Source organism: Microbacterium flavum, assembly GCF_018717645.1.
Taxonomy (GTDB): domain Bacteria; phylum Actinomycetota; class Actinomycetes; order Actinomycetales; family Microbacteriaceae; genus Microbacterium; species Microbacterium flavum.
In genome coordinates this window covers 1-57671 of record NZ_JAFLHG010000008.1, presented here as the reverse complement: position 1 = coordinate 57671, position 57671 = coordinate 1, and the positions used below count along the sequence as shown (strand labels likewise).

The 57671-nt window shown below is 70.4% G+C and carries 48 protein-coding genes and 3 tRNA genes (1 of these 51 running past the window's edge); 25 read left to right on the top strand and 26 right to left on the bottom strand.

The window, feature by feature from the left end; all coding sequences use genetic code 11:
• The 9 genes from J0P97_RS09790 to hpt form a co-directional block, all read right to left on the bottom strand.
• Nucleotides 1-1553 carry the 5' portion of a PH domain-containing protein gene (locus J0P97_RS09790; RefSeq protein ID WP_308163536.1) on the bottom strand. 106 nt of this gene lie to the left of the window's left edge, so 1553 of the gene's 1659 nt are visible here — the first part of the coding sequence; its start codon is at nucleotides 1551-1553; its stop codon lies off the left edge, out of view.
• A complete protein-coding gene (locus J0P97_RS09785) occupies nucleotides 1550-2194 on the bottom strand; it encodes a PH domain-containing protein (RefSeq protein WP_215487602.1) in 645 nt (214 codons plus the stop codon). Before J0P97_RS09785 ends, J0P97_RS09790 begins: the two co-directional genes overlap by 4 nt.
• Nucleotides 2139-2630 (bottom strand): DUF3180 family protein, encoded by a 492-nt coding sequence (locus J0P97_RS09780; protein WP_215487601.1) that lies wholly within the window; start codon nucleotides 2628-2630, stop codon nucleotides 2139-2141. The genes J0P97_RS09785 and J0P97_RS09780 overlap by 56 nt, the downstream gene beginning before the upstream one ends.
• The gene (gene folK, locus J0P97_RS09775) at nucleotides 2627-3163 is read right to left on the bottom strand and encodes a 2-amino-4-hydroxy-6-hydroxymethyldihydropteridine diphosphokinase (protein ID WP_215487600.1); all 537 of its coding nucleotides are present in this window, start codon (nucleotides 3161-3163) and stop codon (nucleotides 2627-2629) included. Before folK ends, J0P97_RS09780 begins: the two co-directional genes overlap by 4 nt.
• On the bottom strand, nucleotides 3160-3555 hold the full coding sequence (gene folB / locus J0P97_RS09770) for a dihydroneopterin aldolase (RefSeq protein ID WP_215487707.1): 396 nt from the start codon (nucleotides 3553-3555) through the stop codon (nucleotides 3160-3162). The genes folK and folB overlap by 4 nt, the downstream gene beginning before the upstream one ends.
• 10 nt (nucleotides 3556-3565) lie before the next feature.
• The gene (folP, locus tag J0P97_RS09765) at nucleotides 3566-4366 is read right to left on the bottom strand and encodes a dihydropteroate synthase (RefSeq protein WP_215487599.1); all 801 of its coding nucleotides are present in this window, start codon (nucleotides 4364-4366) and stop codon (nucleotides 3566-3568) included.
• Nucleotide 4367: 1 nt separating this feature from the next.
• Nucleotides 4368-4958, bottom strand: a complete 591-nt coding sequence (gene folE, locus J0P97_RS09760; RefSeq protein ID WP_215487598.1) for a GTP cyclohydrolase I — start codon at nucleotides 4956-4958, stop codon at nucleotides 4368-4370.
• A 24-nt stretch (nucleotides 4959-4982) separates the two neighbouring features.
• Nucleotides 4983-6995, bottom strand: a complete 2013-nt coding sequence (gene ftsH / locus J0P97_RS09755; protein ID WP_215487597.1) for an ATP-dependent zinc metalloprotease FtsH — start codon at nucleotides 6993-6995, stop codon at nucleotides 4983-4985.
• Nucleotides 6996-7099: 104 nt separating this feature from the next.
• Complete coding sequence (hpt, locus tag J0P97_RS09750) at nucleotides 7100-7651, bottom strand: hypoxanthine phosphoribosyltransferase (protein WP_215487596.1); 552 nt, start codon at nucleotides 7649-7651, stop codon at nucleotides 7100-7102.
• A 158-nt stretch (nucleotides 7652-7809) separates the two neighbouring features.
• Between hpt and J0P97_RS09745 the strand changes: the two genes are divergently transcribed.
• Nucleotides 7810-8373 (top strand): DUF937 domain-containing protein, encoded by a 564-nt coding sequence (locus J0P97_RS09745; protein WP_215487595.1) that lies wholly within the window; start codon nucleotides 7810-7812, stop codon nucleotides 8371-8373.
• 51 nt (nucleotides 8374-8424) lie between these two features.
• Here J0P97_RS09745 and tilS read toward each other — a convergent pair whose 3' ends face one another.
• Entirely contained in the window at nucleotides 8425-9420 is a 996-nt protein-coding gene (gene tilS / locus J0P97_RS09740) for a tRNA lysidine(34) synthetase TilS (protein WP_215487594.1), read from the bottom strand.
• Nucleotides 9421-9492: 72 nt separating this feature from the next.
• Here tilS and J0P97_RS09735 point away from each other — a divergent pair, with 72 nt between their 5' ends.
• Nucleotides 9493-10026 (top strand): inorganic diphosphatase, encoded by a 534-nt coding sequence (locus J0P97_RS09735; protein WP_215487593.1) that lies wholly within the window; start codon nucleotides 9493-9495, stop codon nucleotides 10024-10026.
• 71 nt (nucleotides 10027-10097) lie between these two features.
• Here the strand turns inward: J0P97_RS09735 and J0P97_RS09730 are convergent, their stop codons facing one another.
• Nucleotides 10098-11489 (bottom strand): M23 family metallopeptidase, encoded by a 1392-nt coding sequence (locus J0P97_RS09730; RefSeq protein WP_215487592.1) that lies wholly within the window; start codon nucleotides 11487-11489, stop codon nucleotides 10098-10100.
• 298 nt (nucleotides 11490-11787) lie between these two features.
• On the opposite strand from J0P97_RS09730, the gene J0P97_RS09725 reads away from it, so the two are divergent.
• The 3 genes from J0P97_RS09725 (at nucleotide 11788) to J0P97_RS09715 (ending at nucleotide 12103) form a co-directional block, all read left to right on the top strand.
• A tRNA-Glu gene (locus J0P97_RS09725) sits at nucleotides 11788-11860 on the top strand.
• A 27-nt stretch (nucleotides 11861-11887) separates the two neighbouring features.
• Nucleotides 11888-11961 (top strand) — tRNA-Asp (locus tag J0P97_RS09720).
• Between the two features lie 69 nt (nucleotides 11962-12030).
• Nucleotides 12031-12103: transfer RNA gene (locus tag J0P97_RS09715), tRNA-Phe, on the top strand.
• 162 nt (nucleotides 12104-12265) lie between these two features.
• Here the strand turns inward: J0P97_RS09715 and J0P97_RS09710 are convergent.
• The 8 genes from J0P97_RS09710 to J0P97_RS09675 all read right to left on the bottom strand — a co-directional run bounded on the left by J0P97_RS09710 (nucleotide 12266) and on the right by J0P97_RS09675 (nucleotide 21274).
• On the bottom strand, nucleotides 12266-12715 hold the full coding sequence (locus J0P97_RS09710; RefSeq protein WP_215487591.1) for a hypothetical protein: 450 nt from the start codon (nucleotides 12713-12715) through the stop codon (nucleotides 12266-12268).
• A gap of 93 nt (nucleotides 12716-12808) precedes the next feature.
• A complete protein-coding gene (locus tag J0P97_RS09705) occupies nucleotides 12809-14134 on the bottom strand; it encodes a patatin-like phospholipase family protein (RefSeq protein ID WP_215487590.1) in 1326 nt (441 codons plus the stop codon).
• Nucleotides 14134-14547 carry a hypothetical protein gene (locus J0P97_RS09700; protein ID WP_215487589.1) on the bottom strand — a complete coding sequence of 138 codons (414 nt, stop codon included), beginning with the start codon at nucleotides 14545-14547 and terminating at the stop codon, nucleotides 14134-14136. Before J0P97_RS09700 ends, J0P97_RS09705 begins: the two co-directional genes overlap by 1 nt.
• The gene (locus J0P97_RS09695) at nucleotides 14544-15041 is read right to left on the bottom strand and encodes a DUF1772 domain-containing protein (RefSeq protein ID WP_215487588.1); all 498 of its coding nucleotides are present in this window, start codon (nucleotides 15039-15041) and stop codon (nucleotides 14544-14546) included. The genes J0P97_RS09700 and J0P97_RS09695 overlap by 4 nt, the downstream gene beginning before the upstream one ends.
• A complete protein-coding gene (locus J0P97_RS09690; protein ID WP_215487587.1) occupies nucleotides 15038-15985 on the bottom strand; it encodes an acetoacetate decarboxylase family protein in 948 nt (315 codons plus the stop codon). The genes J0P97_RS09695 and J0P97_RS09690 overlap by 4 nt, the downstream gene beginning before the upstream one ends.
• Nucleotides 15982-17082, bottom strand: a complete 1101-nt coding sequence (locus J0P97_RS09685) for an alpha/beta fold hydrolase (RefSeq protein ID WP_246540196.1) — start codon at nucleotides 17080-17082, stop codon at nucleotides 15982-15984. The genes J0P97_RS09690 and J0P97_RS09685 overlap by 4 nt, the downstream gene beginning before the upstream one ends.
• Nucleotides 17079-18887, bottom strand: a complete 1809-nt coding sequence (locus tag J0P97_RS09680) for a hypothetical protein (RefSeq protein WP_215487586.1) — start codon at nucleotides 18885-18887, stop codon at nucleotides 17079-17081. Before J0P97_RS09680 ends, J0P97_RS09685 begins: the two co-directional genes overlap by 4 nt.
• On the bottom strand, nucleotides 18884-21274 hold the full coding sequence (locus J0P97_RS09675) for a GMC oxidoreductase (protein WP_282836929.1): 2391 nt from the start codon (nucleotides 21272-21274) through the stop codon (nucleotides 18884-18886). Before J0P97_RS09675 ends, J0P97_RS09680 begins: the two co-directional genes overlap by 4 nt.
• A gap of 365 nt (nucleotides 21275-21639) precedes the next feature.
• On the opposite strand from J0P97_RS09675, the gene J0P97_RS09670 reads away from it, so the two are divergent.
• From J0P97_RS09670 to J0P97_RS09655, 4 genes are all read left to right on the top strand, one after another.
• The gene (locus tag J0P97_RS09670; RefSeq protein WP_215487584.1) at nucleotides 21640-23169 is read left to right on the top strand and encodes a sugar transferase; all 1530 of its coding nucleotides are present in this window, start codon (nucleotides 21640-21642) and stop codon (nucleotides 23167-23169) included.
• An 86-nt stretch (nucleotides 23170-23255) separates the two neighbouring features.
• Nucleotides 23256-24392: a glycosyltransferase gene (locus J0P97_RS09665; RefSeq protein WP_215487705.1), complete on the top strand. Its 1137-nt coding sequence runs from the start codon at nucleotides 23256-23258 to the stop codon at nucleotides 24390-24392.
• Nucleotides 24393-24397: 5 nt separating this feature from the next.
• Entirely contained in the window at nucleotides 24398-25909 is a 1512-nt protein-coding gene (locus J0P97_RS09660) for a lipopolysaccharide biosynthesis protein (RefSeq protein WP_282836926.1), read from the top strand.
• The gene (locus J0P97_RS09655; RefSeq protein ID WP_215487582.1) at nucleotides 25906-27018 is read left to right on the top strand and encodes a polysaccharide pyruvyl transferase family protein; all 1113 of its coding nucleotides are present in this window, start codon (nucleotides 25906-25908) and stop codon (nucleotides 27016-27018) included. The genes J0P97_RS09660 and J0P97_RS09655 overlap by 4 nt, the downstream gene beginning before the upstream one ends.
• On the opposite strand, the gene J0P97_RS09650 is transcribed toward J0P97_RS09655, so the two are convergent.
• The 3 genes from J0P97_RS09650 to J0P97_RS09640 all read right to left on the bottom strand — a co-directional run bounded on the left by J0P97_RS09650 (nucleotide 27015) and on the right by J0P97_RS09640 (nucleotide 29775).
• Nucleotides 27015-27854, bottom strand: a complete 840-nt coding sequence (locus J0P97_RS09650; RefSeq protein ID WP_215487581.1) for a DUF707 domain-containing protein — start codon at nucleotides 27852-27854, stop codon at nucleotides 27015-27017. The two genes, J0P97_RS09655 and J0P97_RS09650, sit on opposite strands and share 4 nt — an antisense overlap.
• A 31-nt stretch (nucleotides 27855-27885) precedes the next feature.
• Nucleotides 27886-29028: a glycosyltransferase gene (locus tag J0P97_RS09645; RefSeq protein WP_215487580.1), complete on the bottom strand. Its 1143-nt coding sequence runs from the start codon at nucleotides 29026-29028 to the stop codon at nucleotides 27886-27888.
• A gap of 141 nt (nucleotides 29029-29169) precedes the next feature.
• A complete protein-coding gene (locus J0P97_RS09640) occupies nucleotides 29170-29775 on the bottom strand; it encodes an arsenate reductase/protein-tyrosine-phosphatase family protein (protein ID WP_215487579.1) in 606 nt (201 codons plus the stop codon).
• Nucleotides 29776-29937: 162 nt separating this feature from the next.
• Between J0P97_RS09640 and J0P97_RS09635 the strand changes: the two genes are divergently transcribed.
• From J0P97_RS09635 to J0P97_RS09615, 5 genes are all read left to right on the top strand, one after another.
• Complete coding sequence (locus tag J0P97_RS09635; RefSeq protein ID WP_215487578.1) at nucleotides 29938-31323, top strand: tyrosine-protein kinase domain-containing protein; 1386 nt, start codon at nucleotides 29938-29940, stop codon at nucleotides 31321-31323.
• A complete protein-coding gene (locus J0P97_RS09630) occupies nucleotides 31320-32873 on the top strand; it encodes a glycosyltransferase family 39 protein (RefSeq protein WP_215487577.1) in 1554 nt (517 codons plus the stop codon). Before J0P97_RS09635 ends, J0P97_RS09630 begins: the two co-directional genes overlap by 4 nt.
• A 214-nt stretch (nucleotides 32874-33087) precedes the next feature.
• On the top strand, nucleotides 33088-35649 hold the full coding sequence (locus J0P97_RS15935; RefSeq protein WP_215487576.1) for a right-handed parallel beta-helix repeat-containing protein: 2562 nt from the start codon (nucleotides 33088-33090) through the stop codon (nucleotides 35647-35649).
• Between the two features lie 186 nt (nucleotides 35650-35835).
• A complete protein-coding gene (locus J0P97_RS09620) occupies nucleotides 35836-36558 on the top strand; it encodes a hypothetical protein (RefSeq protein WP_215487575.1) in 723 nt (240 codons plus the stop codon).
• A gap of 81 nt (nucleotides 36559-36639) precedes the next feature.
• Nucleotides 36640-37887, top strand: coding sequence for a hypothetical protein (locus J0P97_RS09615; protein ID WP_215487574.1), 1248 nt, complete (start codon nucleotides 36640-36642; stop codon nucleotides 37885-37887).
• Between the two features lie 178 nt (nucleotides 37888-38065).
• On the opposite strand, the gene J0P97_RS15805 is transcribed toward J0P97_RS09615, so the two are convergent.
• Both J0P97_RS15805 and J0P97_RS09605 read right to left on the bottom strand, forming a co-directional pair.
• Entirely contained in the window at nucleotides 38066-42958 is a 4893-nt protein-coding gene (locus tag J0P97_RS15805; protein WP_281423668.1) for a PKD domain-containing protein, read from the bottom strand.
• 212 nt (nucleotides 42959-43170) lie between these two features.
• Nucleotides 43171-43854: a hypothetical protein gene (locus J0P97_RS09605; protein WP_215487573.1), complete on the bottom strand. Its 684-nt coding sequence runs from the start codon at nucleotides 43852-43854 to the stop codon at nucleotides 43171-43173.
• Nucleotides 43855-44002: 148 nt separating this feature from the next.
• Here J0P97_RS09605 and J0P97_RS09600 point away from each other — a divergent pair, with 148 nt between their 5' ends.
• The gene (locus tag J0P97_RS09600; RefSeq protein WP_215487572.1) at nucleotides 44003-45154 is read left to right on the top strand and encodes a glycosyltransferase; all 1152 of its coding nucleotides are present in this window, start codon (nucleotides 44003-44005) and stop codon (nucleotides 45152-45154) included.
• Here J0P97_RS09600 and J0P97_RS09595 read toward each other — a convergent pair.
• A complete protein-coding gene (locus J0P97_RS09595) occupies nucleotides 45141-45881 on the bottom strand; it encodes a CDP-alcohol phosphatidyltransferase family protein (protein WP_215487571.1) in 741 nt (246 codons plus the stop codon). The genes J0P97_RS09600 and J0P97_RS09595 overlap by 14 nt on opposite strands.
• Nucleotides 45882-46101: 220 nt before the next feature.
• On the opposite strand from J0P97_RS09595, the gene J0P97_RS09590 reads away from it, so the two are divergent.
• Together J0P97_RS09590 and J0P97_RS09585 are read left to right on the top strand one after the other, a co-directional pair.
• A complete protein-coding gene (locus J0P97_RS09590) occupies nucleotides 46102-47031 on the top strand; it encodes a glycosyltransferase family 2 protein (RefSeq protein WP_215487570.1) in 930 nt (309 codons plus the stop codon).
• The gene (locus tag J0P97_RS09585) at nucleotides 47028-48068 is read left to right on the top strand and encodes a glycosyltransferase family 4 protein (RefSeq protein WP_308163535.1); all 1041 of its coding nucleotides are present in this window, start codon (nucleotides 47028-47030) and stop codon (nucleotides 48066-48068) included. The genes J0P97_RS09590 and J0P97_RS09585 overlap by 4 nt, the downstream gene beginning before the upstream one ends.
• Before the next feature lie 10 nt (nucleotides 48069-48078).
• Here J0P97_RS09585 and J0P97_RS09580 read toward each other — a convergent pair whose 3' ends face one another.
• Nucleotides 48079-48993: a glycosyltransferase family 2 protein gene (locus J0P97_RS09580; RefSeq protein WP_215487569.1), complete on the bottom strand. Its 915-nt coding sequence runs from the start codon at nucleotides 48991-48993 to the stop codon at nucleotides 48079-48081.
• Nucleotides 48994-49081: 88 nt separating this feature from the next.
• Between J0P97_RS09580 and J0P97_RS09575 the strand changes: the two genes are divergently transcribed.
• The 8 genes from J0P97_RS09575 (at nucleotide 49082) to J0P97_RS09540 (ending at nucleotide 57337) form a co-directional block, all read left to right on the top strand.
• Entirely contained in the window at nucleotides 49082-49990 is a 909-nt protein-coding gene (locus tag J0P97_RS09575; RefSeq protein WP_215487568.1) for a glycosyltransferase family 2 protein, read from the top strand.
• A 123-nt stretch (nucleotides 49991-50113) separates the two neighbouring features.
• Nucleotides 50114-50575 carry an FAD synthase family protein gene (locus tag J0P97_RS09570; protein ID WP_215487567.1) on the top strand — a complete coding sequence of 154 codons (462 nt, stop codon included), beginning with the start codon at nucleotides 50114-50116 and terminating at the stop codon, nucleotides 50573-50575.
• 19 nt (nucleotides 50576-50594) lie between these two features.
• A complete protein-coding gene (locus J0P97_RS09565) occupies nucleotides 50595-50942 on the top strand; it encodes a hypothetical protein (protein ID WP_246540194.1) in 348 nt (115 codons plus the stop codon).
• Between the two features lie 108 nt (nucleotides 50943-51050).
• A complete protein-coding gene (locus J0P97_RS09560) occupies nucleotides 51051-52223 on the top strand; it encodes a polysaccharide deacetylase family protein (RefSeq protein ID WP_215487565.1) in 1173 nt (390 codons plus the stop codon).
• 108 nt (nucleotides 52224-52331) lie between these two features.
• Nucleotides 52332-53462, top strand: a complete 1131-nt coding sequence (locus J0P97_RS09555) for a glycosyltransferase (RefSeq protein ID WP_215487564.1) — start codon at nucleotides 52332-52334, stop codon at nucleotides 53460-53462.
• Entirely contained in the window at nucleotides 53459-53722 is a 264-nt protein-coding gene (locus J0P97_RS09550) for a glutaredoxin family protein (RefSeq protein ID WP_215487563.1), read from the top strand. Before J0P97_RS09555 ends, J0P97_RS09550 begins: the two co-directional genes overlap by 4 nt.
• 133 nt (nucleotides 53723-53855) lie before the next feature.
• On the top strand, nucleotides 53856-55604 hold the full coding sequence (locus tag J0P97_RS09545) for an aldehyde dehydrogenase family protein (RefSeq protein ID WP_215487562.1): 1749 nt from the start codon (nucleotides 53856-53858) through the stop codon (nucleotides 55602-55604).
• Nucleotides 55601-57337, top strand: a complete 1737-nt coding sequence (locus J0P97_RS09540) for a GMC family oxidoreductase (protein ID WP_308163534.1) — start codon at nucleotides 55601-55603, stop codon at nucleotides 57335-57337. Before J0P97_RS09545 ends, J0P97_RS09540 begins: the two co-directional genes overlap by 4 nt.
• The last annotated feature ends 334 nt before the right edge of the window (nucleotides 57338-57671 follow it).

The following is a 57671-nucleotide window of genomic DNA, read 5'->3' as shown; positions in this document are numbered from 1 at the left end:
TCCAGCGCGTCGTCGCGGTCGATGACCCCGAGCGAGCCCGAGACCGGGCCGAGAACGGTGTGGCCGGTGAGGTTCGCCAGACGCAGCGCACGGTCCACCGGCCCCTGGCTGATCCGCGCGGACTGCAGTCGGGCGAGCGGCAGGATCACCAGCGTGCGCCGCAGCACACCGTGACGCAGGAGCAGGACGGGCGGTGCGAGGAGCGCCCCGTTGCGCCGCCACGACAGTGGTCGCAGCCAGCGCGCACGCCGCGGGGTGGTCGCGAACGGATCACCCGGCTGCCGCGCCGACCCGAGGAGCCCGTCCGCGAAGAGCGCCGCGATGGCGTCGTCATCCAGCGCCGGGAGCAGCAGGCGCAGAACCTGCTCCGCATCGGCTGCGGTCCCGACCGGCAGCACCTCGGCCTGCTGGAGTGCCTGGCTGTCGCTGGCCGACCGTCCGGACAGACGATTGACCCGGATCGCCCACCAGCCGAACCGGCGCCACAGCACCGGCTGGTACACCTCGACGGCGTGGACGCGGCCCGGGGGCAGCGTCTCGGTGATCGTCGTGAACAGGCCGAAGGTGATGCGGACGCCGGAGCGGGTCGGGGCGATCGAGTAGCGGAGCGCACGGGTGATCTTCCGGAACCAGTACGCGCCGAAGGCGATCACCATCGGCACGAGCGTGAAGAGGATCCACGGGGTCGCGAAGACCGCCCCCGTGATCACGCCGCCGATGAGGGCGAGCAGCCACAGCGAAGACCCCGAGAGCAGGTGGGACGCGATGAGGCGGCCCGACGGGATGTGCACGACGGATGCCGGCTCGAGGTCGTCGGCGTCGTCCACCCCGTCGATGAGTCCGCTGATCCCCGCCGAGACGATTCCGGCGGCGGCGCGCGTGCGGCCGGGTGCATCCCCCGATGCACCCGCCCGGGCCTCCTGCGCTTCGGCGAGGCGGCGACCCGACGCAAGACGCAGGATATCCGCGCGCACCGCCTCCGCGTTGGCGGTGGACAGGTACTCGAGCTTCACGTTGGCGTCCAGGCCGGCACCGACGACCTCCAGCTTGGCCGTGCCGAGGAGCCGCGCGACCATGGGGCGCGTGAGGTTCACGCCCTGCACGCGATCCAGCGGCGCGCGCCGGTGCGTGCGGAAGAACACGCCGCTGCGCACCTCGACGTCGTCCCCCGTGATCCGGAAGGTGTGGAAGCGCCACGACAGCCAGAAGATCGCGAACAGCAGGAGGAGCACGCCGAGGACGACGAGACCGGCGACGAGGACCAGGTTGTTCGTCAGGACGTAGTCGACCGGATCCTGCTCGTAGCTCTCCCAGTCGTCGAACCCGGGGAAGATCAGCGCGATGATCCGATCGCGGAGGTTCGCGACGACGAAGCCCGTGACGACGATGAGGAACAGCCCCCCGCGGAGCACCGGCGTGAGCGGATGGAGGCGATGCCACTCGCCGTCGCTGAGCGGCGAGCGCACCTCCGCGATCGCGCGCGGAGGCAGCACCGCGTCCGGCGCGATCGAACGCGGAGGCGGCTGCGGCACTCCCGTGGTGGGCTCGCTCACAGGCCGGTCCGGCGGGTCTCGGCGACGGCGACGAGCGTGTCGCGGAGCCTCTCCGCCGCCTCCTGGGTGAGCCCCGGGATCGTGACCCCGGTCGCGGCGGCGGCCGTGACGAGCTTGAGCTGCGCGATGCCGAACAGACGGTCGAGGGGCCCGTGGGTGATGTCGACGAGCTGCATCCGGCCGTATGGAACGGCCACGAGCCGCTGCCAGAGGATGCCCCGACGGAAGACGAGGTCGTCGGTGCGCAGCTGATACCCGTACGCGCGCGCCTGGCGCGGAAGGATGACGAGGGTCCACACGGTGATGACGGTGACCACCCCGGCGGGGATCCACACCCACACCTGGTGCAGGACGAGCGCCACCACGAGAGCCACCGCGACCACCAGCACGAGGAAGGCGATGGTCGAGATCAGCTGAACCGTGACGTAGCGACGCGAGATCTGGTGCCAGACGCCGTCGCCGACAGCGAGACGCAGCGGGAGCCGGTTCGCGCCGCGCGGCTCGAGCAGCGCGTCGTACGTTCCCCGGTCGAGGGTGCCCGAGGGCGCGTCGGCCCCGGAGGGCGCGCCGGCGCCGGTGGGGGTGTCAGTCGTGGTGGGAGAGGCCGAGTCCGGGCTCAGGGGGTCCGGGCTGTTCGTCATCGTCGTCCTTCCGGAGGGTGCAGAGGCGTTCGGCCACGAGAGCCGCCGCGAGCAGCACGAGAGCGGCGACGAGGGTCGCCAGCACCGCCACCACCGAGCCTACGGGGGTGACCGGCCGGGTGAGCAGGAATGCGAGCAGACCCGCCGCAACCCCGGCGACGACCGCGCCGACGATGCTGGATGCCTTGGCGAGCATCGCGACCCGCACGGCTCGGAACGGGTCGACGGGGCGCGGGTCGGCGCCCGTGATCGCCCGGCGGATGGGCAGCGCGAAGGCGATGTCGGCGGCCCCGAGGAGCACCAGGAGCACCGGCAGCAGGAGCGAGGGGGTGAACGTCGCGCGGCCCGCGCCGGTCAGGATCTGATCGACGAGGAACCCGACGACGGCCCCCGCGAGACCCGCGACGAGGAGGACGCCGACGCTCGTCCGCTTCATGAGCCGCCGCCGGAGAGGTTCTCGAGGAGGGCGTCCACACGACCGACGCCGGGAAGCACGGCATCCGGATCCACGACGAGCCAGGGGCCGAGCACGAAGTCGCGCTCGGCGGCGCGCGGATGCGGCAGGAGCAGCCCGGGGTCGGAGCTGCGCACCTCGCCGTACGCGATGAGGTCGAGATCGAGCGTGCGGTCGCCCCACCGCTCGCGCCGCTCGCGGCCGTGGCGGGCCTCGATGGCGTGCAGATAGCCGAGCAGCACGCTCGGCGCGAGACGCGTCGTCACGAGTGCGACGGTGTTCAGGTAGCCCGGCGCATCGGCATCCGGCCCGTCGACGGTCACGGCGACGGATTCGATGGGCGCGGCCGCGCGCACCTCGGTCGTCAGCGGCATCCTGCCGAGGTCCCGGAGGGCCTCGTCGATCGTCGCCGCGCGGTCACCGAGGTTGGCGCCGAGCGCGACGACCGCGGTCGTCTCCGGATGCTCGGGGTCGCGCGAGTCGCCCTGATACCCCTGCGCGAGTCGCCGGTTCATCGCGTCCCTCCCGCCGCCGCCGCGGCGTCCTGGTCGGTGCGGTCGCGTCGGATCGTCACCGAGACGTCCGCGAAGGGCACGGTGATCGGCGCCTGCGGCTTGTGCACCGTGATCGCGACCCGCCGGATGGGGCCCCGTGCGAGCAGGTCGTCCGCCAGCCGTGCGGCGAGCGTCTCGAGGAGGTCGACGGGATCGCCCGCGACGATCTGGACGATGCGCTCGGCCACCTCGCCGTAGTGGATCGTGTCGGCGACGTCATCGGTGGCGGCCGCCCGCGCGGTGTCGAGGTACATCGTGGCATCCACGACGAACTCCTGCCCGTCGCGCCGTTCGTCGGGGTAGACCCCGTGGTGCCCGACAGCGCGCACGCCTATCAGGGTGATCTCGTCCATCGTCTCCACCTCAGGCTCCTCCACGTTCCCACGCTCGCGCGATCGCGAGCGCGTCCCGCGTGGCTCCGACGTCGTGGACGCGCACCGCCCACGCCCCCGCCTGGGCTGCGAGGACGCTGGTGACGGCCGTCGCGAGGTCGCGTCGAGCCTCATCGGCGCCCTCGCCCAGGGCCTCCGCGAGGAAGCGCTTGCGGCTGGTCCCGACGAGCACGCGCGGCCCGATCGCGACGATCCGGTCAAGCCCCTGCAGGGCGCGCCAGTTCTGCGCGCCGCGCTTGCCGAAGCCGATCCCGGGGTCGAGGATCACGCGGTCGGGGGAGATCCCGGCCGCCGCAGCGGCCCGGAGCCGCTCCCCCAGCTCGCCGACGAGCTCGGTGGCGACGTCGGCGTACTCGGCGCGGGCGTACATGTCATCGGAGTGTCCGCGCCAATGCTGCAGCACGACGTCGGCACCGGATGCCGCGACCGCCGGCAGCATGTCGGGGTCGGCGAGCCCGCCCGACACGTCGTTCACGATGCGTGCGCCGGCCTCGACCGCCGCGGTCGCGGTCGCCGCGTTCATGGTGTCGATGCTTACCACGGCTCCGGCGTCCGCGAGCGCAGCGACCACGGGCAGCACCCGATCGCGCTCCTCCGCCGGGTCGATCCGCTCCGCGCCCGGGCGGGTCGATTCCCCGCCGACGTCGAGAAAGGCGGCACCGGCGGCGTGGAGCGCCCGCCCGTGCGCGATGGCCGCGGCGGGGTCGAGGTAGCGGCCGCCGTCGCTGAACGAGTCCGGCGTCACGTTGACGATGCCCATGACGAGGGTCATCTCAGCGCTCCGCCGCAGAGAGCAGGAGCATGATCTCGGCGCGGGCGGCGGGCTCGGCGAGGTCGCCGCGGGCCGCGACGGTCACCGCCCCGGCATCCGGCTGGCGTCCACCGCGCATCGTCACGCACTCGTGGACGGCGTCGAGCACGACGAGGACCCCCCGAGCGTCGAGTGCTCCCGCGATCGCATCGGCGATCTGCTCGCCGAGCCGTTCCTGCACCTGGGGCCGTGCCGCGATGATGTCGACGACCTTCGGCAGAGCTCCGAGCCCGACAACCTGTTCACCGGGGAGGTACGCGATGTGCGCGCGGCCGGCGAAGGGAAGCAGGTGGTGCTCGCAGACCGAGCGGAAGCGGATGTCGCGCAGCACGACGGCGCCGGAGGGCAGCGTGTCGGGAGCCGGCCCGCGCGAGACGGAGATCGTATGGGCGAGCGGGGCTGCGGCATCCTCTCCGATGCCGGCGAAGAACTCCGCGTACGCGTCGGCGACGCGCTGCGGGGTCGCCTTCAGCCCGGGGCGATCCGGGTCCTCCCCGATCGCCTCGAGGATCTCACGCACCGCGGCGGCGACGCGGACTCGATCGACGGGCACGGTCCCGAGCCTATGCGATCGCCGTCAGGCGGTCGCGGGTCGCGCCTGGCCGGCGGGACGGTGCGCAGGCGCCGTTCCGGCAGCGGCAGCGCTCTGAGCCGGCGCCTCCGTGGATGCCGCCAGCCCGGCGTCCTGCCGACGCGGGACCTCGACGGGGGGCAGCGACGACACCGGGCGCTCCTGGCTGGAGAGCCACTGCGGTCGCGGCGGGAGCTTCTTGACGTCGGTGAAGATCTCGGCGAGCTCGAGGTGGTCGAGCGTCTCCTTCTCCAACAGCGCGAGGGCGAGCCGGTCGAGAACGTCGCGGTTGGCGTTGATGACCTCGTACGCCTCGTTGTGCGCCTGCTCGATGAGGTCGCGCACCTGCTGGTCGACGCGCTCAGCGACACGCTCGCTGAACTCGCGGCCGTGACCCATGTCGCGGCCCATGAACACCTCGCCGGACGACGAGCCGAGCTTCACCGGGCCGACCTCGGTGGTCATGCCGTACTCGGTGACCATCTTGCGCGCGATGCCGGTCGCCTTCTCGATGTCGTTGGATGCCCCGGTCGTCGGGTCGTGGAAGACGATCTCCTCCGCGACACGGCCGCCCATCGCGTACGCGAGCTGATCCTGCAGCTCGTTGCGGGTGACGGAGTACTTGTCCTCGAGCGGGAGCACCATCGTGTAGCCGAGGGCCTTGCCGCGCGGGAGGATCGTGACCTTCGTGACGGGGTCGGTGTTGTTCATCGCGGCGGCGGCGAGGGCGTGGCCGCCCTCGTGGTAGGCCGTGATGAGCTTCTCCTTGTCCTTCATGACTCGGGTACGGCGCTGGGGGCCGGCGATGACGCGATCGATCGCCTCGTCGAGGGCGCGCATGTCGATGAGCTGCGCGTTCGACCGGGCGGTGAGCAGCGCCGCCTCGTTCAGCACGTTCGCGAGGTCCGCGCCGGTGAAGCCGGGGGTCTTGCGGGCGATGACAGACAGGTCCACCGAGGCGGCGAGCGGCTTGCCGCGTCCGTGCACCTCGAGGATCTTCTGCCGGCCCTTGAGGTCCGGCGCGTCGACGCCGATCTGACGGTCGAAGCGGCCCGGGCGCAGGAGGGCCGGGTCGAGGATGTCGGGGCGGTTCGTCGCGGCGATCACGAGGACCGAGACCTTCGGGTCGAACCCGTCCATCTCGACGAGCATCTGGTTGAGCGTCTGCTCGCGCTCGTCGTGGCCGCCGCCCATGCCGGCACCGCGATGGCGGCCGACGGCGTCGATCTCGTCGATGAAGATGATGGCGGGGGCGTTCTCCTTGGCCTGCGTGAACAGGTCGCGCACGCGGCTCGCGCCGACGCCGACGAACATCTCGACGAAGTCGGAGCCCGAGATCGAGTAGAACGGCACACCGGCCTCGCCGGCGACGGCGCGGGCGAGGAGGGTCTTGCCCGTCCCGGGAGGGCCGTACAGCAGCACGCCCTTCGGGATGCGGGCACCGACCGCCTGGAACTTGGCCGGGTCCTTCAGGAAGTCCTTGATCTCCTGCATCTCCTCGATGGCCTCGTCCGCCCCGGCGACGTCGGCGAAGGTGACCGTGGGGGTCTCCTTCGTCACGAGCTTCGCGCGCGACTTGCCGAACTGCATCACCTTGCTGTTGCCGCCCTGGGCGGCGGAGAAGAAGAACCAGAAGAGGAGGCCGAGCAGCAGCAGCGGCAGGAGGAGCGAGATCATGCTCTCGAAGAAGGTCGTGCGCGGCACGACATCATCGAAGCCGTCCGACGGGTTCGCGGCATCGATGGCCGCGACGACCTCGTCCGCGCGCGCGCCGACGTAGTAGAACTGCACCTGGTTCGCGCCCTCGTACGGCTTCGACAGAGTGAGATCCACCCGCTGGTCGCCGTCGGTGTTCGTCACCTCGGAGACCGAGCCCCCCTTGAGGAGTGTGAGCCCCTCCTGCGTCGTGACCTGCTTGGCGGCCGTGAGCGACGTGATCAGCGACACGCCCAGCACGAGAAGGGCACCGATGAGCAACACGTAGACGAACGGGTTGCGCGCGAGCTTCTTGAAATCCATGGTCCGATCAGGCTACCCCGCCCTCACTATGGCGTGACTGTGCATTCGCCCACGGCGTACGCGGCGCCCGCCGGTCCCCGAGCCTGTCGAGGGGTCGCCCCGCGTCAGCTGTAGACGTGCGGCGCGAGGACGGCGACGTCGCGGAGGTTCCGGTAGCGCTCGTTGTAGTCGAGGCCGTATCCGACGACGAACTCCGTGGGGATGTCGAAGCCGACGTACTTCGAGTCGATGTGGACCTTCGCCGCCTCCGGCTTGCGCAGCAGGGCGAGGATCTCGATCGAGGCGGCGCCGCGGGAGGCGAAGTTCTCCAGCAGCCAGCTCAACGTCAGCCCGGAGTCGATGATGTCCTCGACGATCAGGACGTGCTTGCCCGTGAGGTCGGTGTCCAGGTCTTTCCGGATCTGCACGACACCGCTCGACTTCGTGCCGGCGCCGTAGGAGGACACGGCCATCCAGTCCATCTCCAGCGGACGGTTCAGTGCCCGGGCGAAGTCGGCCATCACCATGACCGCGCCCTTGAGCACGCCGACGAGCAGGAGCTCCTTGCCGTCGTAGTCGCTCTCGACCCGCCGGGCGAGCTCGTCGAGCTTCTCGCGGATCTCCTCCTCGGTGACGAGGACAGTGGTCAACTGGTCAGCGATCTCGGCTGCGCGCATCCCTCGATTCTAGGCGGCTCGGCGGCGGGCGACGGGGGTGGTGGCTCCGTCGGAAAAGGCATGTGCGCCGGCGGGTCAGCGCACTACGGTGAGTCCCACGGGCGTGCGGGTCCGCACCCGCGCGATGGTCTGCCCGGAATCCTCGGAAGGAGCCGGCCATGGCTGGACTGGATGACATTCTCAAGAACCTGCCGATCGATCAGATCGCCGCGAAGCTCGGAGTCGACGCCGACACCGCACAGGCGGCCGTGTCTCAGGGTGGCGGCGCGATCCTGAGCGGCCTGCAGCAGAACGCATCGACGAGCGAAGGGTCGGCGGCCATCGAGGCTGCGCTCGGCAAGCACGCCGACGCGTCGATCCCGGCATCCGTCGACGACGTCGATACGGCGGACGGGGAGAAGATCCTCTCGCACGTGTTCGGCGGCAAGGAGCAGGATGTCGCGCACGCGCTGACCGCCGACTCGAAGACCGCCGGAATCGACTTCGGCGCACTGCTGCCGATGCTCGCCCCGATCGTCATGGGCATGCTGGCGAAGAACCAGGCGCAGGCCTCTCCCGGCGGCGCGCCGTCCTCCGCGGCCGGCGATGCACCGTCGCAGGGCGGCATCGGCGACCTCATCGGCGGGCTTCTGGGGGGCGGCTCGTCGAACGGCGCCGCCGGTGCGCCCGGGGGCTTCGACATCGGCGGGCTCCTGGGCGGCCTGTTCGGCGGCAAGAAGTAGGGGTCGTCCGGCCGCGCGTTCGACACGAGCCCGCGCCTGAGCCTCCCCGGCTCAGGCCGCGCTGATCACGAGCCGGGTGCCCGCGCGCTGCGCGCGGCACCCGGGAAGATCGATCGGCCCCTGACCCCGCCAGTCCGTCACGAGTCGGGCGACCTCCAGGGTCTGGGCACGGGTGAGACTCACGCCGAACTCGCTCGCCACGACGTGCCGGATGATCCGATGGCGGAGAGCCGGCGGGTTCGCGGCGAGCGCCGCGACCGAGACCGCGATGCCCGCTTCGGCGTGCTCGACGATGTCCTCGATGGTCTCGTCGATCATGTCGGCGAAGGCCTCGGCATCCTCGCGCAGCTGGTCGCTCGTGCGCGCGAGGGCTTCGGCGACCCCCGGCCCGAGCTCCGCCTCGAGGACGGGCATGACGTCTTGGCGCACCCGCACGCGCAGGAAGCGACGGTCGAGGTTGTGCGGGTCCTCCCACACCGGCAGGCCCTCGGCTCGGCAGGCGGCGCGCGTCGTCGCGCGGCGGGCGCCGAGGAGGGGTCGCAGGATGCGGATGCCCTCCTCGACCCGCTCCGGCGACATCGCCCCCAGGCTGGCCGCGCCCGACCCGCGGGCGAGGCCGATGAGCACCGTCTCGGCCTGGTCGTCGAGGGTGTGCGCGAGGAGGATCGCCTCGGCGCCCGTGGCCTTCGCGTCCGCGATGAGCGCCGCCCGGCGACCATCGCGGGCCACAGCTTCGGGCCCGCCTCCCTCGGCGGGAGGGGGCACCTCGATCCTGACGACGCGAGCGCGCAGGCCCATGGCGCCCGCCCTCTCCGCGGCTCTCCGGGCGACGGTGTCCGATCCCTCCTGGAGGCCGTGGTCGATGACCACGGCGTGCGCCTCGACGCCCGCCTTCGGCGCCTCGAATGCCACCGCCGAGGCGAGCGCGAGTGAGTCGGCGCCTCCGGAGAGGCCCACGAGCACGGGTCCCGACACCTCCGCCAGCGCCCCGCGCACCGCCCGGCGGATCTCGGCGACGGCGGGATCGAGGCTCGGTCGGCGGTCCATGACATCCACGCTATCGACCCGCGCGACTAGGCTGGGGGCCGGCATCCACCGACCTTCCGAAGGAGCACCAGCATGGGCGCATACGACGCCGTCATCGAGATCCCGCGCGGCAGCCGCGTCAAGTACGAGGTCGACCACGGCACGGGCCGCGTCTTCCTCGACCGCGTGCTGTTCACGCCGATGGGCTACCCGGCCAACTACGGCTTCTTCGAGGACACCCTCGGCGAGGACGGCGACCCGCTGGATGTGCTGCTCCTCCTCGACCGCGACCTGTACCCGGGCGTCATGGCCAAGGTGCGCCCCGTCGCCGTGCTGAAGATGCTCGACGAGGCAGGCGGCGACGACAAGGTCGTGGCCGTGCTGGCGAAGGACCCCCGCTGGGACCACATCCAGGATGTCGACGACCTCGACGAGTGGACCAAGGGCGAGATCGGCCATTTCTTCGAGCACTACAAGGACCTCGAGCCGAACAAGTGGGTCAAGGTCGACCAGTGGGCCGGCGCCGAGGAGGCCGAGCGTCTGGTCGGCGAGGCGTTCACCCGCTTCCAGGAAGAGGATGCCCAGACGGCCACCCAGGGTGAGGGACACGCTCCCAAGACCCTCTGAGACGTCGCTTTCACGCAGAAGAGCGGATGCCTCGGCATCCGCTCTTCTGCATTCCGGCCCCGCGCGCGGGGTCAGTAGACGTTGATGCCGTGGTCGTAGAGAACCGGCGCCGGGTCGATGCGCGTGCCCCACTCCCACACCTCGAAGTGCAGGTGGCACCCGGTCGCATATCCGGTCGCGCCGACGTAGGCGATGACATCGCCCGCATTCACCCATTGGCCATAGCTGACGTTGAAGCCACCGTTGACGATGTGCGCGTAGGCCGTCACGATGCCGCCGCCGTGGTCGACCTTGACGTAGTTGCCCCAGTCGCTCGTCTCCGCCACGAGGACGACCGTCCCGGATGCGGCAGCGTAGATCGGTGACCAGCAGCTGGTCGCGAAGTCGATGCCGCGATGGCCGCTGCTCGTGCAGCCATTGGCACCGCAGACGGAGCCGCGGACGCCGTACCAGGACGAGATATAGCCCGATGCCGGCCGAACCCAGCCGTCCGTGCCGGTCTGGCCGCCGCCTCCACCACCACCACCGGAGTCGCTGCCGCCTCCACCACCGCCGCCGTTGTTGGCGTTCTTCGCAGCCTCTTCAGCGGCGCGCTGACGCTCGGCTTCGAGTGCTGCCTGGCGGGCGATCTCGGCCTGGCGGGCCGCTTCGACGCCGGCTTCGTAGTCCGCGACGGTCTTGGCCGTTTCGTCCTTCAGTGCGGCGAGCTGCGCCTGGAGCGTGCCGAGGTTCTTGGTCTGCTCCTCGAGGGCGGCCTGGGCGACGAGGGCGGCCTGCTGGGCGGCCTCCATCTTCTGCTGGGCCTCCTTCTGCAGCCGGTCGCGCTCGTTACGAGCGACCTGCGCCTGGTCGCTCAGGCTCTGCGCGTTGTCGCGCGCGCCGACGGCGTCGGCGTAGATGCCCTTGTTCGCCGCGACGACGCGGTCCATCGTGCCGAGCTTGGCGAGCAGGTCGTCGGCGGTCGCCGCGGAGCCGGAGAAGAAGAGTTCGAGCGCGGCGTCGTCGCCGCCGTTGCGGTACTGCTGGGCGGCGAGGCGGCCGAGCTTGCGTGCTGTCTCCGCGGCCCGCGCCGACTCGGCATCCGCCTGGGCCTGGAGCGCGTTGGCCTTATCGAAGGCGAGTTCGTAGGCCTCCTGCGCGGCGACGTACTCATCGGCGAGACGCGCGGCCTCGGCCTGCTTGGCTGCCACGTCGGCCTGGAGTGAGGAGATCAGCCCCTCGATGCGGGAGATCTCGGAGGCCTTCAGCGCCTCGTTGTTCTTCGCGTTCTGGACGTCGTCCCACGAGGGGTAGTCGGCGGCGAAGGCCGCCGGCGCGAGGCCGAGCGCGACGGCGCCGAGGCCGATGACGCCGAGCCCGCCGAAGCCGATGGCCATGCGTCGCGAGACGGGGTTCTTGAACGCGCGCAGTTCATGTGGGGAGGGCGCGCAGCCGCAGTCCTGCGCCGGTCCGGCCTCGTCCATCACCGTGCCGCCTTTCGCCGCATCTCACGCCCCCGTCGGTGCCGGGGATGCCGTCTCTCGCGTGTTCGGGTCTCAGATCACACGCACAACATCAGTCACACTAACAACATTCGGGGTTCCTGCCCAGGGTGAATCCGGGTTCCGCCCGCGTGCGGGAGGGTCGGCTGGGCATCTCCGCGCACCTCCCCATCCTCGCCCGCGTAGAGCATCCCGCCGGGACCCCACGCCCTCGATTTCCCATTTATCTCGATAACTCGTATGCTTGAGCGTCGGTAAGAATGAGCCTCCGGGTTCGCTCGGCCCCATCGTTTAGCGGCCTAGGACGCCGCCCTTTCACGGCGGTAGCACGGGTTCGAATCCCGTTGGGGTCACTCTCCGACACACAATTGAACAAGCATGGCCCTGTAGCGCAGTTGGTTAGCGTGCCGCCCTGTCACGGCGGAGGTCGCGGGTTCAAGTCCCGTCAGGGTCGCTCATAGCGACAGGCCCTTTGTCATCAGAGGGCCTTTCGTCTAGGACATGGCCTCTTCGGATGCCATGCGGCTCTGTAGCTCAGTTGGTAGAGCGCACGACTGAAAATCGTGAGGTCACGGGATCGACGCCCGTCGGAGCCACACGGGTCATCATTACAATGGCCCCAGAAACCCTCGCGAAGCTTCTATTCGCGGGGGTTTTGCCTTTCCCTGGTGAGGGGCAGTTTTCGAGTCGCTCGCGTGGGACATGCGAGCCCGGCCGATTCTCCGCAAGGGCACCCGCAGCCACAGCCCTCCGTGCCGCTACCCTCCGGGGCAATCGCACACGCTTCCGCTGAAGCACTGGCATGACACCGGGCCGGGGACGACCTCCTCCGCGGGCGCGACGGTGCCCCGCACGCCCGGGAAAAGCCCCACCGCGACGAATGCCCCGCCCGCCGCAAGGCTGAGCGCGAGCGCCACGGCCACCCACCGACGCCCGGCGAGGGCGATGACGGCGATGACGGCGAGGATCCCGGCGACGATCACGAGCCCCCAGAACACCGACGCCTGCTCGCTCTGCGAGACGTCGGCGTGCAGGGCCGCTCCGAGAGCCATCCCGAACAGCTGCCATCCGAGCGCGAACAGCGCGCACGCCCCCGCGATGATCGTCAGCCAGACGAGGACGCCGACCGCCGCGCGACGCCCTCCCAGGCGAGATCCGAGCGCGGAGTCCGCGCCTGCGGCGAGGGGGCGCTCGGAGTGGAGGGTCATCCCGCGATGCTAGGCGCGCCAACCGCTTCTGTCTGTAGACCGAACGGCCGACACCACGGCATCCGGGCAGCACCGCGCGGCGAATGCGCACCCTCACACCCGCAGCCGCATCGCCCCCACTCGCAGCCAGAAGTCGCGCAGCGCCGCGGCGCGCTCCCGTACGCCGTGAGCGCCGACGGGCTCCGCGGAGGCGACCAGTCGCGCCGCGCCTCCCGCGCCGAGGGATGCCTCGAACGACGTGCCCCCGACGTGCACCGAGGCGCGGGTGAAGTCGTCCCAGGCATCCCAGCCCGGATCGTCGATCAGCGAGCGCTCGCAGACGACCTCGACATCCTCGCCGTCGACACGGACCGTGCCGGTGTAGCGCAGGCACCCGTGCGACAGCGCGACCTCCCCACCCGACAGGTAGGCCGGCTCCTCCCACTCCCGCAGCTGCACCGACCCGACGAGAGTCGACTCGGTGAGATCCGCGTGCACCGGGAGCTGCACCGTCAGCCGGAGCGCTCCGGCCTCGGCGGTGAGCACGTCGGTGATGCGCACTGACGTCGGCGCCTCGCGCATCGCCGTGCAGGACGCGTCCGCGGGCACCCCGCCCTCCGACCGCACGTCGAGGTACGCACGCGCATCGGCGTATCCGCGGGCGGCGAGCGCATCGGAGTCGATGCGGCCGAGGGAGAACTCCGGATCGAGCGGCAGCGGGGTCACGGGAGCGATGACGTGCAGCGTGAAGGTGCGGCCGAGCGCCGCGGCGAGCGCGAAGTCGGCCAGGAGCGCCCCCATCGCGCTCAGCTCGATCGAGTGCACGTACTGCTCGAGCGGCCCGTCACCCCAGTACGGCGTGTTCCCGATGCACCACACGAGCCAGATCTCGTCCGCGCCGCGGCGCACGGCCTCCGCGACCCCGGCATCGCGGATCCACACGGCATCCGTGTAGACCTTCCCCTCCCGCTTCAGCGGGGTGACCCACCCCGGCAACGACAGGCCCGCGGCGAGCAGCTCGGCATCGACCTCCTCCCCCGGCACGGCCAGGCAGGTCTTGGTCGTGAACTCGGCGATGTTGAACGTCCCCGGCGGCAGGCCCCGCGACGCGCTCGATCGGATCGCGTCCGCGTCGATGCCCAGCGCCGGGAAGACGCGGTGCAGGATGCCGTCGGCGTCCCCCAACGCCGGCAGAGACCACGGCCCCTTCAGGTAGTCGCCGACCGGCAGCGCCGACCCGAAGGCGGCGGCAGCCAGACCGCGCCAGCGCCGGCACATCTCCGCGCCCGACACGCCGGAGAGCATCATCGCGGCCGTGAGGATGCCTCCGGATGTCCCGTCGACGTGGTCGAAGGAGAGCCCCTCCTCGTCGAGCGCGCGCATCACCCCGGCCTGCCAGGCGACGCGCATCCCGCCGCCCGCCAGGACGAGGGAGCGCATCACCGGCTCCCTCCTGCGCGCATGCTCCCGCGCAGCAGCATCAGGAGGACGGCGCTGACTCCGTCGAAAGCAGCGACCAGCAGCGCGAACGGGGAGAAGATCCCCCGCAGGTACCCGACGGTCATCGCCGTCGTCGCCCCCGCCTTCTGGACGATGCTCGCGGCGACGACGGCGGCATCCGGGCGCTCCCTCCCGGCCGTCTCGGCGAGCAGCCCGCCGACGACCGTCATGAAGAAGCCGATGGTCGCGAACAGGTGCGTCGACACCGCCCGCTCCTCCCCACCGATCCGGCGCAGCACGAACGCGGGCGCGACGACCTGCAACGCCCCTGTCGCGAGCGTGATCAGGCCGATCGCGCGGGCGATCTGCGTGAGCGGGCGCGAGCGATCGCGCGACGCGATCCGGCCGCTCATGCGAACACCCCGAAGTAGCCGCCGCGCGCGACGATGTACCAGAGGGTGAGCACCCAGGTGACCCCCGCGGCGACGAACCGCACGCCGTTGACATCCATCCAGCGGCGCACGACCTGCTGCAGCTCTTCGTCGGTGCGGATCGTCCCCGAGTAGAGCTTCACGTTCAACGGCCGCTGCAGCAACTGCGAGAGCACACTGAGCGTCAGCACGCCGACGAGGCATCCCCACGCCAGCAGCACCGTCGGCCTGCCCCACTCGGCGACCACCAGGACGATCGGGGCGGCGAGCATGACGGGGAGGATGTAGGTGAAGGTGACCGTCGCCCTCCGCACCGGGATGCCCATCTGCGCGTCGAGGGTGTCGAGGCGGACGGTGCCCCAGGTGGGGAAGAGGAAGAGCTTCATCGTCAGCATCATCCCCAGGTAGAAGCTCGCGCCGAACATCAGCAGCACGGCCGCGATGAGCGCCCAGACATCCAGCGCCACGGAGGTCATGACCCCGCCTCCACGCGACTGCGGTCAGGCGCCGGCGGCCAGCTCTCCCCCGTACCGAGGGAGACGACGTCGGCCAGCGCGCCGCCCGACCGCTGCGCCTGCGCGCTCGCCTCGGAACCCGTCGGAGCCGTGAGGAACCACGACTCGGCGTGGTCGTCCAGCACGCCGGTCGCCGCGGGGATGAAGACGGTCGCCAGCGGCGCCGTGCCGATCCCGAGCCTCGAGAGACGCTCGGACAGGGGCGGGCCCAGCACGAGGCGCCCGCGCGCGGCCCGCCCGAGAGCGATGTCCGCCGCGCCGCGGAAGTAGATCGTCGACTTCATGAGCATCCCGCGGAACGCGCAGTAGTTGACGGCGGCGAGCTTCAGCGGCAGCCGTGTGCGCGGAGGCCGCGCGATCTCGACGAGGCAGCCGAGGTCGTCGCCGCCGTCGTAGAGCGCCGAGGCGCGCGTCGGCGTGACGACGAAGTCGAGACGGTCCTGGTGCTTCGGCATCCCCCAGATGCCCTTGCCGCCCTTGACCGACACCTCCGTCGAGACGGGCAGGTCCAGCACGTACTGGCCCATCCCGAAGAATCGTTGGAAGAGCAGCGGGAGAACCGGGGGCGCCGGCCGGGCGCCGTGGGTGACCGCGAGCGCGATCGAGTACTCGATGTACGCGCCGATGTCCGTCACGCGGTAGTCGACCACTGTCACGAGCAGGATGCCGCGGTCGCCTCCGAGCGAGAGGGGGTGCAGCTCGCCGCCGGGCAGGAGATCTCGCGCCGCCGAGAGCGAGACCGGGAACGCCGCCATCATCACCGCGGCGTCCGAGGTGTCCACCGGCATCCGGTACGGGATGCCGTCGACGTCGGCGAACCGTCCGCCGAGACGCCGCTGACGGCGCGGCACGGGGGACGGGAGGAGAGTGAGCACCGCGCGCAGCGGGGCCATGAGGATCGTCATCGTTCGAGCTCCTTCAGCATGAGCGGGTGGACATCGCGCCAGGCATCCCTCCCGAGGAACACATCGAGGTGTCCATATCCCTTGATGATGTGGAGGGAGTGGCGGCCCGGCTGATACCTCTCCAGGTGCGCGAATGTGCGGCGCTGGCTCTCCGGCAGGAAGCACCGGTTGTCCTCGCCCGCGAAGAGGGCGAACCGGGCGGCGCTCCGCGGGGCGGTCGTCGCTGCGTCCGCAGGGAGCGCGGACCCTGCCGACGGGACGAGGTGGCCCGCACGGACGCTCGACCCCATCTCGGCGAAGAAGCTCATCGGGACGGCGGCGAACTCGCCGGTGATCCAGTCGTGCGTGCGCTCGTCGAGATGGCGGTGCGACCACAGCGCCGGTCGGCCGCTGCCGTAGGTGAAGCTGACCATCCGGCACACGAGGTTGTCGCACTCGGGATGGGTGAGCGCGACCGCGCGCCGCGTGATCCGCGAGAACACGCCGTCGGAGCGGTACGCCCACGCGGGCGAGAGATAGCCGGTCATGCGGGAGATCCACGGCGCCATCGTGAGGAGCTTGAACCGCGCGAAGGCCGGGATCACCGGGTGCAGCGCGACCGCGTTGCTGACGATGGTGTCCACGTCGGGCAGGAGCCCTGCGGCCGCAGCGAGAGCGAACGACGTCGATCCCTGGCAGTGGACGATCGCCGAGAGGGATGCCGCGCCCGTCGCCTCGCGGATGGCCCGCACCGCGACCGGGTGATCGTGGAGGGCGGCCGCGGTGAGCGTCCACGGGTTCAGCGGCAGGTCGATGGAGGCCCGCCAGTTGAGGAGCCAGACATCCCACCCGCGGTCGAGGAGGCTGTCGACGATCGTGTACGGGATCGGCGGCCGGAAGAGCTCCGCACGCACGCCCGCCCCGTGAACGAGCAGGACGGGGCCGCGGTCGGGCTCGCGCGGCCCGCGCACATGCAGGAGCGTGAGCAGTGTGCCGTCGGTAGCGACGATGCTGTGTGTCTCGGTGCGGTGGTCGCCGCGGGTGATCGAGGGAGGTCGGATGTCGGCGGGCGCGGCGGGCACCTCTGGTGCTGTCGGCGGCGCGAGCGGAGTGCTCATGGCGCAGGGAATCCCTTCTGTGCGATCACGATCGGAGGCTCGATGAGGTGGGTGCGGGGCAGCCCGCCGCGCAGTGCGGGGCGCAGCCCACCGGGCGCCGCCTCGAGGTCCCACTCGCGGCGGGGCTCGTCGATGCCGATCGGGTAGACGATGAGCGCCCCGTCGCTCCGGATGGTCATTCGCAGGAACCCCTTGCAGGCATCCATCGCCTGCGCCGACATCCGCCAGGAGGCGACCGTGCCCGTGCGCTGGGTCAGCAGGAACAGGCCGAACGCGACCGTGCCCAGGAGCGCGCCGAGCCACCAGGCCACGACCACGGTGACGGCCAGCCGGGCGACGGCCGGCCACGGCGGGATCACGACGACCAGAGCGAGGAGCGTCACGCAGGCGGCGGAGATCAGGAAGAAGGCGCCGAGGGAGGCCACGACCCCGGGCACACCCCACCACCGCGCCAGGGCGGCGTGGGCGAGGAGCACGAGAGCGAGCGCTGCGAGGAGGATGCCGAGGATCCGCACGGCCTCCGTCGGCGGGGTGTCGAGGATCGCATTGATGCCCTGGCGCGGCCGCACGAGGTCGACGATCCCCGCCAGCGCCGCGATGAGCGCGAGCTGCACCCAGCCCATCCCGACCAGGAAGGCGAGGTTGCGCCACCCGAGCCAGGTGGCGCAGAACGGGTTCGCGACGCGTCGGAAGAGGCGACGCGACCGCGCGGCGTCGGGGTAGAGCGCGCCGCGTCGGCGCATCGGCATCCCCGGGACGTCCTTGCTCCGCATCCGCGACCGGGCGGGCGGGAGCTCGAGCTCCTCCGGGAGATCGTGCGTCTGGGCCAGGTACGCGCCGCCCAGGCCGCACGTGATCGCCTGCACGGCCCGCGGATCGTCACCGGATGCCCCGGGCTGCACCTGTCCGTACCGCGAGTAGTGGTGGAGGTCACCCGTCAGCCAGAGCCGCACGGCGGCGCCGGTCGGCTCCGTCTCACCGTCGCCCGCACCGGGCACGGGTCGGGTGCGGATGATCGTGCGCTCGAAGAAGTGGAGCTGATTGAATCCGTCCGGCCCCTTCGTCACCGTGTGCACCCATCCAGGCGACGCCGTGCACACGACGACGCCGTCGCCGGGTTCCAGGTGCGCGGTCAGCTCGCGGCGGAAGTAGGCGAGCTGCGGCTCGTCGATGTACTCGCCGAGCTGACTGTCCAGGCCCACCAGCCACCATCCCGGCGCCAGGCGTGCGACGAAGTAGCTGCGGGTCTGGACGGTGCGCCACCCGCCGATCCGCGCTCCGCGCGCGAAGACGCGCAGGAAAGAGGTGAGGCCGTCGTACCAGTCGTGGTTCCCGGGCACGGCGAGGAGAGCCGGTGCGGTGGCGGCGGGTTCGGTCGGGAACGCGGCGCGGTACGGACCGAGGGTCCGGTTCTCGTACGCCCGCGCGGATGCCGCCGGGTAGACCTCGTCTCCGCCGAGAACGAGGACGTCGCCGCGCGGCAGGGTGAGGGGCCCGGCATCCGCGCCTTCGATCGTCAGCTCGGGCCGCGCGAGGACGCTCGCGACGCTGAAGGTGGGGGCGAAGCCGTCGCCCGTGTCCGCCGTGAAGTCGACCCATATGCCGGGCCCGGCATGGGGCAGATCGACCGGCCCACCGGGGAGCACCGACTGGATCTCCCTCTTGTCGCCGTAGTCGGCGAACACCTTCGCGAGAGCCGCTTTGGCGGCCGTCCGCGCCAGTTCCGGGGGGTCGAGCCACCGCACCGCGCGGGTCGGGACGAACCCCAGTTCCCGCTCGTACCGGGCGAGCTCGCGACGCTTCATCTCGGCTCACCGACCCGGCCTCGGGCGAGGTACACGCGCCAGAGCTCCCCGAGGAAGAGCGCTCCGAACGCGGCGAGGGCGGATGGTCCCTGAGGCCCGCGTGCGCGGAACGTCGTGAGCTGCCGGGCGAAGTCGGCGGGCGCGATGGTCATGATGCCCGCGGCGATCACGTCGGGGAGCCGAGGTGCCGCGACCGCCTCGATCGCGTCCGCGGGGTCGCCCCCGGTCGGCGGCGGGACATGTCCGGTGAGGAGACGGACCGACAGCGTCGTGGTGTCCTTCCAGAGGTCGAACCCGGGATCATCCGCGATGTCCTTCATCCCCACGAGCGTGACCGCGGATCCGGCAGCGTCGGTCACCCAGATGCGGTAGAGCATGCGGCGACCCGCGGTTCCCGGCGCGGCGACGAACAGGTTGAACCATCCCCGCTCGATGCCCCGGCGACCGCCGAGCAGATCGCATTCGAGCCATCCGGTGAGATCGGCCGCGTGGAGGGGATCGGCGCAGAAGGCGTCGATGTCGCGCGCGGTCACCGTCACTTCGAAGGCGGCAGCCTCGCCCCGGAGCCTCCCCCGGGCGGCGCCGGCGGTCGGATCGGTCTCTGCGAGGGCGACCGTGCCCCGCATCGTCTCCGTGAAGGCGACGGACGTCGCGTCCGCACGGGCCGCCGCGTCCGGAGCAGGAGCAGGCGCCGCCGCCGACTCGTCGCCGTCCGCGCGCGGGGCGACGCGTGCGCCGGGGCGCGGCCGGGCGGCCTCCTCCTCCAGGATGCGGGTGCACGCCCGGTCGGCGAACGCCGCGATCGTGAGCGACGGATTGGCTCCCACCGCACCGGGGAGCGCGGAGCCGTCGAGCACGTGCAGGCCCGGGTGGCCGAACACCTCCCCGTACGCGTCGACGACGCCCTCCCCCGGGTGGCGGCCCGCCGGCGCGCCCCCGAGGGGGTGCACCGTCACGACACGACCGACCCACCACAGCGGGTTGTCGCGGAAGTCCGCCCCCAGCTCGCCTGCAAGGTCCTCCATCAGCGAGCGGACCCGCGCGAAGTAGTCGCGGGACGTGGCCACCGTCCACTCGACCGCGAGGCGTCCGCTGCGCAGGGTGAGGCGCCCGTCGGGGGTGTCCCGTCCCATCCCGAGGAGCGGGAGCGTGCTGCCCGAGAGGTGCCCGTCGCCGAGGAGGCGCGCCAGATCGGCGGAGATGTTGGAGCGCCCCTGCGAGAAGAGGCGGTTGCGCAGCGCATGCCATCCGAATCGCGCCGCGCGGCGACCCATCGCCCGCATCTGGGCGAGTTCGACGAGCCAGGTGAGGAAGGCGGGGAAGCCGGCATCCTCCACGTAGAAGCCTCGGCCGTCGCCGCCGTCCGCGGCATCCGGCACCCGGATGGCGGAGGTGATGACGGGTCCGCGTTGGCCGTTCACCGGCAGCGCGACGCCGTCCTTCCTGCAGTTCATGAGCAGGGTGAGCAGGTCGCCGTTGCCGGAGAAGCGCGTGCCGAGCGCCCCGCTGAGTCCGCGCAGCCCCACACGGCTGCTGAGGAGCAGGCGCGTCGACCCGAACGTGCCGGCGCCGAGGATGACGCGGCGGGCGCGCAGGTGCCGGACGGGGAGTGCTCGAGTCCGGCTCTCGCCTGCGGCATCCGGCTCGTGCACGACGTAGGCGATCTCGTAGGAGCCGTCCCCCAGGGCGCGGATGCCGCGCACCTCGTGGAGAGTCCGGATGTCGGCGCCGTGATGGGCTGCGGCGGAGAGGTAGGTGTGGTCGAGCGAGTTCTTCGCGCCGCTGTTGCAGCCCATGTCGCACTCGCCGCAGAGGGTGCAGGTCACCCGCCGACTCCCGTGCAGGCTGCCGTACGACGGCGGCTCGATCGGCTGGTTCGCCTCGGGCGCGTCCGCACCACGGGCGAACGTGACGGCGAGCGGTGGCCGCATCGCCGGCATCCCGAGCCGCACGGATGCCGCGTGGAACGCCTGCGTCTTCGGAGTGTCGTCGTACGGATAGGGCGTCGCTCCCAGCATCCGTTCCACGGCGTCGTAGTGCGGGTCGAGGTCGGTGCGGGAGAACGGCCAGTTCTCGTAGCCTCCTCCCGGGAGGGGCGAGTCGTGGACGAACCAGTTCTCGTCTTTGCGGAGCAGGACGTTCGCGTAGATGAGCGATCCGCCGCCGAGCCCCGACGACACGATCCCTTCGAGTCCGCGGAAGGTCCAGGCGTCGAAGAGCCCGTAGAGCCGCGCGCTCGGGTCCCAGAACGCCCGGGCCATCTCGCTCGGCGAACGCGCGAAGTCGCCGGGAGCGTAGCGGCGCCCGCGTTCGAGGACGACGACGCTTCGGCCCGCTTCGGCGAGACGGAACGCGACGACCGACGCGCCGAATCCCGAACCGATCACGATCACATCCGCGATTTCGTCCGAAGCGGCGGACGTTGAGGACTGCACCATGGTTCCTCCCGCGACGCGGCGCCCTCGCGCCGGCCGTCACGGAAGAGGACGACGAAGGCGGCCCGCCTGATACATCGGCGGCCCACGAACCTGCGCCATCTCGTCGCCCGCCCCTCGCGTCACGACGGTGTGGTCGCGAGCATTCCAAACACGCGCTAGAGTGACGATGAACGCAACGCGAACGCCTGGGGGCTACGCGTGATCCGGGGGGATTCAGCGTTCTCTGGGGAACACGGACGTTTCGACGTCTGGGTGACACGCACATTGCTGGGGGGCATGATGCGGACACATAACGCTGTCTGTGGACGCGCACGATGAGTGCGATCGAAGAGGTAGCGCCCTCGCTGTACCTGCCGGGGTTCGCGCCCCGGCAGGTGCACCGCGAAGCGGCGGTCGCGCCGCGCGCCTCTGAAGCGCTCGTCAGCCGACAGCAGTGGGAGCGCCGCTACCGCACGATTCTCCGCGTCAGCGACACCGCCGTGGTCCTGTGCGCCTGCATCCTCGCCTCCGTCTTCTCGCTGCTGGCGACGGCCCCGTCGATCCTGAGGGCCGACCCTGCGCTTCTGGTTCGGGTGCCGCTGTTCACCGCGCTGATCTGGCTCCTGATGCTGAGCCTGTTCAACACGCGCGAGGCCGCGATCATCGGAGTCGGCGTCAGCGAGTACAAGCGTGTCGCGCACGCGACCGGGCTCGCCTTCGGGACCCTCGCCATCTTCTTCCTGCTCTTCGAGTGGGAGGGCATCCGCACGCAGCTGTCGTTCGCGTTGCCCGCCGGCATCCTCGCCCTCGTCTGGTCCCGCTGGCTGTGGCGGCGCTGGCTGTGCCGTCAGCGCGCCCTCGGGCGCTACGCGTCTCGGACAGTGATCGTCGGGGGCCGCGAGGATGTCGAGTACGCGCTCCGCACCCTGGGCCACGACGGCCGGATCGGGTACCGCGTCGTCGGCGTCGCGATCCTCGACGAGTCGCCCGCTGCGCTGGTCGTGGACGGGCACGTCTACCCCGTGGTGCACGGCTCCGACTCTGTCGTGCCCGCGGCGACCGCACTGCACGCCGACACCATCCTCGTCGCGAGCCAGCCGACGAAGGATCCGACGTTCGTCAAGCGTCTCGCGTGGGAGCTCGAAGGCACCGCTGCAGAGGTCGTTCTCTCCAGCCGCATCGCCGACGTCGCCGGCCCGCGCATGTCGCTGCGCCCTGTGGAGGGGATGCCGCTGATCCACGTCCGGATCCCGCGTTTCGACGGCGGCGCCTACCTCCTCAAGCGCGGTCTCGACATCGCGGTGTCATCGCTCGCGCTGCTCGCCTTCGCGCCGTTCGCAGCCGTCATCGCTCTCTTCATCGCGATCGACGATCCCGGTCCGGTGTTCTTCCAGCAGGACCGCGTGGGCCGCGACGGGCGCCACTTCCGCATGCTGAAGTTCCGCTCCATGCGCGTGGATGCCGAAGCGCAGCTCGCCGCTCTTCGCGCGGACAACGACGGGGCCGGGCTGCTGTTCAAGCTCAAGCACGACCCGCGGGTGACGCGCGTCGGCCACGTGCTCCGGAAGTACTCGCTCGATGAGGTGCCGCAGTTCTGGAACGTCCTCCGCGGCGACATGAGCGTCGTGGGGCCCCGACCTCCGCTTCCCGACGAGGTGAGCATGTACGACACCGCGGTCTCGCGGCGCCTCTACATCAAGCCGGGCATCACCGGGCCCTGGCAGGTGGGCGGGCGAAGCGACCTCTCGTGGGACGAGAGCGTGCGCCTCGACCTGCGGTACGTGGAGAACTGGTCCGTGTTCGAGGACCTGCAGATCATGTGGCGCACCGTCAAGGTCATGGTCCGCCCCGAAGGAGCCTATTGATGGCCATCAGAACCGCCCCGAGTCCGGCGGCCGTCGGTTCGCCGGACGGTCTTTCCTCGGGAGGCACCCGCACGCTGGAGATCGCGATGATCGGCACGCGCGGCGTTCCCGCCGCGTACGGCGGCTTCGAGACCGCGGTCGAGGAGGTCGGCCGGCGGCTCGTCGAACGCGGCCACGCGGTCACGGTCTACACGCGCGGATCCGATCAGCGGGAACGCGAATACCTGGGGATGCGCGTCGTCCACCTGCCGGCGCTTCGGCAGAAGCAGCTCGAGACACTGAGCCACACGGGGCTGTCCGCGCTGCACGCCATCACCCGAAAAGCCCCGGATGCCGCGTTCGTGTTCAACGCCGCGAACTCCCCATTCGTGCCGCTGTTGCGCGGACGCGGCATTCCGGTTGCCCTCCACATGGACGGGCTGGAGTGGAAACGCTCCAAGTGGGGCGCGAGAGGACGCGCGTACTACCGGTGGGCGGAGGAGTTCGGTGTCCGGTCGGCTGATGCGCTCATCGCCGACGCGCCCGGCATCGCCGACTACTACACGGAGGAGTTCGGCGTGCCGACGGAGCTCATCCGCTACGGTGCTCCGATCCTCGAGGGAGCCCCTGTCGACGGCATCCGCGCGCTCGACCTGAATCCCGGCGCGTATCACCTGGTCGTGGCTCGCTTCGAACCCGAGAACCACGTGCTCGAGATCGTCGAGGGATACCGCGCCAGCCGCGCGACCGCGCCGCTCGTGGTCGTCGGCTCGGCCCCCTACGCGGCCGAGTACACGCAGCGGATCCGCGCCGCGGCGGACGGCGACCCTCGCATCCGACTGCTCGGCGGCGTCTTCGACCAGGACCTCCTCGACGCCCTCTACGTCCACGCGCGCACCTACGTCCACGGCCATTCGGTGGGCGGCACGAACCCGTCGCTCCTGCGCGCCATGGGCGCCGGCACGGCGGTGATCGCCTGGGACGTCAACTTCAACCGGGAGACGCTCGGCGAGCTCGGCTGGTTCTTCGAGAGCGCGAGTGAGGCCGAGAGGCATTTCACCTCCCTCGAAGACGACAGCACCCAGGTTCCCGTCCTGTCCGCCGCTGTCCGGGCGCGTGCCGAAGAGTTCTTCCGCTGGGACGACGTCGCAACCGCGTACGAGAAGCTCGCCGCGCGGATCGCCTCGGGGAACTCGGTGCATCCGGTGGCGCGGCGCGCGCGGCGGGCGGGGACCACTGCATGAGGTTCGTGAGCACCACTGCGCGTGACGCGGCGGCGCGCGCCGACGGGATCGCGCGCGCTGACGGCGACCCCGCCGACATCGGCGCCGCCGACGACGCGCTGATCGAGGCGGAGCTGATCGAGGCGGAGCTGACCGCGAGCCGCGGCGCCGCCACCCCGAGCGCAACGGCTCCCGCGCAGAGCCGCCGCAGCATCCTCACGTCGGTCGGCGGCAGCGCCGCCGCACGACTCGTGGTGATGCCGATCAGCGCCGTTCTGGGTCTGATGGTCACCCGACTCATCATCGACAACTACGGCGAGGGCGCCTACGCGCAGTACATCCTCCTCGTCGGCGTCGCCGCCATGATCCCCTTCGCCGACCTCGGACTGTCCGCGGCGATCATGAACGCCACGGCGGCGGCAGCAGACCCGCGCTCGGACCGCCACCTGCGCGGTGTGCTGATCTCCTGCATCCGCATCCTCGCCTGCTGCGCATCAGTGCTGATCTTGACCGCCCTCGCGGTCTACGCACTCGGGCTGTGGGATGACATCCTCGGCGACGGTCTGACGCTCGCGTCCGGTTCTCTCGCGGCGACGCTGTGCCTCATCGCCCTCGGGCTGAACCTCCTCATCTCCTTCGGCCAGCGGATCCTCATCGCGCTCGGCAAGAACACGCTCGTCGTGCTGCTGAGCGGGCTGCAGACGCCGATCGTGCTGCTGGTGCTCTGGCTCACGATCTCGGCCGGGGCACAGGGCGGCTTCATCGCGGTCGCCTCGTACGCGGCGACGTTGACGATCAGCGTGATCGGGCTCGTGCTGGCAGCGCGGCACATCAATCCCACCCTCGGCGAAGCGGTGCGCGGAGCCCTCCGCCCGCGGGAGCGGGGCGAGAAGGTCTTCGACGTCGCGTGGCCCATGCTCATCCAGATGGTCGCGGTCCCCCTCGCCACCGCATCGGATCGTCTGGTTCTCAGCCACCTCGGTACCCTGTCGCAGCTGACGGAATACAGTCTCGCTGCGCAGATGTTCACGCCCCTTCTGGTCGTCGTCGCCACGGCGGGGATGTCGCTCTGGCCGGTGTTCGCGAAAGCGCGCAGCACGGGCTCCTCCAGCCCGCTCTCCCCCCAAGTGATGGCCTGGGGTTTTGCGGCGATGGGCATCATCGCGAGCGCGATCATGTGGAGTCTCTCCGGGCTGCTCTCCCAGCTGGCGTCGGGTGGCGCGATCACCGTGGGATGGCCGGTACTGCTCGCATTCAGCGTGTTCATCGTCGTCGACGCGGCTAAGCACCCGTTCGGCATGTATCTGACGGATGCCCCGGGACTTCGGTTCCAGGCCTACTTCACGTTGCTGCTGCTGCCAATCAATCTCGCGCTGACGATCGTGCTCACACCTCTGCTCGGGGCACCGGGCCCGCTGATCGGATCGATCGTCGGCGTGGTGGCGTGTCAACTTGTTCCCAATATCCTTCTGGTGCGGCGGCGCATGAGACGTGCGGATCTCGACAGAGCCGCCGCTGCCTCGAAGGGAAATGCATGAAGATCGCACAGGTCGGCGACTATTCGGTGTCGAACTGGGGCGACCAGCTCTACCCGGGGGCGAGCCGTCATCTGTTCCGCGAGCTCGGCGTCGATGTGAGCCCGTCGTATTTCGCGCCCCTTGCCGGCACCACGGCATCAGGAGAGCCCATCAGCCCGTACTCGGAGATCGGCCGCAGCGGGGCAGCCGCGGTACTCGTCGGCGGCGGTGACCTCATCCGCTTCGACACTCTCACCGTGGCGCTGGACCACATGTCGGTTCCGCACGAGCGGCGGCGAGGGCGCCTGCTGAAGTGGCGAGCCGAGTCCTTCGCCCGCCGACACCTGGCCGATGGCCCCGGTGCCTGGATGCCCACTCTCCCCTGGATCCCGGGAGCCCCGACGGCTCTCGTGTCGGTGGGGATCCACACCCCGCCCCCGACCTCCGAGGTGGCTCGTGCGTTCTCCCAGGTGAAGGCCGCTTGGGCACGCACGGCAAGCGGTGCGGAACAGCTCCGCACCGCCGGGGTCGATCCGGACAGCATCGTCCTCGCTCCCGACATGATCTTCGGCCTCGCAGAACTGATGCAGCCCGAGGCGGCCCGAACGCGCGGCGCGGCGCTCCTCTCCGAGCGCCTCGGCGTGGACGAGCCGGTCGCGATCTTCCATGCGGCGACCTTCCACGGATGGCCGCAGGCCCGAGTGGAGTCCGCACTGGTCGCATTGCGTGGCATTCCCACCGCCGTCCTCTCGCTGGGCGCCTACTCGGGCGAGGACCGGGTGCTCGCGGATGCCGCGCGTGCCGTCGGTGTGGGCGCACTGATCGGCCTCGACCCGGACGAGATCACCGCGGTTCTCGCGGCGGCGGGCGCCGTGTTCACGACGAGCATGCACGCGGCGATCGTCGCCGGATCCTTCGGCACGCCGGTCTTCGTACCCGGGGTCAAGAAGACCAGCGAGGCGTTCGCGGCGTGCCCCTCGCCGCCTCCCGTCGAGGGCGTCGACGAAGCGGACCTCGCTGGGGCGCTGCGCGCACGGCTGGGCAGTCGAACGCACCATGATCCCCGACCGAACGCACACGCGGCGACCGCGGCGATGCTCAGCGTCCTGCAGCGCCTCGGGATCGCCTAGCCGCGAGAGGGCCGACCGGTCGGCCGTGGCACGAGCCGATACCTCGTACCGCCGTCACCCTCTGCGACGTCCTTGGGGAGATGGGGCACCCCGGCGAGATATGCCGTCCCCTCTTCCTGGGCAACGTCCCACGAGTAGGTGCTCGCGACCTTCCGGCTCGCGTGAACCACGGCGAGCGCGTCGATCACCCCCATGCGCAGCCCCGCATCCTTCATCTGCTGCGCCCAATGGAAGTCCAGCCCCCACCCGTACCGGAGGTCGGCCGGGAAAGGCAGCAGGATCTGCATCGCATCACGCCGGATCAGCGTCACCGGTCCGATCTCCACGAAGTCCGTCATTCGAGCGACGGTCAGCAGCCGTCGCTTCGTCAACGGCCAGTTCGCGTTGCTCTGGCGGGTCTGGGCCGGCTGGGCGAGGGCGAGATCGAGGCGCTCGCATAATTCGATCGCGCGATCGAGGAACCCCCTCGGCATCACGACGTCGTCGTCGATGATCACGAGCCAGTCGGGATCGCCCATGTCGTCCGTGAGGACGTTCAGGTTCTGGAACTTGCCGGCGGTGAGGTGATCTGCCGCCGTGTCGTCGAGGAGTTCCCTGGGCGTGTCCCCCATCGCACCCAGACGCATCTCCACGTGATGCCGGCCCGCGCGCAGCTCACGGGCTGCGCTCGCGATCGGCTCCGGATCGCGGTAGATGCCGACGACCACGACGGATGACGGAGGCGTCCGGAACGTGAGACCGGCGAGCACACGCGCGTACGCGTCGTCCACCCGCTCGGCGACGCGCCGCGCCGCCCGCTTGATCCCATACCCCCGTGTCCGAATGCGCACACCCACCCCTTTCACCCTCTCGCCTGCACCCGCGCCATCACAGCTCTCCGGGCAGGGATGCCTGTCGATCGATCTCCGCGAGGGCCCGCTGCGCGCGGTCGCTGCGCTTCTCCGAGCGCGGGGCGTAGACCACGAGCGCGTGGAACAAGAATCGCACGAAGAAGGCGATCACGAGCGTCAGCGCGGTCGCGATGGCCGCGGACAGATGCCAGCCGCTGACCAGCACGGCCACGATCGGGATCCGGACCAGCGCTTCCGCATTGTTGAACGCGAACGACTTGGCGAAGCGCGACGCGAATCCGGATGCCTGGCCCGTCATGTCCGAGAAGACGAATCTCTCGAACATCAGGAAGTTCGCCACGATGGTGACCTCGGCGGCCACGACTGCGGCGACGACGTAGTTCACACCCCATCGGACGAGCACCCAGACGATCAGCACGTTCGCGATCGCGCCGAGGGCGCCGACGAGGGCGAACGCGGACATCTTCCCGAACCTCAGGGCCCCGAGTTGCGCGAGGAAATGCAGCCCCTGACGCATCGAGGCCTTCGACTCCCCTGCGAACCGCGTGGCGAAGTGGAACGGGATCTCCACGACGCGCAGCGGACGGCGAGCCAGGATCTCGAGGAGGATCTTGAACCCGCGGGGTTTCAGGGAGTCGTAATCGATCGCGCGACGATCGACGAGGAAGAACCCGGTCATCGGGTCGGACACGTTCTTCAACCGCACCGGGAACATCGCGCGCGTGAGCGTCGTGGAGGCGCGCGACACCAGGACACGCGTCCGGTCCGACAGCCCGTGTGCCGAACCGTCCCCCACATACCTCGACGCGACCACGACGTCTGCGTCGCCGGCATCCATCCGGGCGACCAGGTCGGGGATCGCCTCCGGCGGATGCTGAAGATCTCCGTCCATGACGATGCAGATGTCCGCGGAGGCGGCAGCCAGACCCTCCACGACCGCGCCGCCGAGGCCTCCGACGGGATCTGCGCGGTGGATGAGGCGCACGGGTATCGCGGAATCCGCCGCGACCTGCTGGATCCGCTCCGGAGTCTTGTCGCTGCTGTCGTCGACGAAGAGGATCTCGGTCTTCCACGGGCGGGTGGCGTGTGCGATGCGCGTGACGAGCTCAGCGATATTCGGAGCCTCGTTGTACGTCGGCACGATGACGGTGAGATCCACGCTTCCCCCGGAGCTGACTCGCGGAGACCCGACGCGCCCGCGCATGCGGCCGCTGCTCATGCCTCGCCCCCGCGACGCAGTCCCCACTCAGACTCTATCGAGTCGCCGGCCCTCCGGGCCAGTCGCGCCGCTCGCGCGGAGTCATCCGGCAGGCGGCGCGAGCAGCCGCAGCAGCGCGGCGGCATCGGCGTCGAGCTCCGCGAAGAGTGCGCGATGCGCTGCCCGACGCTCGCGGTGGAGGTCGGGGATGTCGAGGGGCGACGCCGCGGTCCTGCGTCGGCCGAAGATCCCTCGCGTGGCGGCAGCCGGGGGGATCGGTGCCCCGCGCCGCCCGTTCGAGAGGGCGACGAGCTCCGCCAATCCTCTGCCGCCTTCCAGCCCCGCGCCGCCGTCGACCGCGGCGAGGTGGATGAACTCCCGCACGGTGAAGGAGCGTCGTCGCGCTGCGGGGTCGAGCAGGGCGACGGCCGAGCGCTCAGCACCCGTCGCGGTGAGGATGAGACCGGCACGATCCACGTCGCCGCGCTTCAGGATGCGGGAGCGGTGAGCCTCCCCGCGTGCGGCGGCGAGCTCAGGGAGCCGGGCCATGGCGACGGAGCACATGGCGAGACCCGGGTCCGCGTGCGCCCCCCGGCTCACGACGTCGTACCCCGCGCCGGTGCGATCCAAGTCCGAACCGACGACGGCGGCGAGATACGCCGAACGGCACACATTCTGCGCGCAGACGAAAAGGATGCGGCTGGTCACGACCGCCCTCGGGGATGGTGGCACGGATCCACCCTACGGGCGACAGCGAGGCCATGGCCACGACTGTGCGGATCGCGTCTCCGACTCGGAAGAACCCGGCGGACCAGGCAGAATAGGCATGCGGAGTGCGTGCGCAACCCGCCCCGAACGAGACGAGGCACTGTGACTCTGCGCGAATACATCGCGTCGCTGCGAAAGTACTGGTTCGTGATCGTCGCGCTCGCAGCTCTCGGCGGCTTGGCCGGTTACGCCTACGCGCAGTTCCAGCCCGATCTCTACCGCTCGCAGTCGTCCGTGATGGTCATCCCGGCTCGGGGCGACAACACCAGTGAACTCGTCCAGGGCTCGAGCTACGTCCAGAACCTCGTTCAGACGTATGCCGTCGTCGCGACATCTCCGACCGTTCTGGAACCGGTCATCCGCTCGCTCGATCTGCAGACATCGCCGCAGGCGCTCGCGCAGACGATCTCGGTCGAGTCACCCCTCAACACCGTCGTCCTCAACATCTCCGTCGTCGCGCGAGAACCCGCTCTCGCGCAGCGCATCGCCGATGCCGTCGCCGAGGAGCTCGCCGGCGCCGTTCAGGACCTCTCCCCGCAGAATGCCGACAACAAGCCCGCCGTACGCGTGCAGACGATCTCCCCGGCGAAGATCGCGCAGTCTCCATTCTCGCCGAATGTGCGCCTGTTCGTCGGAGCGGGCGCCGTCATCGGGCTCCTCCTCGGTGTCGTGTTCGCGATCCTGCGCCGACTCCTCGCGACCCGAGTGGTCACGCGCGCCGACATCGCCGCGCAGACCGATACGCCCCTCCTGGGCGAGCTGTACCAGGCGGGTGCGGGCACGACACTCGCGACCGTCGTGCGGACCGCGCCGCGCGGCTCGGTCACCGAATCCGCCCGGAACATCGTCGCGAACCTCCGGTTCGCGAACGTCGACGGCGTCACGAAGGTGATCCTCGTCACGTCGGGGACGTCCGGCGAGGGGAAGTCGTCCGTCAGCGTGTCGATCGCGGAGATCATGGCGGAGCAGGGCGCACGTGTGCTGCTCATCGACGCCGATCTGCGTCGCGCGTCCATCGCCGAGCTCACCGGGCTCGAGGGAGCCGTCGGACTGACGACCGTCCTGCTCCGCGACGTGTCGGTCAGCGAGGCGATCCAGGAGTGGCAGCCGAACCTCGACGTCCTCACGAGCGGTGTGCTCCCGCCGAACCCCGTCCAGCTGCTCACCTCGGATCACCTGCGCCAGCTCATCGAATCCGTCCGTGACGAGTACGACTACGTCATCATCGACAGCGCACCTGTGCTCGCCGTGAGCGACCCCCTGTGGCTCGCCTCGACGACCGACGGCATGGTGGTCGTCACCCGGTCTCGCATGACGAAGCGCGAGGATCTGACCCGCACTCTCGCGACCCTCGAAGCGACGAGGGAACCGATCATCGGCATCATCCTCAACGGCGCCAAGCAGGTCGACCTGGGGCCCTACTACGAGAAGACACCCGAGAAGCGTCGGCGACGCGCGACCTCGAAGAAGGTAGAGACGAACGCGTGACCGCCGTCGGGGCCACCTCGCACAGGCGAGCCCCCGCGCCGGGCGTTCTCGCCTCGATCGCTCTCTTCGCCGGCGCCGCCGCACTGGCGATGCTCATGTCGCCGTCGGTGTCGCTCTGGACGGACGAAGCGGTCACCCTGTCGGCGGCGACGCGCACCCCGGAGCAGTTGTGGGCGCTGCTCCAGCGCATCGACGCCGTGCACGGCGTGTACTACGCGTTCATGAGCGGATGGATCCACGTCTTCGGCGACTCGCCTTTCGCCGTCAGACTGCCGAGCGCTCTCGCCGCAGGTGCGACCGCCCTCGGCATCCTGTCGCTCACGCGACTGATCGCCAGTGGAACCACGGCATGGCTTGCCGCGGTCGCCTGCGCGACGCTCCCGCGCGTCGCATGGGGCGGGATCGAGGCCCGGCCGTTCATCTTCTCCGCACTTGCGGCCACGTGGGCGACCTACCTCCTCGTCCGGGCCGTGCGATCCTCTGCTCCCCGCGCGTGGGCGGCCTACGGCCTGGTCGCAGCAGCGGGCGTCCTGATCAACATCTACGTCGTGCTGGTGATCGTCGCGCACGCCGCGACGGTCCTTCTGCTCCCCCGCACGCGTCGCACCCTTGCGGGCTTCGCCGTCGCCGCGGCCCTGGCGGTGGCCGTCACCACTCCCCTCCTGCTCCTCGCACGCTCGCAGCAGGGCCAGCTGGGGGGCCTCGGCGACCGGAACCCGCTCAGCATCGCCCGGAAGGTCCTCGTCAACCAGCTGTTCCTCGGCGAGACCCCGACGGCGGAGGCGGCTCCGGCGTGGTTCACTCGGGCCTGGCAGATCGGGGCAGTGGCCGCGGCAGCGATCGGTCTGTTCCTGATCACGCTGGCGGTCCTTCGGCGCACGGCGCCGGGCGACCGCAAGCGTGAGATCCTGGCGGTCGCGATGCCATGGCTCATCATCCCGACCGTGATCGTCGCCGGCTACGCCGTCGCCGTCGCGCCGCTCTACCAGCCCCGCTACCTGACGCTGGTAGCGCCGGCGGGGGCGATCCTGATCGCCGTCGGAGTCCGCACGATCCGCGCCCGCGCCGCGGCCATCGCTCTCGTCGCGGTCTACGTGGTGGCGATCGCTATCGTGTTCACCTCTCAGCGCATCCCCTTCGCCAAGTCGGGCAGCGACTGGTCCGCCGCCGCGCGCGTCGTGGAGTCGCAGGCCGACGCGGGCGACGCGATGTACTTCGCCCCCCGCGACACCGACGGCCCGTCCGGGACGGCGCACCTCACCTCGCGCCGCATCGCCTACGCCTACCCCGGGGCGTTCGTCGGACTCACCGACCTCACGCTCCAGGAGACCGGAGCACAGTCGGCCACGCTCGACGGCTCCTCCCGCGGACTGGACGAGGCGCTGCCCCTCCCGGATGGGACGCAGCGCGTGTGGGCCCTGTACAGCAAGAAGGGACCTCCCCTCGTGCGTACGGGATCGGATACGCTTCTGCGCGACGCCGGATACGTCGGCACGGTCGTGTGGGATGGCCCGTCGACCGTCGTCGTGGAGTACACCGCCGCGGAGTGACCCCCTCACCGCCGGCGGGCCGCTCGGCGCCGACGGTGTGAGAGTTGTCTCATCCGGTCGAGGCCGTCTGGTCGGCGCGCTTATGGTTTCACTGACCCTGAGGGCACACCCGACCGTGCCCCCCACCCACCGCATCGACCCGGATGCCCAGGTGCGATCATCCCCAATGACGCCGCACCGTCGAGCGGTGACTCCCTCCCCAGGAGCTGCACACGTGACTTCACCCTCTCGCCCTCACCGTTTCACCGCCGCACGATCACGGCGGTGGGTTTCGCGCATCACCATGGTCGTCGTCGCCGCGGTGGCGGCCGCGGTCCTGACTCCGCAGGCTGCGATGGCTGCCCCCACGGCCGTCTTCTCCGACGACTTCTCACGGACCGCGACGGGCGGGTGGGGTGCCGCACCGGCGGGCCGATACTCGGGGTCGTACGCAGCAGACGCGCTCTCCGTCGACGGCGGTTCTGCACGGCTGGCGATGAACGCCGGGACCTCCGTGTCGGTTCTGGCCGGGGACACCGGGGCGGGCGATGTCCGCGCCGATGTGGCTGTCCGCCTCGACCAGATCGCCGGCGGCACCTACTTCGCGTTCATCCTCCGCTATCAGCCCGACGGATCCGCGTACCGAGGCCGTCTCGAACTCGACGCCTCCGGCACACCCTCCCTGACGGTGTCGCGCCTGGACCGCGGAGCCGAGAAGCAGCTGTCGTCGGTGCGCCTCGACACTGCGATGACGTCCGGGCAGTGGTACACGCTGTCCTACTCGATCACCGGTCAATCGCCCGTCAGCATCCAGGCGCGACTGTCCCCGAAGGGCTCCTCCGAGGGTGCGCCGCAGCTGTCGGTCACCGACGCCGAGCACTCCCGGATCACGAGTTCCGGCAGGGTCGGCCTCTGGGGATACACATCGCGCAGCGCCGGCAAGAGCACGGTTCTCCGCCTCGATGATCTTGCGTACACCGACGCCGCATCCTCATTGTCGACCGCCGGCGGAGGGACGACTGCCCCGGCCCCCACGCCCACCCCGACCGCCACGCCCACCGCGACCCCCACCCCCACCGCGACCCCCACGGCCGCACCCACCACGGACCCCGGCACGGGGACGGGCACCGGAACCGGAACGGGCACCGGCACCGGTTCACCGTCACCCGCGACCTCCGGGAACGCCGGATCCGTCGACGTCGGACGTGCCACCTACGCGGCACCCAGCGGTGCGCTCTTCGTAGACCGGAGCGCGAGAAGTGAGGGATCAGGCTCGGCGTCCTCGCCCTTCGCGTCCGTGCAGAAGGCTGTCGACTCCGCCAAGGCGGGCGCGACGATCGTGATCCGCAAGGGCGTGTATCACGAAGCGGTCTCCATTCCTTCGAACAAGCCCCTGACCATCCAGGCGTACCCGAACGAAGCCGTCTGGTTCGATGGATCGACACCGGTGACGAACTGGTCGAAGTCGGGTTCGGTGTGGGTGAGCAGCGGGTGGACCGCGTCTTTCGACAGCTCGATGGGCGGAAAGGCGTCGATGTTCGTGAACAGCGCCTATCCGAACGCCAACAGGCCCGACCAGCTGTTCGTCGACGGTGTGGCCCTCCGGCAGGTCGCCACCGCGGCCCAGGTGGTCGCGGGCACGTTCGCCGTCGACGATGCCGCTGACAAGCTCATCCTCGGGACGAATCCGAGCGGGCGCGACGTGCGGGCGAGCGACCTGAGACAGGCCTTCGACGTCACGTCCAAGGACACGACGCTCCAGGGGTTCGGCGTGCGTCGGTACGCCACGACGTACGGCGCAACGGCCCAGGTCCGCATGCACAACACCGGTGCCGTCGTACGGAATCTCGTGATCGAGGACGGCGCCTACATCGGTCTCGCCGTGCAGAACGACGACAGCGTCGTCGACCACGTCACCGTGCGGCGCAACGGAATCATGGGGATCGGCGTCAATCAGGCGTACAACCTCGTCCTCAAGAACTCGGTCGTAACCGACAACAACGCCGAGCACTTCAACGACATCCCCGTCGCGGGCGGCATCAAGATCACGCGGTCGCGCAATGTCACCGTGTCGGGCAACGTCGTCAACAACAACGACGGCGGGGGCATCTGGTTCGATGAGAGCTGCTGGAATCTGAAGATCCTGGGCAACACGACGAACGACAACAGCTCCACCGGCATTCAGCTCGAGCTCTCGGACACCGCGATCATCGCGGGGAATGTCTCGACGGGGTCGCGCACCGGCATCCAGGTGATCGATACCGGAAATGTCCGGATCTACAACAACGAGTTCGGATCGAACGCCGACAACGGCGTTCGCCTGCGCCAGGATGAGCGTCGTTCTGCGACGCATTCCACGGGGCGCGACCCCCGCATGGGGATCGACCCCGCCGTGCCCTGGATCACCCGCAACATCACCATCAGCAACAACGTCTTCGGCGGCGGGGGGCGGTGGTCGATCCGCGCGAACGACTCCGCCACCAATCGGGCTGTCGACGGCTGGAATGTGGTGATCACGGGGAACCTGTTCAACAACAAGGCAGCCGGCGGGCCGACCATGGTCGCGTGGGGGCTCGGCGACAACAGCTCATTCGTCGGCTATCAGACGCCCGCAGAACTCAGCGCCGCGAAGAACAAGTCGTGGACGAACGCCATGACCTCCTCCGCCCTTCAGCTCGAGGACATGGGCGGGGCCATCGCGAAGGCGTCCTCGGTCGCCGTCGCCCTCCCCTCGGACATCGCCTCCGCGTGGGGGGTGAGCGCGAGCCAGCGGTTCGTCGGCGCCTCGCGTCGGTAGCCCGGGCTGGTAGCCCGGGCTGGGAGCCCGGGCTACCGACTTCCACGTCGAAGGAGTCGCCAAACTATAATCGGAGTCGGCCCAGACCTTCGATGCCTCTTCCCAGAGCACCCTCGCGGCGGACTCGGGCCCACAGATTTCGCCGACGTGATGGAGACCGCTGTGACCCGCGAAGAGCCTCGCCGTGTGCTCCTGTTGACGGCCACCGTGACGCCCCATCCGGAGATGGGCGCCCTGGCCGTCCGTGGCCCGGACGAGCGGTTCGAGCAGTACGTCGACGCATTCCGGTTTCTCGTCTCGTCCGGCGCCACCGCCCTCTTCGACAAGATCCTCGTCTGCGAGAACAGCGGCTTCGACCTCGCTCGCTTCGACGCGGCCTTCGCGGGGTCCGAAGCTGAGGTCGTCTATGTCCCCGTGAAGATGGACGACTCCGCGGGGAAGTACGGCCGCGGCTACTCGGAGATGCTGCTGATCGACACCGCCCTCGGGGAGGTCGGCGAGGTCGTCAGCGACGGGGATCGCGTCTGGAAGCTCACGGGGCGCTACCAGATCAAGAATCTCGCACGCGTCGTGGAGGCCTCCGACCCCGGTGCGGACGTTGTTGTGACGCTAAGGCGTTACCCCTCAAAATGGGCGGACCTCTATCTTTTCGGGTTCAACCGTCGCGCGTGGCAGTTGTTGTCCGCTCGAATCGATGACCTTCGCGCCGCGTCCGGGTCCGTCGTCATGTACGACCTGATCGATGGGCTCTCAGCACACGGACTCTCGGTCCGAGCGCGCCTCGGAGCCGAGCCTCATCTGACCGGCGTTCGCGGTCACGACCAGCGGGATTATGATTCACCCCGCCAACGGTTCAAGCGACGCGCGCGTCAGCTCCTTCACGTCGTCGCCCCCGGCCTGCGCGTCTGAGACCGTTCACGTGACGATCGACGAGCGCCGGCGGGGAGTCCGCACCTTGTGTGAGCGACTCACGGCGCCGCGAGCGGCGATATGAGCGAGGCGAGCGGAGGGCGCAGTCCCGCCCTCATCGATACACGTTCGGGGCGGTTCGAGACGGGCGCTGCGCTCGTCGCCGCAGTTCTGGTGGGTGTGGACGTGCCGCTGCCGTACAACACCCCACTCAGCATCGTCGTGGGCCTCGCTCTCCTCCCGGTGGTCCTCAACGGAGGTCGCCGCTATCGCTCCTTCGTCGCGTTGTGCATTCTCGTGTTCTCGACGGTCGGAACGGGACTGCTGATCGCGGAGTTCTCATCGGCCCCGAGCTCGACATCACTCGCGATCGCGCAATGCATGCGGGTTCTGAGCCTCGCCTTCGCCTTCGCCGTTCTTCTTTGGGCGCGTGGTCGCACCGGGGCACGGCGAATCATCCTCGCGTTCGCCACCGGCATGCTCGTCAGCGTCCCTATTGGTGGCATCCACCTGCTGAACCCGTGGAAGTTCGACCTCGGGCTCCCGCTGACGTTGATCGCGCTGTCACTGCCCTTCGTGTACCGGCGGCCGATCCCTCAGGCGGTGGTGGGGCTACTCTTGATCGCCGTCAACGCTGCCTTCAGCTCCCGCTCTGCGGCCGGCTTCCTCCTGATCGCCGTTGCCGTGTCGTTCACCATCACTCCCGCCGCCGACGGGGTCCGACGCGGACGCGCGTGGGTGGTGTTCCGCTATGCGCAGGTGGCTGCCGTCGCTGCGGGCGCATACTTCCTGCTGCAGGCCGCGATCCTGGACGGAATGCTGGGAGACGACCTCCAGGAGCGGACCCAGGCCCAGGTCGCGGCTTCGGGATCGGTCCTCACAGGCGGCAGGCCTGAGATGGGGGCCTCCGTTGCGCTCATCACGTCCAACCCGTGGGGATACGGTGCGGGGGCGATCCCGACACCGACGCAGATCCTCGTGGCGAAGAGCGGGATGGCACGCCTCGGATACGACCCGAACAACGGCTACGTCGAGCGATACATGTTCGGCACGTCCTTCGAGGTCCATTCGACGCTCGGTGATCTGTGGATCACCTTTGGGATCGTCGGCGCAGTGCTCGCGATCTTCTGCGTCATCGTGCTGCTGCGCGGAACCGGTCACGCGATGGCAACGGGCACGCTGTCCACCGTCGCCGTCTATCTCGTCATCCGCGGGGTATGGGACATGGCCTTCAGCCCCGTCTACACGTCCGTACTGCTCCTTCCCCTTGCACTCGCCGTCGTCGCCATACCCCGTCGCACCCTCGTCGACGACGTCGGAGTGCGCTGACCCCGCGGCCACAGGCCGCATACCCGTCGACGGTGTCACCTCTCCGCCTCGCCCCCGTCACGGTCGCCGCTGGCAATGGAGTCGGCCCCCACCCGGGGAGGGATGGGGCCGGTGGCCACTGGGAATAGAGTCGGCCCCCACCCCCGGAAGGGATGGGGGCCGACGTGCCACGAGAGGCTCAGCCGATCGTCGGATCGATCACAGTCACATCGGTGAAGGACACCGTGACGGGGTACGCTCCTGCGGAGCTCGGGACGAAGGTGTCCAGCCCCACGCCACCGGCCGCTTGCAGGGCCGCCGTCGTGTCCGTCTTCGTCAGCCGCCACGCGGTGGGCTCCGCATCTGCGGCCGTCCAGATCTTCGCAGCCAGCGATGTCGTGCCATTGCCCTTGACCTCGAATGCCATCGTGTAGACGGTTCCGGGGGTCAGGACGAGACCGGGGACATTCACGGCTGCGCCGAAGCTGGACTGGTTGCGGAAGATCGCGAGCCGCACGGTGCCATCGGCGGCGATGAGCGCACGGGCGTTGTAGTTGTCCGCTCCCACCTGTCGGCCGACCAGCGTGATCTGCTGTCCGCCCGCGATCTTGTCGACCGAGAAGGAAGCCACCACCCGTGTGTTGGAGCTCGAGGCGGCCGCGAGGTTCGCACGCAGTCCGGTGGAGGAGCGCACAGTCATCTTCCCGGCACCGTCGGCGACGGAGAACGACGACGCCGAGCCCGAGGCGATCGACCAGGATCCGCCGACATCGGCCTGACCCCATCCGTTCGCGACGGCCCGCTCGAACGCATCGCGTCCGATCACGTTGCTCACCACGACGATGACGACGTCCTGAGCGACGGAGCCGGTCGCTCCTGCGCCGTCGGTGACGGTGAGGGTCACGTGATACGTCCCCGCGCCGGCGTACGTGTGCGACGTCGTCGCCCCCGTACCCGTCTGACCGTCACCGAAGTCCCACGCGTACGACGCGACAGGACCCTCGGCATCCGCAGACCCCGACCCGTCGAACGACGCCCCCAGACCCGACACCGCCGACGTGAACGCCGCCGTCGGCGCCTGGTTGACCGGCGCCACCGTCACATCGTGCGACACCGACCCCGTCGCGCCGCCTCCGTCGGTCACCGTCAAGGTGATCGTGAAGGTGCCCGCTCCTGCGTAGGTGTGGGAGGCTGTCGCCCCGGATCCCGTCTGCCCGTCGCCGAAGTTCCACGCGTACGACGCGATCGGCCCCTCGGGGTCGGCGGAGGCGGCGGCATCGACCGACGCGCCCAGACCGGACACGGAGGACGTGAACGCTGCCGTCGGGGCCTGGTTCACCGGAGCCAGCGAGGCGATGACGGCGTTGGTCACCGTGCCGGTCGCACCCGCGCCGTCCGTGACGGTGAGCGTCACATGGAACGTGCCCGCTGCAGCATACGTGTGCGACGTCGTCGCGCCCGTGCCGGTCTGGCCGTCGCCGAAGTCCCACGCGTAGGACGCGACCGGACCCTCGGCGTCGGACGAACCGTTGCCGTCGAACGAACCGGCCAGGTGCGACATCGAGGATGTGAACATCGCGACCGGAGCCTGGTTCACAGGCGCCACGACGACGTCCTGCCCGACCGTGCCCGTCGCTCCTGCGCCGTCGGTGACGGTGAGGGTCACGTGATACGTCCCCGCGCCGGCGTACGTGTGCGACGTCGTCGCCCCCGTACCCGTCTGACCGTCACCGAAGTCCCACGCGTACGACGCGACAGGACCCTCGGCATCCGCAGACCCCGACCCGTCGAACGACGCCCCCAGACCCGACACCGCCGACGTAAACGCCGCCGTCGGCGCCTGGTTGACCGGCGCCACCGTCACATCGTGCGACACCGACCCCGTCGCGCCGCCTTCATCGGTCACCGTCAAGGTCACCGTGTAGGTGCCGGCGACTCCGTAGGTGTGCGACGGTGCGGCTCCCGTGCCGGTCTGCCCGTCACCGAAGTCCCACGCGTAGCCCGTGATGAGCCCCTCGGCATCCGACGACGCGGACCCATCGAAGGCTGCCACAAGACCTGCAGCCGACGAGGTGAAGCTCGCGACAGGCGCCTGGTTCACGGGCGCGATACCCGCTCCGAGCGTGAAGTGCGAGCCCACCTGGGCGGCCGTCAGCGCCTGCGGGTAGACCGCGACCTCGTCGACCGATCCGCGCCAGTACTGGTCGCCTTCCCACCCGCTGTCGCCGCCGACCCGCCAGTAGCCGGTGTAGTCCTGCGCCTGCGTGTTCGCACTCGAGGAGGCGAGGGCACCGTCGATGTACAGCTCCATGCCGTTGGAGGACATCTGAGCCACCACGTGATGCCACTTGTTGTCGTTCAGACCCGGGCCGCTCTGAATGATCTGAGCGCCGCCCGTCCACACACCGAACTTCACGGTGCCGTCCGGGGCCATGTAGACGTGCCGGTCGTAGTTGTTGCTCAGACCGGTCTGGGCGTTCCCGAAGCCGAGGATCTTCCCACCGGAGGTCGAGTTCGTCTTGAACCAGGTCTCCAATGCGAACGTCGTCGGGTTGCTGAAGGACGCGTCGCTCGAGATTCCGGTCTGCGTTCCCCCGCTGGGATTCAGCGTGATACCCGTGTTGGACACCCCGGACAGAGCGCCCGAGACTCCCTTCGTCACGTCGCCGTAGTACGTGCCCTGGTTGGCATCCAGCGCCGCGTCGAGAGCCTTCGTGGCACCGGCCGGCTCGCCCACGCGCCAGAACAGCGTGGGGGAGAGGCCGTACACGGCGGCGCCGTACGCGTCGCTCGGAGCGGGCGGAACCACAGACGTGCGCCCCGACTTGACCCAGTGGTCGTTGACCTGCGTGCGGCTGATGACCTTGTCGTACACGGCGACGTCGGAGATGGAGCCGCTGAGGTAGTTGCTCGATCCTGTGTTCGGCCAGCCGCCCACATTGTCGCCGCCCACGCGCCAGTACCCGGTATAGGGCTGCCCGCTTGTCGTGTCCGCGCGGCCATCGACGCGCTTGCCGTCGACGTACAGCGTCATGCCGTTCGACCCCATCGTGGCGACGACGTAGTGCCACTGACCGTCGTTGAAGCCCGCGGCCGAGCTGACGGTCCGCACGCCTCCCGGATAGACACCGAAGGTGATCCGGCCGTCGCCCGACATGTACACGTGCCGGTCGTAGCTCCCCGAGTCACCGGTCTTGGAATTGCCGAACCCGACGATCTTGCCTCCGGCGGTGCTCGTCGTGTTGACCCACGCCTCCACCGAGAAGGTATCGGGACCGGGCTGCGTGGTCTTCGATACGGCGAACGAGTTGGTCGAGCCGCCGAACGTCGTCGACTTGCTCGGCGTTGCGAGGTTCGGACCCGCCGCGCCGCGCGTGGCGGAGTTGACGATGAGGTCGCTGCCGTCAGCCCAGTTCGCCGCTGTCGTCGCGCTGGTGTCGGTGAGCGGCCAGTAGTTCACCGCTCCATCGGCGAGAACACCGAGGGCGTAGTCAGAGGCGGGCGTCGCGGAAGCGGTGACCGAGGTGTAGGCGCCCATCGCGGCGTTGCCGTCTGGGTCGATCGCACGGACCCGGTATTGATACGTCTTCCCTGCCTCCACCGTCTTGTCGACGAATCGCAGATCGGGGAGAGTCCAGAAGTTCGAGTCCGCCGTCGTCTCGTAGATCGGAGCCGCGGTGCCCTCCCGGTAGAGCTGGTAGGTCAGTCGCGTGTTGTCCCGATCCCAGTTCGCAGACCACGAGAGGCGCACTTCTCCGGCGCGGATGGACAGCGCGGTGACGGGGAAGCCTGTCCCGGTCAGACGCGGCCCGTCGGTGTCGGGCGCGATGCCCTTCTTGGCGAAGCGGACCAGGCCCTGCTGGGCGATGTTGTTGATCTTCAGGAACTCGCCGCCGTAGAGGACGTAGTCGTCGTTGGTGGCGATATCCCACGCCGCCTGGCTCTTGCCGGTGTAGCTGCCGACCTGCCAGTCCGGGAACCAGTTGAGGAGCGTGCCGGCCGGCTGGCCCGCGTAGGACTTGTAGCCGTAGATGTCCGGGGTGAGCGTGTTGCCCAGGTAGTCCTTCGAGAACGCGAGGGAGTGGTGGAACGTCCAGTTCGGGTTGGTCTGCGGGAATCCGCCGACGTTGCCGCAGTAGTGGTCGTGCGACGCGGAGTACACGACGCCCGAGCTCACCGCGACGGAGTAATCGTCACCGTGGCAGTCCTGAAGCCAGACGAGCGAACCGTCGCTCCAGTTCGCGCGGAAGACGCCCTCGAAGCCGTCCTCCGGCCCGCCGCCGAAGTCGTACCCGGTGCCGTAGACGCTGTCCCCGTCCGAGTACAGCGAGTACATGGCGGCCTTGGTTCCGGCGTTGCGGATGAGGCTGTTCACCGCCCACGGCACGGTGGCGCCACTGACAGCATCGAGCGCGGCCATGCCGCGCCCGGGGTTGGTCGAGCCGTTCGCGCTCTCGAACGAGCCCGCCACGACGACCTTCGAGCCCGACGGGTCGACGACGACCGCTCGAACTCCGTACCCCCCGGCGAGCGTCGCGGTGAAGGGCAGCGCCTTCGCCGTCGACGCGCTCACCGAGGCGATGCGGACGCGGGATGCGCCGCCGACATAGCTGAAGTCGCCGCCGAGCCAGACGGTCGTGCCCCGCACAGCGATGTCGCTGACGGGCCCGTTCGCCGCCGGGTTCCAGGGAAGGATGGCCCCCGTCGCCGCGTTGAACGCCGCGATGCGGCTCCGCGAGACGCCGGCGATCGTCGTGAACGTGCCGCCGACGTAGACCGTCGAGCCGTCCGGGGACGCGACGATCGACTTGATCGCCCCGTTCGCTCCCGGGTTCCACGAGGTCATCACCCCGGTGGACAGCGTGTAGGCCATCAGATTCGCGCGGGGAGACGTGTTCACCCCCGCAGCAGCACCCGCGGGGCGCGCGGTGGTGAATTCACCGCCGACGAAGACGGTGTTGCCCGCGATCGCCTGCGTCCACGCGACACCGTCGATCTGCGCCGTCGGCAGAGGCACGGACGTCACCGTCTCGGGCTCTCCCGGCGCGGTGGGAGTGGTGTCGGCGAAGGCAGGCGCCGCTGTCAGCCCCATCCCGGCCACGATGATGCCGGCGGCAGTAGCCGCGGCGAGAAGTTTTTTCAGTCGACCATTCGCGCGCCCACGGGCCGCACGACGATCGAACGCTGCAATAGAGCGCACGCTCATTCCCCAGTCTGCTCGCCCCCGCGAGCAACGATCTCAGACGCGCGAAGCGTCTGTCCCCAGATTCGCTGATCGTACCCTATCGGCAGTCGCAGCGGCAATCAGTTCTCGGGGATCGCTCCACGCCACGTGATCGCGGGCTCCCCGCCGCGGTAATCGACCACGAACGTCACGTCCGACCGACGATCGTCCGGGATGCGGAACAGGTAGACACCGGTCGCGGTCGCGCCCGGGTCGAGCGATCCGCTGAACGGAACGCCACCGGGCTGCTGGTAGGTCTCGGCAGGGTCGCGTTCTTCCCCCATGTACGCGCTCATCACGACGAGGTTGAGGTCGAGCGGCGTGTCCGCCGCATTGGTGATCTGCACCGTCACCCGTACGGCGGCGGCCTGTACGTCGCCGGGCACGACCACCTCACCCGTCACGCTCTCGAACTGCTGAAGGGTCACTTCCAGACCGGGGGCCTGACCCGGCTCATCCGGCGCCACCGGCGGGAGTTCGGGGAATGCCCCGGGATCTTCCGACGCGTTCGCGTCGGGTGCGTCGGACGTCTCCCCCGGCGTCGGGCTGCTGCTGCTCGGGGCGCTCCCCGAGGCGGACGAGCTCGGACCCGCAGGCGCCGAGGTCCCCGCCCCGTTCGAGGCGCCTCGCGCGGTCATGGCGGCGATCGCCCAGACGGCGAGCACGACCACGACGACGATCACCACACCGATCAGCCATCTCCGCCGGCCCGTACCGCTCGATACGCGTGTCTCCTGGTCGGCTGGCGCCCCGTTGTCGGCCATGATCTCCCCTTGCTGCCGCGGCGGGGTCCCCTCCCGCCGACGAGGCCGAGTGTAGCCCGTCCTCCTCGGAGCCCACCCGCGAGTCGCCCGCGGACCGCTCCGATACGATGACCGGGTTCCTCGCGCCGCGGGGAGATGGGGAAGATGCATGCCCGCGCGACATGACGGCGTCCCTCGCTACCTGGTGGTCCACCCGGGTGCCGAGCTGTACGGATCGGACCGCGTGATGCTGGAGAGCGTCATCGCCTTCGCCGCCGCCGGGGCAGACGTCACCGTGTCGCTCCCGGAGCGTGGCCCCCTCATCGAGCACCTCGTCGCCGGCGGTGCGACGGTCCGGATCGACCCTGCCCTCGTGCTGCGGAAGAGCCTCCTCCGCCCGCGCAACTGGCTCGCGTCGGCGCGCACGGCGATCCGCGCCCTCCGGGCATCTTCGCGGATCCTCCGAGAAGTCCGACCGGACGCCGTCTATGTGAGCACGATGACGCTGCCTCTGTGGACGCCGATCGCCCGCGCGCGGCGCATTCCCGCCGTCCTGCACCTGCACGAAGGGGAGCAGGGGGCGTCTCGTCTTGTGAAGTGGGTGATCTACGCACCGGCGCTGTCTGCGCGCCGCATCGTCGTCAACAGCGAATTCAGCCGCGGAGTCCTCGGGCAGGCGTTCCCCGCCCTCGCCCGCCGGGCGGAGATCATCTACAACGGCGTCGCGGGCCCGACGACGGTCACGCCGCCGCCGACGGATCTCGGCGCGGGCGTGCACCTCGTCTACATCGGGAGGCTGTCGCCCCGAAAGGGCCCGGACCTCATCGTCGAGGCTCTTGCGCGGCTGGACGACCCGCGCATCACCGCGGACCTCGTCGGCGCAGTCTTCCGCGGTTACGAGTGGTACGAACAAGAGCTGCGCGAGCTGATCGACGAGCGCGGCCTGTCCGGCCGGGTGCGTCTCGCCGGATTCCACGCCGACGTCTGGGGAGCCGTCGATCAGGCGCAGTTCGTCATCGTGCCGTCGCGTCTCGACGAACCCTTCGGCAACACCGCCGTGGAGGGAACACTCGCTCAGCGCGTCGTGATCGTCAGCGACACGAGCGGGCTGCGCGAAGCGACCGACGGCGTCGCGACCGCCATCCGTTTCGCGCCCGGCGACGTCGATGCGCTCGTGCGGGCGATCCGCGCGGCGATGGATGACTGGGAACAGCTCGCGCCGCGACTGGCGGACGAGGCGACCGCGGCGGCCGCTCGATTCTCTCCGGAGAACTACCGCCGCACGATCGCGTCGACGATGGCGCAGATCACCGGTCGCTGAGCGCGTCGCGATCGAGCGCGCGCATCTCGCGGAACCACTTCACCGCGGCGAGCACCAGGAAGCCGCTGCACAGAAGGAAGACGACGCCGTAGGCGGCGAGAAAGAGCTCCGGCGCGCCCCACAGCACGAACACCAGGCAGAGGATGCCGAAATCCGTCGGCAGGAGCAGCAGCGACCGGCGCAGAGTGCCCCCGCCACGATGGTGTGTGGACGCGACGCCGCGCTTTCCCTTCAGCAGGTCGTTCAGCAGCATCCCGAAGAATGTGACCACCGCCACGACGCTGAATCCGATGGGGATCAGCAGCCACGGCGAGGCGAGGTCGGAGAATCGGAACAGGCCGACGAGCACCGCCAGGTGGAGGCTCGCGATCTTGATCGCGTCGACGAAGTGGTCGAGCCACTCGCCCGCAACCGTCCCGCCGCCCTGCAACCGGGCCAGCTGTCCGTCGGCTGAATCCCACGCGTAGCCGATCACGAGCAGGAGGGCGATCGCGAGACCGAGCATCGGCGTCGGCGGAGCGAGGCACAGCAGCGCGATGCCGCTGAACGTGAACACCGCGCTGATGACGGTGACAGCGTTCGGGCTGAGACCCCACACGTACGCCGTGGCGGCGAGAACCCGTCCGAGGCGTCGGTTCACATACACCGAGTACGCGGGCGCGCCTCGCGCATGACCCTTCTGCGCCGCTCCCAGACGTCGCAGCGCATCCGACCAGCTCTCGCCCATTCGCCCCCCATTCAGCCGCGCGACCCGTCTTCGCCGTCCCCCAGGGAGAGCGCGCATCGAGGTCAGGCTAGTACGAGACCGCACCAGGTCTCGCACCGAGCCGCGCGCGGAACCGGTGGGAGCAAGCTCACTAGACTGCGAGGCCGGGCCTGCATTCAGAGGGCGCAGACGCGAGCCGCGTCGCGCGGGGGTGCAGGCGCAGGGGCAAGGAAGGGCTGCAGTGGACACCTCGCATGACGGCGACATCACCGTGGCCGTGACGACATTCCGGCGGCCGGAGGCGCTCGCGTCCGGCCTCCCTCACGTCCTGACGCAAGTCGAGGCATCCGGATACCGCGTGCACCTCCTCGTCGTCGACAACGATCGATCCCCGTCCGCTCGGGAGTACGTGACGGCGCTCTCCCCGCACATCCGATACCTTCACGAGCCTCGCCCGGGCGTATCCGCGGCGCGGAACGCGGCACTGGATGCCGCGGCCGGGTCGGCGGCGCTCATCTTCCTCGACGATGACACTCGCCCGGTTCCCGGATGGCTGGACGCGATGATCGATCTCTGGGCCGCGCACCGCCCCGCCGCCGTCACGGGCTCGGTCACCTTCACGTTCGACTCCGCAGCCGAGGAGCGGACCGCTCGGGAGTGGGGAGAGTTCGACGACACCCATCGCTCGACAGGATCGCGGTGCGTGAGCGCCGCCAGCCGGAACCTGCTCCTCGACCCGGGCTTCCTGATGGAGCACGGCATCCGCTTCGACGAGCGGCTCGGGCTGGTGGGCGGCGAGGACACGCTGCTGACGCGGGAGGTCGTCGCCGCGGGGGGACGGATCCTCTGGTGCGACGAGGCACGGGTCATCGAACACGTGCCGGCCTCCCGCGTGGATCGTTCATGGATCCTTCGGCGCGCTTACCGGAGCGGGGGCTCGTGGGCATATGCCCTTCTCCGTACCTCGACCCGGGCCGGCCGCGCGCGGTGGCGCCTCGCCGCTCGCGCCGTCGCCCTCATGGGTGTCCGCGCCGTGTCGGCCGGAGTCCGCGTGACGATCGGTCACCGCACCGCCGCCCGACACGCGTGGCGTGACGCGGCCGCTCAGGCGGGCGTGCTCGCGATCTGTCTCGGTGCGCGCGGCATGCGCGAGTACGGGCGCGCGTCGTGATCGAGAACACCCCGCCAGCGCAGCGCCGTCCGATCCGAGCGGGTGAGCGGTGGGACCTCGGATTCCCTGCCGAGCGTTCGATCACGCAGTGGGAGAGGCGCCACGAGGCCGGCGAGGTGCCCGGACGCTGGCCCTACGGGCTGGACGCCCTGTCGGCATTCGCCGATGTCCGGCCGATCGACCTCCGCGAGCCGGGGCTCCTGTCCAAAGCACGATCGCGGGCGGGCCTCGGCATCCGACCCGTATCCGATGCCGTCGGGATCACATGGGACGAGAACGCGGCCTGGCGCATGTCCATCGTCGCGCCGCACGCGTCGCGGGCCACGGGAGTGATCTGGCTGACCGACACGGCTGCCCGAGGCGGCGAGGTCGGCGGCCTCGCCCGCGTGCTCGCCGGATGCGATGTGCTCTGGGCGCTGAGCGAGGCGCAGCTCGAACCGCTGTCGTCGCTCGTTCCGGGACCCCGCTGCGAGTACGTGCGATTCGCCATCGACCACGAGTTCTTCACCCCGCAGCCCCTCCCCCCGGTTCTCCGCGTGGTCAGCGTGGGAGGCGACCGCGACCGCGACACCGCTGCGCTCTTCCGTGCGTTCGAGATCATCCGCGAACGGATGCCGCACGTCGAACTCGTGGCGCAGACGACCTCAACGCTGCCGCCGCCGCCCGGAGTCACGATCGTCAGGCACCTCCCCCACGCACGTCTGCGCGACCTCTACGCGTCCGCGACCGTCGTCATGATCGCCACTCACGCCAACCTGCACGTCTCCGGCATGACCGTGTCCTTGGAGGCGATGGCGACCGGGCGGCCCGTCACCATCACGAGAACCCCCGGCATGGAGGACTACGTGGAGGAGGGCCGCACGGGACTGCTGAGCCCGGTCGACGATCCGGATGCGCTTGCGGCGCATACGATCGATCTCTTGAGCGATCCGGAGCGCGTCGCCGCGATGGGCGCCGCGGCGCGCACCGTGGTGGAGTCCCGGTTCACGCCCGCCCATATGGCGGCGCAGATCGCGCGAATCGTCTCCGGTCTCTGACGGCCTGACGCTACGACCCGGACCGAGGTCCACGAACGCCGCGTCGGCCGTCTCGCAGCCCCCGCGCCAGGGCGCGCCAGGGTGCGATCGAGGTCAGCAGCTGTCGTCGACCACCCTGGAGCACGATGCCCCAGGAGACGCGCAGAGCCGTGCGGCGCCACCGCCGCTGGGCGGTCGGGTCGAGACGCAGCCGGGCGAACAGCAGGCGATTTCGGATGTTGTAGTAGTAGTAGATCTCCGATTTGGCCCGCGCGGAGTGGGCCTGATCGTGGGTCCCGCCCTCGTCGTGGACCGCGGCGACGTCATCGAGCACGCGCAGCGCCCCTCCGGCCTCGCGGATCCGATCCGACAGATCCACATCCTCCCAGTAGAGGAAGTAGTCGTCGGCGTACCCGCCGACCCGGCGCCACAGCGCGCGCGAGATGGCGAAACAGGCGCCGGTCAGCCAGAACAGCCGTGGACGGCCCGCGTGGGATGCACGGTGGCGCACCCCGGCGATCGAGCCGTCGTCGAGATACATGTCCGAACCCTCGCTCCACAGCGAACCGTCGGGCTTCCTGATGGTCGGTGCCACCAGTGCATCCTCTGCGGCGGCCGCCTCCACCAGAGCGCGCGCCGCCCCGGCGTCCAACGTCGCGTCGGGGTTCACCACCAGGAGGACATCCGCCCCGCGCGCGAAGGCGAGGTCGGCCCCTCGGTTCACACCGCCGCCGAATCCGAGATTCTCATCGAGCAGGAGAGGCGTCCAGCCGTGGCGCTCACAGACCGACGCGACCCGCGCCGCCTCGGCATCCGAACTGAAGCAGTCGACGATGATCACGTCGATACCGTGCTCGGCCGCATCCCATCCGGCGAAGTTCTGCTCGACCAGGGCGGCGGATCCGTACGAGACGACGACCATCGCCGCCCCCGCTCCCCGCCCCATGCCGCCAGCCTAGGACACCGACGTGTCCGCTACGCTTGGCGGGTCGTCGCGGGGTGCGGATCGCGCGCCGGGAATCGGGGGGGGCCGGATGGAGCGCGAGATCGTCGTGGCGATCCCCACGTTCCACCGGGAGGGGTCCCTCTCCCGGCTGCTGGGAGAGATAGTCCCCCACGCGACCGCGACGAACGCGCGCGTCCTCGTCATCGACAACGACCCCGCCGGCTCCGCGCGGGAGGTGGCGGCGAGGGCCGGCGTCGACCACGTCATCGAACCCGGCCGCGGCCTCGCCGCCGTGCGCAACCGCGCCCTGGACGAGGCCGGCGGCGCACGCGCCCTCGTCTTCATCGACGACGACGAGCTGCCGGCACCCGATTGGCTGCCCACCCTCGTCGCCCGCTGGCGCGAGACCGGCGCCGCTGCGGTGTCCGGTCGAGTGGAGACCCGCTTCCCGGATGGATGGCACGACCCGTGGATCGAGGAGGGCGGCTTCTTCCGAAGGGTGCGCTTCGCCGACGGCGCTCTCCAGCACAGCGCACCGACGAACAACCTTCTCCTCGACCTGGACGCCGTCCGACGACGGGGGGTGCGCTTCGACGCCGCGTTCGGGCTCTCCGGGGGTGAGGACATCCACTTCACCAAACGCCTCGTCGCCGCGGGCGAGGAGATCGTGTCATGCCCTGATGCGCTCGTGTACGACGTCGTCGATCCCGCACGACTGACTCGCGGCTGGGTTCTGCGCCGCGCGTACCGCGTCGGCATCAGCACCGTCCACACCGATGTCGCGGCGAAAACCCACGCCCGCGGGCGTCTCGCCGCGCGCGTGCGCGGCCTCGTCGGGGGCGGAGCACGGGCAGCCGTCGGCGGATGCCGATGGTTCTTCGGCATCCTCACCCGATCCCCGCGCCACGACGCGCGGGGTGCCCGCGCCGCGTGGCGCGGGCTGGGGATGATGGTCGGATCCGTGGGCGGGAGCTACCAGGAGTACAGCCGCCGCTGACACCGGCGCGAATGTGCGATACCCTCCGAGAAGGACTGTGGGAGTCCTTGCCGGGTCGGGGGACTCGGCAGTATCTCGGGGACGTCGTCATGATGTCCTCAAGAGTCAGCTGCTGGGGGGCAAATGACTGTACGAATCGGCTATGCCGCGGGGGCGTTCGATCTTTTCCACATCGGGCACCTCAACGTGCTGCGTCACGCGAAGGAGCAGTGCGACTTCCTCATCGCGGGCGTGGTGAGCGACGAGATGCTCCGCACGGTGAAGGGCGTCGAGCCGTTCGTCCCGACTCTCGAGCGGGCGGAGATCGTGCGCGGGATCCGCTACGTCGATGACGTCCACATCGAGACGGTGCCCGACAAGGTCGACGTCTGGCGTGACGTGCGCTTCACGCACTTTTTCAAGGGCGACGACTGGCGGGGCACCGAGAAGGGCGTCCGCCTCGAGAACGAGTTCGCCGCGGTCGGCGTCGAGGTCGTGTACTTCCCGTACACGGCGCACACGTCCAGCACGCAGCTGCGCCGGGCGCTGGATGCCGCGGCGGCGGCCGGCGAGGAGCGCCTGGCCGCGATGGCGGAGTCGGCGTGAAGGCGTGCGGCGAGAGGTGATGACCGAGCCGGTCGATCTCTTCGTCGGTCAGACCATCGCCCTTCTCCCCATCCTCTCCGACCCCGATCCCGATCCGGATCGGCGATACCAGCTGCAGCTGCTCTTCCCCCGCGCCGTCGGGCAGGCCGTCACCCCTCCTCGCCGTTCCCCCCGCCCTCGCGTCTACTCCGTGATCTGGGACGGCAGGGGCGAGGGCGTCCTCACCGCCGGAGGCAAAGACATCGACGTCACCCTGCTCCCCCTCGATGTCGACACCCCGCCCGAAGCGACCGCGTTCCTCGTCGTGGCCCTCTCCGGGCGGGCCCTCCGCGTCAAAGGCATCGCCGAGGGCAGATCGGCGCGGTGAGACCCGCCCCGCACTCCTCGTGCGGTACGGCCGTAATCACCGCGCAACCGGCGATTTCACCCCTAGGATGTCATCGGCGCGGGGAGCGCCGCTGACCCGGGGGACGACATGGGTGACATCGATCTGCGCGAGGCACGGCGCGTCCGCACACTGACCGTCGGGGTGGCGCTCGCGACATCCGCCGTCATCCTCGCATCGTGTGCGAGCGGGACCGTCGACGGGGCCGTTCCCGATGCAGGGCAGAGCACGAACCCTTCGGCCTCGACGCCGACCCCGACGCCCGAGTCGCCCGCTCAGAAGCTCCTCGCCGCCCACGCCGGCACGCCCGGCGCGTGCGCGGTCTCCTTCGTCCTGGACGGCATGACGGTCGACCCTCAGCTCCAGATCCAGGATCGCCTGTACGACCGTCTGCCGATCCCCCGCGCCGAGGGGCGCGCCTTCGCCGGCTGGTACCCCGACGCAGCGTCCGCAGCCGCGGCATCCGCCGACCCCACGACGGGCGCGGCGAACCCCGCCGTGCGCGTCAACGGGTCGGACCTCGTGACGTGCACCGACCAGCAGCAGACCCTGTACGGGGCATGGACGCCGACCGCCGCGGCGGCCGCGGTCGGCGCGCGCATCCCGATCCTCATGTACCACCAGTTCACCGACAAGCCCGGCGGCGAAGAGGGGTGGCTGCGCGGGAACTACTCCTACATCGAGGACTACCGCGCCACGATGCAGTACATCAAGGATGCCGCGTTCTACCTCCCCACGTGGGACGAGCTGAACGCGTTCATCGATGGAGCGCTGTACCTCCCCGACCACGCGGTCATCATCACCGATGACGACGCCGACCCGACGTGGCTGACCATGGCCTCGCCGATCAACGAGCAGCTCCAGGTCATGGTGACCTCGTTCGACATCACCGGTGACGGCGTCGCGACCCAGAACCCGTTCGTCCTGCCGCGATCGCACACCAACAACATGCACAGCGCGGGCGCCAACGGGAAGGGGCTGATGGTGAACCTGTCCCCCGAGGAGATCGCCGCGGACATGCAGGCGTCCGCCGCAGCCCTGGAGACGATCGGGGTGAGTGCGGATGCCGCGCACGAGGTCATGGCCTACCCCTACGGCCACAATGACGAGCGCTCCCACGAGGGGCTCCGCCAGGCCGGCTTCCAGCTCGCGCGCACGATCGAGCAGGGCTACGTGGAGATCGGCGCCGACAAGCTGACCCTCCCCTGCATCCGCGTCAACTTCGGGATGGGCGTCGCCGATGTGAAGGGCCAGATCGGCTGATTTCGCTCATCGACGCTGCATAGCGAACTGACAGGTCGCACTCGGCACTTGCGAAGGTGCCCCCCGCTACGCTGAAGGGTCCCATCCCGCCGGCGAAACGCGAGCCCCATGGATCTCACGGTCATCGTGCCGACCTTCAACGAAGGCCCGAACGTCGCGGAGCTCATCCGCCGCGTCGGCGCCTCGCTCTCAGGTCGATCGTTCGAAATCCTCTTCGTGGACGACTCCACCGACGACACCCCCGACCTGATCCGCCAGGCCGCGGATGCCGCCGACTTCCCCGTCCGGCTCATCCACCGTGACCAGCCGAGCGCGGGTCTGGGCGGCGCGGTCGTCGACGGCTTCCACGCGGCATCCTCGCGGTGGTGCCTCGTGATGGACGGCGATCTGCAGCACCCGCCCGAGGACATCCCCCGGATGCTCGATCGGGCCGCCGGAGGCGACGTCGACATCGTGGTGGCATCCCGCTATGTGGCCGGCGGCACCGCGGGCGGCCTCGCGAACGCCACCCGCACGGCGGTCTCGCGCGCCTCGACCCTCGTCACGAAGTCGATGTTCCCGCGCAAGCTCAACGGCACGACCGACCCGATGACGGGATTCTTCCTCGTCGACCGCGAGGCGATCGAACTCGGCGCGCTCCGCCCGCGCGGGTTCAAGATCCTCCTCGAGATCCTCGCGCGCCGCCAGCTCCGGATCGGCGAAGTGCCCTTCGCCTTCGCCTCGCGCTACGCGGGCGAGTCGAAGGCCAGCTTCGCGCAGGGCATGCGCTTCCTCACCCAGCTCGCGATGCTGCGCTTCGGCCGCATGTCGGCATTCGCCCTCGTCGGCGGCGTCGGCGCAGTCGCGAACCTCGTCATCATGTGGGGCCTCATCCGCCTCGGCATGGACTACCTGCCCGCCGCGATCGTCGCGAGCGAAGTCACGATCATCGGCAACTTCCTCCTGCTGGAGTACCTGGTCTTCGCCGACATGCGCGCCGAGTCCGGCCAGATGCGGGTCCGCTTCATCAAATCGTTCGCGTTCAACAACGCAGAGGCGATCATCCGCATCCCGATCCTCGCCCTCCTCGTCCAGAGCGCCCACATCCCGAGCGTCCTGGCCGCCGCGATCACCCTCGCCGCCGCCTTCGTCGTCCGCTTCGTGTACCACGCGCTGTTCGTCTACGCGCCGAAGCGCGTCGCGCAAACGGCCGTGAAGCCGCCCGTCGCCGAGGCGACCGGACGTACGCTGGGATCATGACGACCCCGACGGACTCCACCCTCACGATGTTCGGCGCCGAGTGGTGCCGCGACTGCCGACGCACGAAGGCGCAGCTGGACGGCCTCGGCATCGCCTACACGTACGTCGATCTCGACGCCGACCCGGCCGCCGCCGAGGTCGCGCGGGAGATCTCGGGCCGCACGAACATCCCCGTCGTCGTCTACCCCGACGCGACGCACCACGTCGAGCCGTCCAACGACGACGTCGCGGCGAAGCTGCGCGAACTCGCCCTGATCTGACGCGCCGCGCGCCGACGCGATCTCGCGCGTCGGGTGAGCTGGCGCGCCGCGCGTCCGCGGCACCCGGTCGCACACCGGGTGACACCGGATGCCGCGGACGTAGAATGACCTCTGCCACCCGAAGGAGAGTGTCATGACCACTGTCACAGGCCCCGCCGGCGCGAATGCCGATCCCCCCGACGAGACCCTTCCGGATGGCATCCGCGCCGCGCTCGACGCGGCGATCGAGGACCTTCAGACCGGCGCGCGCACCTGGAGCCTGCTGACCCTCGGCCAGCGACGCACCCTGATGCAGCGACTGCGCGTCGCCACGGCCGCCGTCGCGGAGGAATGGGCCGACACCGCCGCGACGTCGAAGGGCCTGGCGCCCGGGCATCCGCTCCGCGGCGAGGAGTGGCTCTCCGGGCCGTATGCCGCGCTGGTCGCGCTCGACGCGTACGCCGACACGCTCGCCGCGCTGGCCGCCGGCCGATCGCCCATCGCGGGGCTGAGGACCGGCACCGCCCCCGACTCCGCCCGAGAGGGCGACCGCGTGGTCCTCCACACCTCCCCCCTGACCGCGACCGACCGGCTGCTGCTCTCGGGCTACCGCACCGAGGTGTGGCTGCAGCCGGGGGTCACCCTCGACGAGGCCCGGCGCGAAGCGGGGCTCGGCCAGCGGCATCCGACCGAATCGGGCGGTGTCGGACTCGTGCTCGGCGCGGGCAACATCACCTCGATCCCGTTCCTCGACGTGATGTACGAGCTGCTGGCGTTCAACCGCGTCGCCGTGCTGAAGGTCAATCCGACCCAGGACGCCCTGGTCCCGGTCTTCGAGCGCGCGCTCGCCCCGCTGATCGAGCCGGGGTTCCTGCGGATCGTGCGCGGCGGCGGCGACGTGGGCGCCTACCTCACGCGGCATCCGTCGATCTCGCATGTGCACATCACGGGGTCTGAAGCGACCTTCCGCGCGATCGTCCCCTCCCTCTCCGTGCCGATCACGGCCGAACTCGGCGGAGTCTCGCCGATCATCGTGGTGCCGGGCGAGTGGTCGCGCGCCGATCTGCGCTTCCAGGCCGAGCACATCGTGACGATGCGCCTGCACAACAGCGGGCACAACTGCATCGCGGGACAGGTCGTGCTGCTGTCGCAGGACTGGCCGCAGCGAGCCCAGTTCCTCGCCGAGCTGAGGGACGCCTACGATCGTGCACCGCAGCGCCCTGTCTGGTACCCGAACAGCGACCGCAAGATGGATGCCGCCCGGAAGGCCTACCCGGACGCCGTCTGGAGCGGCGGCGCCGGCGACGGGGGAACCCGCGCCCTCATCGAGACGCCGGCGGCAGGGGCATCCGCCCTCGAGACCACCGAGTACTTCGCTCCCGTGCTCGGCGTGGTCCCGCTGCCCGGCAACGGCCAGGAGTTCCTCGATACGGCCGTCGCGCACGCGAACGAGCGGCTCACCGGAACGCTGGGGGCGAACGTGCTGATCGACCCCCGGACGCAGGATGCCCTGGGTGCGGGCTTCGACCGCGCCATGGCCGACCTGCACTACGGCACCGTCGCGATCAACTCCTGGACGGCCTTCGGCTTCCTCACCCCGACCGCGACCTGGGGCGCCTACCCGGGCGGCACGATCGATGACGCGCCGAGCGGCATCGGGGTCGTGCACAACGCGTTCCTCCTCGACCGTGTCGAGCGCACCGTCGTGCACGGGCCGTTCCGCCCGTTCCCGCGCTCGGCGTCGTCCGCCCTCCGCGGACACGGCCTGTCGGTGCTGCCCAAGCCGCCGTGGTTCGTGACCTCGCGCACGGGCGCCGCGGTCTGCGAAGGGTTCACGCGATTCCGCATGGACGGCGACGGGGCGGCCATGGGCGTCACCCTCGTCAAGGCGTTCCGCGCGTGAGCCGTCGCTCTCTGCCTCGTCCCCGGCGCGGCGGCACGGGGGACGCGCTCGACGCCGACTACATCGTCGTCGGAGCGGGCTCGGCGGGTGCCGCGGTCGCCGCGCGGCTGAGCGAGGATCCGTCGGTGTCGGTGCTGCTGCTCGAGGCGGGGCCGGTCGACCGTGCGCTCGAGCTGCACGTGCCCGCGGCGTTCTCGAAGCTCTTCCGCGGGCGCTACGACTGGAACTACGACACGGTCCCCCAGCCCGCGCTCGAGGGGCGCACGGTGTACTGGCCGCGCGGCAAGACGCTCGGCGGCTCGTCGTCGCTGAACGCGATGATGTGGGTGCGCGGCTTCGCGGGCGACTACGACGAGTGGGCGCAGACCGCCGGCGACACCTGGTCCTGGCGGGCACTGGCCCCGTACATCCTGCGGGTGGAGGACACCGAGGATGCGGCGGACGCGGCGCTCGGCCGCGGCGGACCGCAGCGCGTGGAGCCCCAGCGCGACCCGCGGCCGCACACCGCGGCGTTCCTCGACGCGGCACGCGAGCTGGGGCATCCCGTCACCACCGCGAATCTGCCGACGGGCCAGGGGTTCTCGCAGACCATGGTCTCGCAGCGTCGCGGCGGCCGCGCGTCGACGGCCGACGCGTACCTGCGCCCCGCTCGTCGTCGGCGGAACCTGCGCGTGATCACGGACGCCCTCGTGCGCCGGGTGACCTTCGACACCGGAGCGGGCGCCGGGCCGGAGCACAGCACGATCCCCGAGCCCGGCACGGTCCCCGAGCCCGGCTCGGTCCCCGAGTTCGTCGAGGGGTCGCCCCGTGCCACCGGGGTGTACGTCGAGATCGACGGCGTCACGCGGCACGCGCGCGCCCGCCGCGAGGTGATCCTCAGCGGCGGCGCGATCAACACGCCGCCGCTGCTGATGCTGAGCGGCATCGGCCCCGCGGCCCACCTCGCCGCGCACGGCATTCCGGTGCTCGTCGACGCGCCGGACGTGGGCGAGAACCTGCAGGACCATCTCGTCGCGGGGCTCGCGCCCGCGGCATCCCCGGGCACGCTCTTCGGCGCCGAGCGGATCGGCGAGCTGGGCCGCTACCTCACCTCGCGCCGCGGCATGCTGACCTCGAACGTCGCCGAGGCGTACGGCTTCGTGCGGACGGACGTGGCCGATGAGACCGGCGCGCCCGAGGACCTCCCCGACATCGAGATCATCTTCGCCGCGGCGCCCTACGTCGGCGAAGGCCTGGTGCCGCTGCCCGCGGAGGGCATCACGGTGGGGGCGATCCTGCTGCGGCCGCGCAGCCGCGGGACGATCCGGCTCGCGTCCGCCGACCCGACCGCCCCGGCGGTGATCGACCCGGGCTACCTCGCCGACTCGGAGGGCATCGACGCCCGCACGCTCCTCGCCGGTCTCGCCGAGTGCGAGCGGTTCATCGCGACGGCGGCGCTCGGCGCGATCACGACCGGCGGCTGGGTGCAGCCCTCCGGCGGCGAGGCGATGTCCGCCGCCGAACGGGCCGAGACGTCGATGCGCCGCTATTCGCACACCCTGTACCACCCGGTCGGCACCGCGAGGATGGGGCTCGACGAGGCATCCGTCGTCGATCCGGACCTGCGGGTGCGGGGTGTGCGCGGCCTCCGGGTCGCGGATGCCTCGGTCATGCCGACGGTCATCCGCGGGCACACGAACGCCCCCGCGATCGTCATCGGGGAGCGCGCCGCCGGCCTGATCCGCGGGGCCTGATCCGCGGGCTCTGATCCGCGGGCGGTGTCCGAAACACCACTGATCGGGCGGGGGTCCGACGGCGGGCGCGCGCACCTCCGCCCCCCCGACGCAGGAACGGCCCCGACCCGCCGCCAGGGCTCAGGTCGGGGCCGCTCCGCGCGAGTCGGAGACCGGTGGGGTCAGCGGCCGGTGCGGCGCTGTCCGCCGTTCTGACGAACGACCGATCCGACGCCGAGCTTGCCACCGGCGCCGCCGGCGCCGCCCGAGTGCGAGGCGCGGCGACCCGCGGTGCGCGGGTTGCCGGATGCCGGGGCAGCGCCGTGGCCCTGGGCCGGTCGCTGCTCGCGGGAGC

What these genes read in the sequence shown, in the direction of transcription:
- J0P97_RS09785 (WP_215487602.1), bottom strand. Translation starts at nt 2,194, where the DNA reads ATGACGAACAGCCCGGACCCCCTGAGCCCGGACTCGGCCTCTCCCACC.
- J0P97_RS09780 (WP_215487601.1), bottom strand. Translation starts at nt 2,630, where the DNA reads ATGAAGCGGACGAGCGTCGGCGTCCTCCTCGTCGCGGGTCTCGCGGGG.
- folK (WP_215487600.1), bottom strand. Translation starts at nt 3,163, where the DNA reads ATGAACCGGCGACTCGCGCAGGGGTATCAGGGCGACTCGCGCGACCCC.
- folB (WP_215487707.1), bottom strand. Translation starts at nt 3,555, where the DNA reads ATGGACGAGATCACCCTGATAGGCGTGCGCGCTGTCGGGCACCACGGG.
- folP (WP_215487599.1), bottom strand. Translation starts at nt 4,366, where the DNA reads ATGACCCTCGTCATGGGCATCGTCAACGTGACGCCGGACTCGTTCAGC.
- ftsH (WP_215487597.1), bottom strand. Translation starts at nt 6,995, where the DNA reads ATGGATTTCAAGAAGCTCGCGCGCAACCCGTTCGTCTACGTGTTGCTC.
- hpt (WP_215487596.1), bottom strand. Translation starts at nt 7,651, where the DNA reads ATGCGCGCAGCCGAGATCGCTGACCAGTTGACCACTGTCCTCGTCACC.
- J0P97_RS09745 (WP_215487595.1), top strand. Translation starts at nt 7,810, where the DNA reads ATGGCTGGACTGGATGACATTCTCAAGAACCTGCCGATCGATCAGATC.
- tilS (WP_215487594.1), bottom strand. Translation starts at nt 9,420, where the DNA reads ATGGACCGCCGACCGAGCCTCGATCCCGCCGTCGCCGAGATCCGCCGG.
- J0P97_RS09735 (WP_215487593.1), top strand. Translation starts at nt 9,493, where the DNA reads ATGGGCGCATACGACGCCGTCATCGAGATCCCGCGCGGCAGCCGCGTC.
- J0P97_RS09730 (WP_215487592.1), bottom strand. Translation starts at nt 11,489, where the DNA reads ATGGACGAGGCCGGACCGGCGCAGGACTGCGGCTGCGCGCCCTCCCCA.
- J0P97_RS09710 (WP_215487591.1), bottom strand. Translation starts at nt 12,715, where the DNA reads ATGACCCTCCACTCCGAGCGCCCCCTCGCCGCAGGCGCGGACTCCGCG.
- J0P97_RS09705 (WP_215487590.1), bottom strand. Translation starts at nt 14,134, where the DNA reads ATGCGCTCCCTCGTCCTGGCGGGCGGCGGGATGCGCGTCGCCTGGCAG.
- J0P97_RS09700 (WP_215487589.1), bottom strand. Translation starts at nt 14,547, where the DNA reads ATGAGCGGCCGGATCGCGTCGCGCGATCGCTCGCGCCCGCTCACGCAG.
- J0P97_RS09695 (WP_215487588.1), bottom strand. Translation starts at nt 15,041, where the DNA reads ATGACCTCCGTGGCGCTGGATGTCTGGGCGCTCATCGCGGCCGTGCTG.
- J0P97_RS09690 (WP_215487587.1), bottom strand. Translation starts at nt 15,985, where the DNA reads ATGACGATCCTCATGGCCCCGCTGCGCGCGGTGCTCACTCTCCTCCCG.
- J0P97_RS09685 (WP_246540196.1), bottom strand. Translation starts at nt 17,082, where the DNA reads ATGAGCACTCCGCTCGCGCCGCCGACAGCACCAGAGGTGCCCGCCGCG.
- J0P97_RS09680 (WP_215487586.1), bottom strand. Translation starts at nt 18,887, where the DNA reads ATGAAGCGTCGCGAGCTCGCCCGGTACGAGCGGGAACTGGGGTTCGTC.
- J0P97_RS09670 (WP_215487584.1), top strand. Translation starts at nt 21,640, where the DNA reads ATGAGTGCGATCGAAGAGGTAGCGCCCTCGCTGTACCTGCCGGGGTTC.
- J0P97_RS09665 (WP_215487705.1), top strand. Translation starts at nt 23,256, where the DNA reads ATGATCGGCACGCGCGGCGTTCCCGCCGCGTACGGCGGCTTCGAGACC.
- J0P97_RS09655 (WP_215487582.1), top strand. Translation starts at nt 25,906, where the DNA reads ATGAAGATCGCACAGGTCGGCGACTATTCGGTGTCGAACTGGGGCGAC.
- J0P97_RS09615 (WP_215487574.1), top strand. Translation starts at nt 36,640, where the DNA reads ATGAGCGAGGCGAGCGGAGGGCGCAGTCCCGCCCTCATCGATACACGT.
- J0P97_RS15805 (WP_281423668.1), bottom strand. Translation starts at nt 42,958, where the DNA reads ATGGGGCTGACAGCGGCGCCTGCCTTCGCCGACACCACTCCCACCGCG.
- J0P97_RS09605 (WP_215487573.1), bottom strand. Translation starts at nt 43,854, where the DNA reads ATGGCCGACAACGGGGCGCCAGCCGACCAGGAGACACGCGTATCGAGC.
- J0P97_RS09600 (WP_215487572.1), top strand. Translation starts at nt 44,003, where the DNA reads ATGCCCGCGCGACATGACGGCGTCCCTCGCTACCTGGTGGTCCACCCG.
- J0P97_RS09595 (WP_215487571.1), bottom strand. Translation starts at nt 45,881, where the DNA reads ATGGGCGAGAGCTGGTCGGATGCGCTGCGACGTCTGGGAGCGGCGCAG.
- J0P97_RS09580 (WP_215487569.1), bottom strand. Translation starts at nt 48,993, where the DNA reads ATGGGGCGGGGAGCGGGGGCGGCGATGGTCGTCGTCTCGTACGGATCC.
- J0P97_RS09575 (WP_215487568.1), top strand. Translation starts at nt 49,082, where the DNA reads ATGGAGCGCGAGATCGTCGTGGCGATCCCCACGTTCCACCGGGAGGGG.
- J0P97_RS09570 (WP_215487567.1), top strand. Translation starts at nt 50,114, where the DNA reads ATGACTGTACGAATCGGCTATGCCGCGGGGGCGTTCGATCTTTTCCAC.
- J0P97_RS09565 (WP_246540194.1), top strand. Translation starts at nt 50,595, where the DNA reads ATGACCGAGCCGGTCGATCTCTTCGTCGGTCAGACCATCGCCCTTCTC.
- J0P97_RS09560 (WP_215487565.1), top strand. Translation starts at nt 51,051, where the DNA reads ATGGGTGACATCGATCTGCGCGAGGCACGGCGCGTCCGCACACTGACC.
- J0P97_RS09555 (WP_215487564.1), top strand. Translation starts at nt 52,332, where the DNA reads ATGGATCTCACGGTCATCGTGCCGACCTTCAACGAAGGCCCGAACGTC.
- J0P97_RS09550 (WP_215487563.1), top strand. Translation starts at nt 53,459, where the DNA reads ATGACGACCCCGACGGACTCCACCCTCACGATGTTCGGCGCCGAGTGG.
- J0P97_RS09545 (WP_215487562.1), top strand. Translation starts at nt 53,856, where the DNA reads ATGACCACTGTCACAGGCCCCGCCGGCGCGAATGCCGATCCCCCCGAC.